The sequence below is a fragment of the Pseudoduganella flava genome, from assembly GCF_007830495.1.
Classification (GTDB): domain Bacteria; phylum Pseudomonadota; class Gammaproteobacteria; order Burkholderiales; family Burkholderiaceae_D; genus Rugamonas; species Rugamonas flava.
In genome coordinates this window covers 513,700-559,438 of the sequence record NZ_VLKW01000004.1, presented here as the reverse complement: position 1 = coordinate 559,438, position 45,739 = coordinate 513,700, and the positions used below count along the sequence as shown (strand labels likewise).

General features: G+C 65.3%; 44 protein-coding genes (1 of these 44 cut by a window edge). 13 read left to right on the top strand and 31 right to left on the bottom strand.

Going from position 1 to position 45,739, the window contains the following annotated elements; genetic code table 11:
• The 9 genes from IP92_RS14185 to IP92_RS14145 all read right to left on the bottom strand — a co-directional run.
• On the bottom strand, window positions 1–203 hold a 203-nt coding region (locus IP92_RS14185), incomplete at its 3' end, for a helix-turn-helix domain-containing protein (RefSeq protein WP_229418774.1).
• Window positions 204–378: 175 nt separating this feature from the next.
• Window positions 379–1,437, bottom strand: a complete 1,059-nt coding sequence (gene rpoS / locus IP92_RS14180) for an RNA polymerase sigma factor RpoS (RefSeq protein WP_145875870.1) — start codon at window positions 1,435–1,437, stop codon at window positions 379–381.
• Window positions 1,438–1,606: 169 nt separating this feature from the next.
• Window positions 1,607–2,542, bottom strand: coding sequence for a peptidoglycan DD-metalloendopeptidase family protein (locus IP92_RS14175; protein ID WP_145875868.1), 936 nt, complete (start codon window positions 2,540–2,542; stop codon window positions 1,607–1,609).
• Window positions 2,543–2,650: 108 nt separating this feature from the next.
• A complete protein-coding gene (locus IP92_RS14170; RefSeq protein ID WP_145875866.1) occupies window positions 2,651–3,517 on the bottom strand; it encodes a protein-L-isoaspartate(D-aspartate) O-methyltransferase in 867 nt (288 codons plus the stop codon).
• Window positions 3,514–4,251: a 5'/3'-nucleotidase SurE gene (gene surE / locus IP92_RS14165; protein WP_145875864.1), complete on the bottom strand. Its 738-nt coding sequence runs from the start codon at window positions 4,249–4,251 to the stop codon at window positions 3,514–3,516. The genes IP92_RS14170 and surE overlap by 4 nt, the downstream gene beginning before the upstream one ends.
• A gap of 72 nt (window positions 4,252–4,323) precedes the next feature.
• Window positions 4,324–6,123 (bottom strand): KGGVGR-motif variant AAA ATPase, encoded by a 1,800-nt coding sequence (locus IP92_RS14160; RefSeq protein WP_145875862.1) that lies wholly within the window; start codon window positions 6,121–6,123, stop codon window positions 4,324–4,326.
• 64 nt (window positions 6,124–6,187) lie between these two features.
• The gene (locus tag IP92_RS14155) at window positions 6,188–6,793 is read right to left on the bottom strand and encodes a toll/interleukin-1 receptor domain-containing protein (RefSeq protein ID WP_145875860.1); all 606 of its coding nucleotides are present in this window, start codon (window positions 6,791–6,793) and stop codon (window positions 6,188–6,190) included.
• Window positions 6,794–6,952: 159 nt separating this feature from the next.
• A complete protein-coding gene (gene yoaA, locus IP92_RS14150; protein WP_145875858.1) occupies window positions 6,953–8,983 on the bottom strand; it encodes a DNA repair helicase YoaA in 2,031 nt (676 codons plus the stop codon).
• A 24-nt stretch (window positions 8,984–9,007) separates the two neighbouring features.
• Window positions 9,008–9,208: a YdcH family protein gene (locus tag IP92_RS14145; RefSeq protein ID WP_145875855.1), complete on the bottom strand. Its 201-nt coding sequence runs from the start codon at window positions 9,206–9,208 to the stop codon at window positions 9,008–9,010.
• A gap of 153 nt (window positions 9,209–9,361) precedes the next feature.
• On the opposite strand from IP92_RS14145, the gene IP92_RS14140 reads away from it, so the two are divergent.
• Window positions 9,362–10,138 carry a PP2C family protein-serine/threonine phosphatase gene (locus IP92_RS14140; RefSeq protein WP_145875853.1) on the top strand — a complete coding sequence of 259 codons (777 nt, stop codon included), beginning with the start codon at window positions 9,362–9,364 and terminating at the stop codon, window positions 10,136–10,138.
• 22 nt (window positions 10,139–10,160) lie between these two features.
• On the opposite strand, the gene IP92_RS14135 is transcribed toward IP92_RS14140, so the two are convergent.
• Entirely contained in the window at window positions 10,161–11,480 is a 1,320-nt protein-coding gene (locus tag IP92_RS14135) for an ATP-binding protein (RefSeq protein ID WP_229418764.1), read from the bottom strand.
• Complete coding sequence (locus IP92_RS14130) at window positions 11,477–12,217, bottom strand: response regulator (protein WP_145875851.1); 741 nt, start codon at window positions 12,215–12,217, stop codon at window positions 11,477–11,479. Before IP92_RS14130 ends, IP92_RS14135 begins: the two co-directional genes overlap by 4 nt.
• Before the next feature lie 153 nt (window positions 12,218–12,370).
• Here IP92_RS14130 and IP92_RS14125 point away from each other — a divergent pair, with 153 nt between their 5' ends.
• From IP92_RS14125 to IP92_RS14115, 3 genes are all read left to right on the top strand, one after another.
• Window positions 12,371–13,054 (top strand): cytochrome c biogenesis CcdA family protein, encoded by a 684-nt coding sequence (locus IP92_RS14125; RefSeq protein ID WP_145875849.1) that lies wholly within the window; start codon window positions 12,371–12,373, stop codon window positions 13,052–13,054.
• A gap of 1 nt (window position 13,055) precedes the next feature.
• Entirely contained in the window at window positions 13,056–13,562 is a 507-nt protein-coding gene (locus tag IP92_RS14120) for a thioredoxin family protein (protein ID WP_145875847.1), read from the top strand.
• 91 nt (window positions 13,563–13,653) lie between these two features.
• On the top strand, window positions 13,654–14,070 hold the full coding sequence (locus tag IP92_RS14115) for an organic hydroperoxide resistance protein (protein WP_145875845.1): 417 nt from the start codon (window positions 13,654–13,656) through the stop codon (window positions 14,068–14,070).
• A gap of 40 nt (window positions 14,071–14,110) precedes the next feature.
• Here the strand turns inward: IP92_RS14115 and IP92_RS14110 are convergent, their stop codons facing one another.
• The 6 genes from IP92_RS14110 to IP92_RS14085 form a co-directional block, all read right to left on the bottom strand.
• Window positions 14,111–14,806, bottom strand: coding sequence for a hypothetical protein (locus IP92_RS14110; protein ID WP_145875843.1), 696 nt, complete (start codon window positions 14,804–14,806; stop codon window positions 14,111–14,113).
• A gap of 40 nt (window positions 14,807–14,846) precedes the next feature.
• On the bottom strand, window positions 14,847–15,944 hold the full coding sequence (gene zapE / locus IP92_RS14105) for a cell division protein ZapE (protein ID WP_145875842.1): 1,098 nt from the start codon (window positions 15,942–15,944) through the stop codon (window positions 14,847–14,849).
• A gap of 68 nt (window positions 15,945–16,012) precedes the next feature.
• Window positions 16,013–17,446 carry a dihydrolipoyl dehydrogenase gene (gene lpdA / locus IP92_RS14100; RefSeq protein ID WP_145875839.1) on the bottom strand — a complete coding sequence of 478 codons (1,434 nt, stop codon included), beginning with the start codon at window positions 17,444–17,446 and terminating at the stop codon, window positions 16,013–16,015.
• Window positions 17,443–17,787 carry a PspC domain-containing protein gene (locus IP92_RS14095; protein WP_145875837.1) on the bottom strand — a complete coding sequence of 115 codons (345 nt, stop codon included), beginning with the start codon at window positions 17,785–17,787 and terminating at the stop codon, window positions 17,443–17,445. Before IP92_RS14095 ends, lpdA begins: the two co-directional genes overlap by 4 nt.
• Window positions 17,788–17,918: 131 nt before the next feature.
• The gene (odhB, locus tag IP92_RS14090; protein ID WP_145875835.1) at window positions 17,919–19,184 is read right to left on the bottom strand and encodes a 2-oxoglutarate dehydrogenase complex dihydrolipoyllysine-residue succinyltransferase; all 1,266 of its coding nucleotides are present in this window, start codon (window positions 19,182–19,184) and stop codon (window positions 17,919–17,921) included.
• A gap of 74 nt (window positions 19,185–19,258) precedes the next feature.
• Complete coding sequence (locus IP92_RS14085) at window positions 19,259–22,114, bottom strand: 2-oxoglutarate dehydrogenase E1 component (protein WP_145875834.1); 2,856 nt, start codon at window positions 22,112–22,114, stop codon at window positions 19,259–19,261.
• A 310-nt stretch (window positions 22,115–22,424) separates the two neighbouring features.
• On the opposite strand from IP92_RS14085, the gene IP92_RS14080 reads away from it, so the two are divergent.
• The gene (locus IP92_RS14080) at window positions 22,425–22,829 is read left to right on the top strand and encodes a BlaI/MecI/CopY family transcriptional regulator (protein ID WP_145875832.1); all 405 of its coding nucleotides are present in this window, start codon (window positions 22,425–22,427) and stop codon (window positions 22,827–22,829) included.
• A 144-nt stretch (window positions 22,830–22,973) separates the two neighbouring features.
• Window positions 22,974–25,034 (top strand): putative bifunctional diguanylate cyclase/phosphodiesterase, encoded by a 2,061-nt coding sequence (locus IP92_RS14075; RefSeq protein WP_145875830.1) that lies wholly within the window; start codon window positions 22,974–22,976, stop codon window positions 25,032–25,034.
• A 21-nt stretch (window positions 25,035–25,055) separates the two neighbouring features.
• Here the strand turns inward: IP92_RS14075 and IP92_RS14070 are convergent, their stop codons facing one another.
• Window positions 25,056–25,790, bottom strand: coding sequence for a hypothetical protein (locus IP92_RS14070; protein WP_145875827.1), 735 nt, complete (start codon window positions 25,788–25,790; stop codon window positions 25,056–25,058).
• 144 nt (window positions 25,791–25,934) lie between these two features.
• Between IP92_RS14070 and IP92_RS14065 the strand changes: the two genes are divergently transcribed.
• Entirely contained in the window at window positions 25,935–28,247 is a 2,313-nt protein-coding gene (locus IP92_RS14065; RefSeq protein ID WP_145875825.1) for a GH92 family glycosyl hydrolase, read from the top strand.
• 15 nt (window positions 28,248–28,262) lie between these two features.
• On the opposite strand, the gene IP92_RS14060 is transcribed toward IP92_RS14065, so the two are convergent.
• Together IP92_RS14060 and IP92_RS14055 are read right to left on the bottom strand one after the other, a co-directional pair.
• Window positions 28,263–29,462 carry a cation:proton antiporter gene (locus tag IP92_RS14060; RefSeq protein ID WP_371860937.1) on the bottom strand — a complete coding sequence of 400 codons (1,200 nt, stop codon included), beginning with the start codon at window positions 29,460–29,462 and terminating at the stop codon, window positions 28,263–28,265.
• A gap of 148 nt (window positions 29,463–29,610) precedes the next feature.
• Window positions 29,611–30,117 (bottom strand): NMCC_0638 family (lipo)protein, encoded by a 507-nt coding sequence (locus IP92_RS14055; protein WP_145875821.1) that lies wholly within the window; start codon window positions 30,115–30,117, stop codon window positions 29,611–29,613.
• A gap of 127 nt (window positions 30,118–30,244) precedes the next feature.
• Between IP92_RS14055 and IP92_RS14050 the strand changes: the two genes are divergently transcribed.
• Complete coding sequence (locus tag IP92_RS14050) at window positions 30,245–30,616, top strand: Dabb family protein (protein WP_199271916.1); 372 nt, start codon at window positions 30,245–30,247, stop codon at window positions 30,614–30,616.
• A gap of 253 nt (window positions 30,617–30,869) precedes the next feature.
• Here the strand turns inward: IP92_RS14050 and gltA are convergent, their stop codons facing one another.
• The 7 genes from gltA to IP92_RS14015 form a co-directional block, all read right to left on the bottom strand.
• Window positions 30,870–32,174, bottom strand: coding sequence for a citrate synthase (gene gltA / locus IP92_RS14045; RefSeq protein WP_145875816.1), 1,305 nt, complete (start codon window positions 32,172–32,174; stop codon window positions 30,870–30,872).
• A 39-nt stretch (window positions 32,175–32,213) separates the two neighbouring features.
• A complete protein-coding gene (locus IP92_RS14040) occupies window positions 32,214–32,507 on the bottom strand; it encodes an FAD assembly factor SdhE (protein ID WP_145875813.1) in 294 nt (97 codons plus the stop codon).
• A gap of 3 nt (window positions 32,508–32,510) precedes the next feature.
• Entirely contained in the window at window positions 32,511–33,221 is a 711-nt protein-coding gene (locus tag IP92_RS14035; RefSeq protein ID WP_145875811.1) for a succinate dehydrogenase iron-sulfur subunit, read from the bottom strand.
• Between the two features lie 17 nt (window positions 33,222–33,238).
• Window positions 33,239–35,017: a succinate dehydrogenase flavoprotein subunit gene (gene sdhA / locus IP92_RS14030; protein WP_145875808.1), complete on the bottom strand. Its 1,779-nt coding sequence runs from the start codon at window positions 35,015–35,017 to the stop codon at window positions 33,239–33,241.
• A 3-nt stretch (window positions 35,018–35,020) separates the two neighbouring features.
• Window positions 35,021–35,383 (bottom strand): succinate dehydrogenase, hydrophobic membrane anchor protein, encoded by a 363-nt coding sequence (gene sdhD, locus IP92_RS14025; protein WP_145875806.1) that lies wholly within the window; start codon window positions 35,381–35,383, stop codon window positions 35,021–35,023.
• Window positions 35,384–35,386: 3 nt separating this feature from the next.
• Window positions 35,387–35,809, bottom strand: a complete 423-nt coding sequence (gene sdhC, locus IP92_RS14020) for a succinate dehydrogenase, cytochrome b556 subunit (RefSeq protein WP_145875804.1) — start codon at window positions 35,807–35,809, stop codon at window positions 35,387–35,389.
• Between the two features lie 164 nt (window positions 35,810–35,973).
• Window positions 35,974–36,858 carry a UTRA domain-containing protein gene (locus IP92_RS14015; protein WP_145875802.1) on the bottom strand — a complete coding sequence of 295 codons (885 nt, stop codon included), beginning with the start codon at window positions 36,856–36,858 and terminating at the stop codon, window positions 35,974–35,976.
• 366 nt (window positions 36,859–37,224) lie between these two features.
• Here IP92_RS14015 and IP92_RS14010 point away from each other — a divergent pair, with 366 nt between their 5' ends.
• The 5 genes from IP92_RS14010 (at window position 37,225) to IP92_RS13990 (ending at window position 44,156) form a co-directional block, all read left to right on the top strand.
• A complete protein-coding gene (locus IP92_RS14010) occupies window positions 37,225–38,214 on the top strand; it encodes a malate dehydrogenase (RefSeq protein ID WP_145875799.1) in 990 nt (329 codons plus the stop codon).
• 105 nt (window positions 38,215–38,319) lie between these two features.
• On the top strand, window positions 38,320–39,321 hold the full coding sequence (locus IP92_RS14005; RefSeq protein ID WP_145875797.1) for an HpcH/HpaI aldolase/citrate lyase family protein: 1,002 nt from the start codon (window positions 38,320–38,322) through the stop codon (window positions 39,319–39,321).
• The gene (locus IP92_RS14000; RefSeq protein ID WP_145875795.1) at window positions 39,321–39,842 is read left to right on the top strand and encodes a lysozyme inhibitor; all 522 of its coding nucleotides are present in this window, start codon (window positions 39,321–39,323) and stop codon (window positions 39,840–39,842) included. Before IP92_RS14005 ends, IP92_RS14000 begins: the two co-directional genes overlap by 1 nt.
• A gap of 66 nt (window positions 39,843–39,908) precedes the next feature.
• Window positions 39,909–42,617 (top strand): aconitate hydratase AcnA, encoded by a 2,709-nt coding sequence (acnA, locus tag IP92_RS13995; protein WP_145875793.1) that lies wholly within the window; start codon window positions 39,909–39,911, stop codon window positions 42,615–42,617.
• Window positions 42,618–42,890: 273 nt separating this feature from the next.
• The gene (locus tag IP92_RS13990) at window positions 42,891–44,156 is read left to right on the top strand and encodes a DUF2863 family protein (protein ID WP_145875791.1); all 1,266 of its coding nucleotides are present in this window, start codon (window positions 42,891–42,893) and stop codon (window positions 44,154–44,156) included.
• 166 nt (window positions 44,157–44,322) lie between these two features.
• Here the strand turns inward: IP92_RS13990 and IP92_RS13985 are convergent, their stop codons facing one another.
• The 4 genes from IP92_RS13985 to IP92_RS13970 all read right to left on the bottom strand — a co-directional run.
• Window positions 44,323–44,697 (bottom strand): hypothetical protein, encoded by a 375-nt coding sequence (locus IP92_RS13985; RefSeq protein WP_145875789.1) that lies wholly within the window; start codon window positions 44,695–44,697, stop codon window positions 44,323–44,325.
• 19 nt (window positions 44,698–44,716) lie between these two features.
• Window positions 44,717–45,064 (bottom strand): hypothetical protein, encoded by a 348-nt coding sequence (locus IP92_RS13980; protein WP_145875787.1) that lies wholly within the window; start codon window positions 45,062–45,064, stop codon window positions 44,717–44,719.
• Window positions 45,065–45,163: 99 nt separating this feature from the next.
• Entirely contained in the window at window positions 45,164–45,628 is a 465-nt protein-coding gene (locus tag IP92_RS13975) for a CYTH domain-containing protein (protein ID WP_145875784.1), read from the bottom strand.
• Window positions 45,628–45,739: the 3' end of a M14 family metallopeptidase gene (locus IP92_RS13970; RefSeq protein ID WP_145875782.1), read on the bottom strand. 1,013 nt of this gene lie beyond the right edge of the window; only the last 112 of its 1,125 coding nucleotides appear in the window; its start codon lies off the right edge, out of view — the gene reads right to left on this strand; it ends in the stop codon at window positions 45,628–45,630. Before IP92_RS13970 ends, IP92_RS13975 begins: the two co-directional genes overlap by 1 nt.

Genomic DNA, 45,739 nt, shown 5'->3' with positions numbered 1-45,739 from the left:
TGCATCTCAAGCTCGCCGTCAGCAGTGACGGGGGAAGAGTGCGGCTGCCGGGATCGATCAAGCAGCCCGAGCTCTCCGCCGGCACGATAACGCTCCAGCCACTTGTAGGCAGTTTTCCGGCTAACACCGAATCGACGGCAAAGCTCGGCAATGTTAGCTGAAGGCCTGAGTGCAAGCAGAACGAATTCCTGTCGAGATGACATAGCGGTGGACTCCTTCCAAGGCATTGCACGCTCCTGTAAGTGGCTGTGCAATGATCATAAAAGGTGTTACCTATGTCTCCCGACAGGTGTTACCTATGTGTCCCGACAAAACACCCGGCGGGTCTGACCCTAGGGGTCGCTTCTGGGGTGAATGCAAGCGCGGGCTCGCAACTTTCTACAGCAGCGAGTCGCGCACGACGCCGCGCGCCGCCATCGCCCGTTTCAGCTTTACCAGCGCTTCCTGCTGGATCTGCCGCACGCGTTCGCGCGTGACGCCCATTTCCTCGGCCAGCGTTTCCAAGGTGGCGGGGTCGTCGTTGTCGAGGCCGAAGCGGCGCATGATGACGATGCGCTGCTTGTCCGGCAGGCGCGACAGCCAGTCGCGCACCAGTTGGGTCATTTCCTGGTGCTCGGCACGCGCGTCGGGGCTGTCGTCGGCGTCGCCGGGCAGCATGTCCATCAGCGACGATTGCGGGTCGTTGTCCAGCGGCGCATCCAGCGACGTGGCGTGCTCGGACAGCGCGAGGATGTCCTGCACTTCCTCCACCGGGCGGCCGACGAGGTCGGCGATGTCTTCCGCCGTCGCGTCCTTGCCGTTGTGGTGCTGGGCCTCGAGGTGGTATTTGCCGCGCAGGATTTGGTTCAGCTCGCGCACCATGTGCACCGGCAGCCGCACCGTACGAGCCTGGTTCATGATGGCCCGCTCGATGCTCTGGCGGATCCACCACGTGGCGTAGGTGGAGAAGCGGAAGCCGCGCTCGGGCTCAAACTTGTCGATCGCGCGCATCAGGCCGATGTTGCCTTCCTCGATCAGGTCGAGCAGCACGACGCCGCGGTTGATGTAGTGCTTGGCGATCGAGACGACGAGCCGCAGATTGTGCTCGATCATCTTCTGGCGGGCAGCGAAATCGCCCTGCTTGGCCAGCGTTGCGAAATGCACCTCCTGCGGCGCCGTCAGCAGCGGCCGGGTGCCGATCTGGTTCAGGTAGTGCTGCGTGGTGTCCGTCGACAGCTCGGCGGCCAGCACCTTCTTCAGCTCGTCGACAGTCTCCAGTACCGTGGCGCGGCCGTCGATGGCATCGGCACCATCGGCGCGCTCGTCCGCGATCGACTCGTCGCCGCCGCGGTCGCCGGCCAGTTGCTCCTCCGCCAGATTCTCGTCCGCCAGACTCTCTTCTGAATAATCGTCAGGCAGCGGGTCTTCTTCCAGATGATCATGCGGCGAGCTCGTCATGGCGTACCTACTGTCCGGAGTTAAGAATTCGTTGAATAAATCAGACGAGAATCACCCTGATGCCGCGTTGAAAATGGACGGCAAGGCCCCGGCCTTACCGTACACTTCCGCCTTGCCTGAGGACGATTTCGTCAGATTTATTTTTGCAACGAATTTCCGACTCAGGACACTAGCGGTTCGGCAGGAATTTCGACGGATCCACCGGTTTGCCCTGCTGCCTGATCTCGAAATGCAGCTTGACGGAATCCGAGTCGGAATCCCCCATCTCAGCGATGGTCTGCCCCTTGTTCACCGTCTGGCCTTCCTTCACGAGGATCGACCGGTTGTGTGCGTATGCGGACAGCAGGCCGTTACTGTGCTTCACAATGACGAGATTACCATATCCGCGTATGCCGCTACCGGCATACATCACCTTTCCTGCACCTGCCGCAAGGACCTGTTGACCCGGCCGTCCGGCGATGTCGATACCCTTGTTCTTGCCCTCGTCGAACTGGCCGACGACCTTGCCGTCGGCGGGCCAGATCCAGCTCACTTCGCGGTCTTCCGCCGACAGCGAAGGGGCCGCCGCCCCGGCCGGCACGGATGGGCGTGCGCTCGCCACCTGCACCGGCTTCTCGGCCCGTGCCGGCGTATCCGGCTTGCCGTCGCCATCCTTGTCGTTCTTCGCCAGGTCGCTCATCGCGCCTTCCGTGTACGGCTTCTTGTCGCCCTTCGGCTCCGTCTTCTTCGGCGGCGGCGGCGTCTTCACCGTCTCCGGCGGCATCACGACGGCGGCCGTGCGTACGCCCGGCGCATCTTCCGGCGGCGCCACGCGCAGCACCTGGTCCACCTTGATGTCGTTCGGGTTGGCCAGGTTGTTCCAGGCCACCAGGTCGCGGTAGTTCTGGCCGTGGTCGAGGGCGATGCGGATCAGCGTGTCGCCCTTCTTCACCGTGTAATAGCCGTCACGGTCCTTGTTTTCCTGCACGGGCGCCGGCGCCGGGGCCGGCTGGGGCGTATGCCGCGTGATCGGGCGCTCGATGACGGGCGCCTGGTTCGGGGTGGAAGTACACGCGGTCAGCACCGCGAGCGGCAACAGCAGTGCCAGGTAACGTTTTTTCGTCATGCTCATCTGGTTTTTATCTCTTCTCTACACCTGCCAGGGGCATGCCGGCGCGCGGGCTGCAAAGCAGTCCAGGAAATCGCGGCGGCCGGCCCAGACAGGCCAAATCCATCACACAGTACCGGGCCGCAGCGGTACGAAGTGGCAGTCCTCGAGCGTCTGGCGGATCCATTCGCTCTTTGCCACGCGCGTGACCAGCTCCAGGTGCTGGGTGCGCTCGCCGACCGGCGCGACCAGACGTCCGCCGATGGTCAATTGTTCCAGCAGCGCCTGCGGTACTTCCAGACCCGCGGCCGCGAGGATGATGCCGTCGAACGGCGCTGCCTGAGGCAGCCCAAGCATACCATCTCCGTAGTGCAACCGCAGGTTCGGTACCCGCAGTGGCCGCAAGTTGGCTTTCGCCAGCTCATGTAACGGTTTAATACGCTCAATGGAATACACCTCTTGCGCAACACACGCAAGAACGGCTGCCTGGTAGCCGCAACCCGTGCCGATTTCCAGCACGCGCTTCAGTTCCGCGCCCTGCCGCATCACCTCGATCATGCGCGCCACGATGTACGGCTGCGAGATCGTCTGGTGGTGGCCGATCGGCAGCGACGCGTCGATGTACGCCTGCGCGGCCAGTCCTTCGTCCATGAACATATGGCGCGGCACGGTTTCCAGCGCGGCCAGCACGACGGCATCCTGCACGCCCTGCTTGGCGACGCGCGCCACCATCGCCCGCCGCACCGCGTCCGACACGAGCGCATACTGCCGCGGCACCGGGGCCGGGGGCCGCTCGGCGGGTGCGCCTGGCGGGCGCACGGGCGCGGCCAGCGGCTGCGGATGGCGCGTCACGTTGCCCAGCGCCGCGTTGATGGCGGCGTTGCGCGTCGCCGTCTGCGGCGTGGCGACGGGCGCGAACACGGGCTGCTTTTTCTGCACCTTGTCCGTCACCGACGACAGGGGCAGCGGGAATGTGCGGGGCTTGTCGGTCATCCGAGCGCCTTTGCCAGCAGCGCCAGCTGGGTCTTGTGGGTCAGGTCGATCTGCAGCGGCGTCATCGAGATGCGTCCCTGCTGCACGGCATGGAAATCCGTGCCCTCGCCCGCATCCTTGCAGGCGCCGGGAGGGCCGATCCAGAAGATTTCGCGGCCGCGTGGATCGTGCGACTTGATCACCGGCTCGGCCTGGTGCCGGCGGCCCAGGCGCGTCGCCAGCGGCTGCCCCAGTTCCTCGTACGGCCGGTTCGGGATGTTCACGTTCAGCAGATAGGGCTTGTCCAGCGCGTCCGCATAGCGCTGCACGATGTCGCGCGCGGCGCGCGCCGCGTCGTCGATGTGCGCCCAGCCCCACTCGCCCTGCGAGAACGCGATGGCCGGGATGCCGAACAGGTAGCCTTCAGTGGCAGCCGCAACGGTGCCGGAATACAGCGTGTCGTCGCCCATGTTCGGACCGTTGTTGATGCCGGAAACCACCAGGTCCGGCTTGTCGATCAACATGCCCGTCAACGCGATGTGCACGCAATCCGTTGGCGTGCCGTTGACAAAATAGAAACCATTCGCAGCCTGCTGCACGGACAGCGGCCGGTCCAGCGACAGCGAATTCGACGCGCCGGAGCGGTTGCTGTCGGGCGCGACCACGACAATCTCCGCGATCGCCGCCAGCGCATCGGCCAGTGCGTTGATGCCGGGTGCCAGGTAACCGTCGTCGTTACTGATAAGGATTCTCATACGAGAATTTTACCTGAAGCAACGGCTCGGCAGCGCATGCGGGTGGTGCCCGATGCTGAAAAATGTGGCGCTTCAGCGCATACCGATGCGCGGCGTGGACAGTTCGTTTTCGACCGCCAGTTCGCCGCTGGCGCCGTGCCGCGGGCTGGCTGCCGCCGGGTAACCGGTGCGCGGTTGTTCGACGCTGACGATGCGGTGCTCGCGCTGGTGCGTATCGTGCACCGCATGCGGCTCCTGCTTCATGCGGCTTTTCGCCTGCGCCAGCACCTTGCGCGTGCGCACGGTGTCCGCATGTTCGGTGCCGAGCAGGCGTGCGCGCAGCGCCAGCACCTGCTCCAGCAAGTCGGCCGCCTGGTCGATGTGCCCGCCATGGCACAGGATGTCGGCGCGCATCGCCAGGCTTTCCACGGTGACGAGGTGCTCGTTGCCCAGGTAGCGGCGGTGCGCATCGATGACGGCGTCCTGCAACGCCAGCGCCTCGGGTACCTGCCCCAGCTGGGCCAGCGTGGCCGCCAGCGCGCTCGACGCGTTCAGCGTGCCGGTCGCGGCGGCGCCGAACATCCGTTCGCGCGCTTCCAGCACCGACTCCTGCAGGAAATGCGCTTCCTCGTACTTCTCCTGCTCGAACAGCAGGTCGGCCAGCGCGGCCTTGCTGTCCAGCGTGTCCGCATGGTCGTCGCCCAGGATCAGCACGTGCAGCGACAGGCTCTCGTCGAGGCAGGCCGCGGCCTGGTCGAAGCGCCCTTCCCGCCGGTACAGCTCGCCGAGCAGCGCCAGGTCGCGTGCCAGCGGCAGCGAGACGCCCCGCCCGCCGCCCCGCTCCATCGCCGCGCGCCCCTGCGCCACCGCGTTCAGGAGCGGAATCTCCTCGCGCGATTGCCATGGCCGGTAGCCGCCGAGGAACCAGCCGAGGAATGCCTGGAAGGTGCGGGTGATCGAGAAGCGGTCGTCTTCCTCGTCCGCGTTCACGGGCAGCTGCTCGCCGCAGCCCAGGCTGCGCACCTGCTGCAGCTGCACCTCGTCGAAATAGCTCTCCAGCGAAATGCGGCCCAGGCCGTATGCCTCGGCCAGCGCCCGCTCGAACACAGGCTGGTAGCCGGGGATGCCGCGCTCCGGATCGCCGCGGCGCCACAGCGCGCGCTGCGCCGAGTCGTCCATCTCGATGCGCGAAGGCAGCGGGTAGATCAGTAGCGGGCGCTGTTCGTCCTCATGGCTGCGGCGCCACGTTGTCGCGCGCTGCACCAGCCCCTCCAGGCCATCGAGGTGCTGGCGGTTTGGCGTGAACACGAGCACGAGCTTCGTCGGCAGCAGGGTCGTGCAGATGCCGGCCGTTTCCGTGCGGCCCGCGCGCGAGTCGACGAGCACGTGGCGGAACCGGCGCGCGAGGTTGTCCGCGAACACGCGAAACAGCGCGGGACACGCGTCGAACAATCCTTCCCAATCGAGCCGCGCCAGGCGCTCCGCATAACTGGCATCCTGCCGCCCCGCGCGCATCAGGAACAACGGCCGGCTCTGGTCGGCACGCACGATGAACTGCTCCCAGCCGACCGCGTCCAGCACCGCCTGCGCCAGCTGCTCGTCGTCGCGCTCGCCGACGAGGCGCGAGCGGCGCAACAGCTGGTCGCGGCATGCCTCGAACAGCTCGAGCACGCCCGCCCCTTCCTGGTTCGCCCGGAAGTAGTGATGCAGCCCGGGCGCTTCCATGTCCCAGTCGATCATCAGGGTCGGCACGGTCGCGTTGTTGCGCCGGGCGAGCATGACGGCGAGGTTGGCAAGGGCCATCGTGCGGCCCGCGCCCCCTTTGTGGGAATAGAAGGTGACGACTTCACCGGGTTCATCCAGTGGCGGAAGAGACAGTCGATGCGGTTCCATGGCGGGCCTTCTCTAAATGAGCGTAGTCGATGAGGGTAGGTTCGGGCATCGCGGCGCCGCGGCGCTAGCGGGGAAAGTGCGGCGGCGGCGCCGGCCGCCATTCCGGCGGAATGGGCGGCAGCACGAAGCGGTTGCAATCGTGCTCCGGCGGGATGCTGTATTTCAGGAAGTGGTAGTGCGCGACGATGCGCTGCACGATCTTGTCGATGTCAGGCAGGAAGTCCGGATTTGTTTTCAGGTCGCCGGTGGCCAGCGTGTAACGCGAAAAGTCGACGTAGAACCCCGGCTCGCTGATCTGCGGCGGCAGGCTGAGCGGGTGCCGCGTCATGATGACGGGGATGATCAGGTGGCTCGGCAGCGGATACCAGTTGCGCCGTTCGGCCTCCAGTTGCTGCATGGCGGCGAATTCACGCCGGGTGTACGCGTGCGCCTCATACTTCGGCGTGTAAATCACGATCATGCATACGCTTTCACACATCGCATGCGCGATCTTCTGATCCAGGTCGTCTCCGCCACCGAGCTGTTCACTGTCGACGAACAGCTCTTTTTCCGTGTCCAGGTGCGGTTCGAGGTAGCAGCGCAGCGCGTCGACCAAGTCGTTCTTGAACTTGCTCATATAGGCGTGCTGGCCATGGGCGTAGCTGAAGAAACAGCCGTAGCGGATCGTCATTTCATCCTCTCCTGTTTCTCCCCTGATATATGCTTTTTTATAAAGAATGCGACTCCACTGTAACAAGCTGGGCAACACCGACTTTGCGCTGGCGCAAACGCGTACTGCGCAGTCAGGCGACTGCGCAGTAGCGCCGGAAAATCAACGGGGTTGGAGAGGTCAGGCCGGCGGCGGCTGGAAGAAGGCGATCACTTCCGCCTGCTCGCGTGTGCGCTTGAATGGGGGCAGGCTTTGCCAGATGCGGCGGCCGTACGGCTTCGAGATGACGCGGGGGTCGCACAGCATCAGCACGCCGCGATCGCCTTCGTCGCGGATCAGGCGGCCGGCGCCCTGCTTCAGGTTGATGATGGCTTCCGGCAGCGTGTGGTGGACGAAGCCGTTCATGCCCTTCTTTTCCATCACTTCGATGCGCGCGGCCAACACGGGATCGTCCGGCGGGGCGAACGGCAGCTTGTCGATGATGACGAGCGACAGCGCTTCGCCGCGCACGTCGACGCCTTCCCAGAAGCTCTGGCTGCCGATCAGCACGCCGTTGCCGGCCTTGCGGAACTGGTCCAGCAGCTCGGTGCGGCCGCGGTCGCCCTGGACGAACAGCGGGAAGTTCAGGCCGCGCCGTTCGAACTCGTCGCGCAGCCGTTCGGCCGCCCGCTTCACCGCGCGCAGCGTGGTACAGAGCAGGAAGGTGCGTCCGCCGGCCGCCTCGATGACGGGCAGCGCGCAATCGAGCACGGCATCCGTGTAGCCCATCGAATTCGGGTCCGGCAAGCCTTGCGGCACGTACAGGATGCCCTGCTCGGCGTAGTTGAACGGGCTGGGCCACGACTTGGCCGGCTCGTCGTACAGCCCCAGCTGGTGGGCGAAGTGCTTGAAGTCGTTCTTCACGGCCAACGTCGCGGACGTGAAGATCCAGCTGCGCGGCGTGCCTTCGCGCTGGTTGTTGAATATCTGCGCGATCGACAGCGGCGTCTTGTGCAGCTGCAGCGAGCTGGCGAACGCCTCGACCCAGTAGACGGCCTCCTGCCCCGGCGGCACCTTCGCCTTCGGGTCCACCTGCCAGTCCTTGTACTTCTGCGCCAGTTCCAGGCCCCGCTGGCGGCAGTGCTCGATCGTCTCGGCCCGTTCGGCCTGGCCTTCCAACACGTCGATCATGCCGTCCAGCTCGTCCTTGAGCTTTTGCAGCGCGGGGAAGAAGTCGGACGACGGCGCGATCTGCGGCAGCGACAGCCGCACCACGTCCTGCGGGAACGTCAGGCGCAGGTCGCGCGCCGCCTTCTCGACGACCGACACGACGCTGGCCCAGTTGGCGCCATCGCGCGCATGGGCAAGACCCTCGGCCAGCACGTCGCGGCACAGCTCCAGCACCTGGCTCGTCGACACCGTCTCGCCGAAGAACAGCGTGGCCGTGTCGGGCAGCTGGTGCGCCTCGTCGAAGATGATCGTGTTCGCGGACGGCAGCAGTTCTGCCACGCCGGTATCCTTCAGCGCCACGTCGGCAAAGAACAGGTGGTGGTTGACGACGACCACGTCCGCCTGCTGCGCCTCGCGGCGCGCCTTCATCACGAAGCAGTCCTGGTAGTACTGGCACTCCTGGCCCATGCAGTTCTCGCGCGTCGACGTGACGAGGTTCCACACGGACGCGTTTTCCGGCACGCGGGCCAGTTCGGCCTTGTCGCCCGTCTGCGTCATCTTCAGGAAACGGGCGATGTCGCGCAGGTAGCCGACGTCCTCGCGCGACGTCATGCGGCCGTTGGCCAGCGTGCGCTCGAGGTGGTAGTGGCACAGGTAGTTGGCGCGGCCCTTCAGCAGCGCGACCGAGACGGGCGCCGACAGCGCCTTGCGCACCGTCGGGATGTCGCGCGAAAACAGCTGGTCCTGCAGGTTCTTGGTACCGGTGGACACGATCGTCTTGCCGCCCCACAGCAGCGCGGGAACCAGGTACGCGAACGTCTTGCCCGTGCCCGTGCCGGCCTCGGCGATCAAGGTCTGCTGCTCGGAGATCGCGTGGGCGATCGCCTTGGCCATCTCCGTCTGCGATTTGCGGGGACGAAATCCGCCAACGGCCGGGCCCAGCGGGCCGCCGATGCCGAACAGCCGCTCCACTTCGGCATCGTATTTGCCGGGAACGGCCGCGGAAGCGGAATCGTCGCCACTGCCGTCTGGGACGGCTGGCGTCAGGGATGGATCGGTCACTTGGGTTCGCAGGAGAATGGCGGATCAGGCCGGTACGTCGGGCACCAGCTGCATCTTCAGCAGCGTGATGTAGTCTTTCAGTTGCAGTTTGCGCTTCTTCAAACGACGCAGCTGGAGCTGGTCGTGGTGGCCGTCACGCGTCAGCATTTCGATCACGGCGTCGAGGTCGCGATGCTCCACGTCCAGTTCGATGATGCGGCGCCGGATCTCTTCTTCGTTCTTCATGGGAATTCGCTACTGAGTGTGAACCGTTTGCCAACTAATGCATGACCAAAACAATCCGTGCGGCAACTTTTTTGCTTGCCACCAAACTGCCAACCGGTGCATAGTTTAACTCAGGTGCGCAATAGAAAGAAGCGGCAGGCATTTTACACAACCATGAGCGGATACAAGATCGAGGCAGGGACGGCGCAACACATCGGCGACCGCCCCCGCCAGAACGACCGCGCCGCGCTGTTCACCGCGCCGAAGGCGCCCGGCTACGTGCTGGCCGTGGCGGCGGACGGCGGCCCCGCCAATGCGCTCGGCGCCGAGCAGTTGCTGCACACGAGCAAGCAGCTGTTTGACGAGTACAAGGTCGGCGATACGCCCAGCGTCGAACGGCTGGGCCAGCTGCTGCGCGAAATCGCCCAGGAAACACACGACGTGTTGCGGATGAACCCGCTATCGGCCGACCGCGGCGCGCAATCGACAATGGCCTTGCTGGTGCTGACACCGGCGCGCCAGGCCGTCTGGGCCACCGTCGGCGACACCCGCCTGTATCGCTTTACCAACGGTGCGTGCACCGGCAAGACGGGCGACGCGGAATACATCGACCACTTGATCACGGTCGACAAACTGCCGCCGGATGCGGCCCGCAAGCACCGCTCGTCGCGCCTCTTGAACAATGTGCTGGGCAATCCACTGAAGCCGCCGTTCGTCGCCGTCGGCGCCCAGCAAGACCTGCGGGCCGGCGACGGCTTCCTGCTGTGCACGGACGGGCTGTGGCCCTGGCTGGCAGACAACGAACTGGCGGCCGTCGTCGCCCGCAGGACGCCGCGCGAAGCGGCCGACCTGTTGATCGGCAAGGCGCGCGAGCGGGCGCAGCAACGCGGCGACGCCGGCTGGGATAACTGCACGCTGGCGATGCTGCGGCTGGTGGCGCCGGCCGCCTGAACGCATCGCTGGACGAAGTCGCTTACGCCGCCGCGGCCTGCGCCCCATCGGCCGGCAACCGCAGCACGGCCGCCAGGCCGCCGCCTTCCCGGTTCGCGAGGCTGACCCGACCGCCCAGCCGCGTCGCCAGCTGCCGCACGATCGCCAGCCCCAGGCCGGTGCCACCGGTATCCCGGTTGCGCGACGTTTCAAGCCGCACGAACGGCTCGAACACGGCTTCCAGTTCGTCGTCCGGGATGCCGGGCCCGCGATCCAGCACGGCGATCCGCACACCGTCGTCCGTCACGCCAACTTCCACTTCCGCAGCGCCGCCGAACTTGACGGCATTGTCGATCAGGTTCCCCAGCACGCGCCGCAGCGCGTTCGGCCGCGTCACCAGCGCCGAGCCGATCGTCCCGCGCAGCGTGACGTCCTGGCCCGCGTCGAGGTAGTCGCACACCATGCTGTCGATCAGCGCGTCCGCGTCGATCCGGCATGCGTCTTCCTGCACGCCGTGCATCGTCTTCGCGTACGCCACACCTTCCTTCACGAGCGTTTCCAGCTCGCGCAGGTCCTGCCGCAAGCGGTCCTGGTCGCGGTGCGCATCCATCATGTCCACGCGCATGCGCATGCGGGTTATCGGCGTCTGCAGGTCGTGCGAGATCGCCGCCAGGATGCGGATGCGCTCGGCGACGTACAGCGCGATCCGGTCCTGCATCGCGTTGAACGCGCGCGCCGCACGCGCCACTTCCGACGGCCCCGATTCGGCCAGCCGCGCTGCCTTCATGTCCGGCCCCAGGCCGTCGGCGGCCTGCGCCAGCTGGTGCAATGGCCGCGTCGCCAGCCGCACGGCGATCCAGCAGCAGGCACCCAGCACGACCAGCTGCGCCACGAGCACCCACGGCAGCCAGCCGGACAGCGGGGCGCCGTACATCGGGTGCATGTCGATCGTCAGCGGCATGCCGTCGGACAGCCGCAGGTGCACCTGGAACCGTTCCGTGTCGCCCGGCACCGCGTTCACCGTCAGCGGATAGCTGGTACCGATGCCGTCCGTGATCGCCTGCGCGAAGCGCTGCGACAGCTCGGCATCGGGCGGCAAGCCCGCCAGGCCAGGCCCCAGCACGAAGCGGTAGCTGCGCCGCGCCAGGCGCGGCAGCCACCGTTCGCGCTGCGCCGCCGGCAGATGGTCCAGGAGCGCGACGGAGCTGACGACTTCGCGCTCGACATAGCCCGTCATGATGTTCACGGTAGCCTTGTCGCGCTCCATCATCGTCAGCCAGAACGACAGGCCCTGGCCGATGGCGAGGCCCACGCACAGGATCAGCGCGATGCGGGCGAACAGGCTGCGCGGCAGGAAGGTCACGATTCGTCCGCCAGCAACGTGACGGCGGACGAGAACACGTAGCCCTCGTTGCGCAGCGTCTTGATGTAGCGCGGCTCGCGCGGATCGTCACGCAGGCGCTGGCGCACGCGGCTCACCAACAGGTCGATCGAGCGGTCGAACGGGTCGGCATTGCGGCCTTGCGTCAGGTTCAGCAGCTGGTCGCGCGTCAGCACCCGCTGCGGATGGTCGAGGAACACGCGCAGCAGCCGGTACTCGGCGCCGGACAGCGCCACCATCGTGCCGCCGGCATCGAGCAGGTGGCGGTGCGTCGTGTCGAGCTTCCAGTCGCCAAAGCCCAGCAGCTGGGCGCTCTCCGTCACCTGGATGTTCGGCGGCAGCATGCGGGTGCGCCGCAGCACCGAGCGGATGCGTGCCAGCAGTTCGCGTACGCCGAACGGTTTCGGCATGTAGTCGTCCGCGCCCATTTCCAGGCCGATGATGCGGTCCACCTCGTCGCCGCGTGCCGTCAGCATCAGCACGGGAATCGTGCGGTGCCGGCCGGAGCGCAGCTCGCGGCACAGCGCCAGGCCGTCCTCGCCGGGCAGCATCAGGTCCAGCACGATCAGGTCGGGGGTGATCTGTTCCAGGGCGGCGCGCATCTGGCGCCCGTTGGCGGCGGCCGTCGTGCGCATGCCTTCCTTTTCCAGGTAGGTGGCGAGCAGCTCGCGGATGCCGTGGTCGTCGTCGACGATGAGGATGTGGTCAGTGGTGTCCATGACCGCATGTTACCGCAGGGAGCAGGGGCGTTTGTATCCCAGTGTATCCGCTTGAGACCCGGACAAGCGGCATTACACATTGCCCCTCCCGCGGACACAAGCCCGATACGCGGCAGCGGTCCAATAGCGTCATTCCATTCACGAAAGCCGATCATGAACCACCTGCTCGAATCACCCCTGGCCTTCGGCGCGGGCCTCTTCACCGTCGCGTCGCCCTGCATCCTGCCGGTGCTGCCGATCCTCCTCGGTGCCGGCTCCGCCAGCCGCGAGGACGTGCGGCCGCTGCGCACGATCGCCGGTTTCGTCATCACGTTCACGTTCGTCGGCATGCTGCTGGGCGCCGCATCGAGCGCTGTCCACGTGGCCCAGGAAACGCTGCGTAACGCGTCGCTGCTGCTACTCGGTGTCTTCGGCCTGCTGCGCATCTGGAGCCGGCCGTACGACTGGCTCGTGGCGAAGCTGCCGTCCGTGCCCGTCCCGGCCCAGGGCGGCTTCCTGCTGGGCGCCTCGCTGGGCGCCGTGTGGACGCCGTGCGCCGGCCCCGTGCTCGCGTCGATCCTCGTGCTGGTGGCCGGCGCGCAGGACGTGGCCCGCTCCGCCTGGCTGCTGTTCCTGTATGCGCTGGGCGCCGCGCTGCCGATGCTGGCGATCCTCGCTGGCGGCCAGGCCGTCACCGGACGCGTGCGGCTGCTGGCGCGCCACAGCCAGCGGCTGCAGCAGGTGTTCGGCGTACTGATCGTCGCCACCGCCATCGCGATGTACCTGCAATACGACGTCCTCGTGTATGCGAAGGCCGCCTCCCTGTTCCCCAACCTGCCCCAACTGAAAGGACTCTGATATGCATACCCTGATCTCCCTCGTCGCCGCCGCCTTCGTCGCAAGCATTAGCACCAGCAGCGCGCAAGCGGCCGCCGCCCCCGAATTCACCGGCATCGAGCAATGGCACAACAGTGCGCCGCTGACGATGCAGCAGCTGCGCGGCAAGGTCGTGCTGGTGGACTTCTGGACCTACACCTGCATCAACTGCATCAACACGCTGCCGTACGTGCGTTCCTGGCACCAGAAGTACAAGGACCAGGGCCTGGTCGTCGTGGGCGTGCACACGCCGGAGTTCCCGTTCGAGCGCAGCGCCGATAACGTGAAGAAGGCGATCAAGCGCTTCGACATCGGCTATCCCGTCGCACAGGACAACCGCTACGCCACGTGGAACGCCTACAGCAACCGCTTCTGGCCCGCGTTCTACCTGATCGACAAGAAGGGCCAGGTGGTCTACAGCCACTTCGGCGAAGGCGATTATGCCGAGACGGAAAACACGATCCGCGCGCTGCTGGCGCAGAAGGACTGAGCCGCTTGCCGCGGCCAACGTATCCATGTCGCGGGCCTGGGCGCAAGCCGGCCGCCCACCCGCGTGCTCACAGCCGGCAAGGAAAACCATCATGAACCAGATCGACAACGTCCTCTACACGGGCCGCACCACCACGACCGGCGGCCGCCTCGGCACCGCACGCAGCGACGACGGCCGCCTCGACATCGCGCTGACGCCGCCGGGCGCCGCCGGCGCAGGCACCAATCCGGAACAGCTGTTCGCCGCCGGCTGGTCGGCGTGCTTCATCGGCGCCATCGGCCTGGCCGCCAAGGAGCTGCAGGTGGCCGTGCCGCGCGACGTGGCGGTGGATGCCGAAGTGGACCTCGGCACCGGCTCCGGCGGCTACTTCCTGCGCGCTCGCCTGAACGTGCGCCTGCCCGGCGTGCCGCACGACACCGCGCAGGCGTTGGTGGAAGCGGCGCACCGCAATTGCCCGTACTCGAAGGCGACGCGGGGCAATATCGACGTCACGCTCAGCGTGGTGTAAAAAAAGCCGGCAAACGCCGGCCTTTTCGTCAAGCGCGCGGTCAGTCGACCGTACGCGGCTTGCCTTCCGCCTTTTCCTTCGCGCGTGCCGCGGCGGCAGCCTTCTTCGCCGCCTCGTCCGCTTCACGCTTGAGGCGCCGGGCTTCGCGCTCGGCCTTCTTGTCGGCCACGCGCTGCTGGCGTTCCGCGGATTCGGCCTGCTTGCGCTGGTAGTCCGCGACGTTCTGTGCGCGCTCGCTGGCCTTCTTCGCGTCGGCCGCCTGGCGCTGCTTCTGGCGCTCGGCATACTCGGCCTGGCGTTCGGCGGGCGTCTTCACCAGCGGTACGGGCCGCGGCTTGTCGTCCGGGTTCACGCGCTGTGCCGGCGGTTTCGCGGCGCGCGACGCTTGCTCGGCCGCGTCGCGCTGGGCGCGCTCTTCCAGCTCGCGGTCGCGCACCTCGACGGAGTTCTTGCGCTTGAAGTAGTTCGCGTCGATCTCGAGCTTGCGCAGCTCGGCCAGCCGGGCGCGCCGGGTTTCCTTCGCCTTGTCGAGGCAGTTATTGACGAAGAACTTCGCGTAACACACCTGCTCCGCGGCGGCGTAGTCGGCTTCGGCCGCGTCGCGCTCGCGCTTCACGTCGGCCAGCTTGGCGTCGGCCTGTTCGACCGTGGTGATCGCCGGGTTCGGTACCCGGGCAGGGAGTTCCTGCGCCGCGGCCGCGCCGGCCAGGCCGCAGATCAGGGCGCCAACCGCCATCGTTGCTTTCAAATGCAATGCCATCTTTCTCAATCCCTCATCAGGTCAGGCCGGCGGCCGCGCCGCGCTGGGCCTTTTCCATGTATTCGCGCGACTGCATCTCGACGATGCGCGACACGGTGCGGTGGAATTCGTTGGCCAGCATGCCGGTCGTGTACAGCTCTTCCGGTTCGACCTCGGCGGACATGATCAGCTTCACGCCCTGGTCGTAGAACACGTCGATCAGCCACGTGAAGCGGCGCGCTTCGGACGACTGGCCGGCCGACATCATCGGCACACCGGACAATATCACGGTATGAAAACGGCTGGCGATTTCCAGGTAGTCGTTCTGCGAGCGGGGGCCGCCGCACAGCGTCTGGAAGTCGAACCAGATCACCGTGCCGGCGCGGCGCAGCGCGCGCAGCTCGCGGCCTTCGATGGTGATGTGCGGGTCTTCCTCCCGCGTGTCGGCCAGCTTCGTGAACGCTTCGCGCAGCTTCGCATCGGTGGCCGCGTTCAGCGGCATGTAGTAGGCCTGCACCTGCTCGAGCGCGCGGCCGCGGTAGTCGACGCCGGCATCCACGTTCAGCACGTCCATCTTCTCCTTCAGGAGGGCGATGGTGGGCAGGATGCGGTCGCGGTGCAGCCCGTCCGGGTACAAGGTCGACGGCTCGTAGTTCGACGTCATGATGAACGACACGCCGTTGTCGTACAGTGCCTTCATCAGGTTATACAGGATCATCGCATCGGCCACGTCGGACACGTGGAATTCGTCGAAGCAGATCAGCCGGTATTTTTTCGCGATCCGTTTCGCCACCTCGTCGAGCGGGTCGGCGATGCCCATCAGCTCGTCGAGCTGGATGTGCACGGCGCGCATGAATTCGTGGAAGTGCAGCCGGGTCTTGCGGACCACGGGCACGACCGAATAGAACGAGTCCATCAGGAACGATTTGCCCCGGCCGACGCCACCCCACATGTACACGCCGCGCGGCGGCTCGGGGCGGTTGATCAGGCGCTTGAAGCTGTTCGAGCGCTGGGCCTTGTAGCCCACCCACTCGTCGTAGCACTGCTGCAGCCGTTCGACGGCGCGGCGCTGCGCTTCATCCGGCTTGAAGTTGCGCTGTTCCAGCGCGTGCTGGTAAAACTCGAGGACGTTCATGAAATGAGTCGTTCATACAAAAACACCGGGCCGGCAAGGCCGGCCCGGCGGGACGTCAACGCATCAACTTAGAAGTTGAGGGTGCGCTTGTCGATGGCCAGTGCCGCTTCCTTGGTCGCTTCGGACAGCGACGGGTGGGCGTGGCAGATGCGGGCGATGTCTTCGGCCGATGCCTTGAACTCCATCGCCACGACGGCTTCGGAGATCAGTTCGGACGCCATCGGGCCGATGATGTGCACGCCCAGGATCTCGTCGGTCGTCGCGTCGGCCAGGAACTTCACCATGCCGGACGTATCGCCCAGCGCGCGGGCGCGGCCGTTTGCCAGGAACGGGAACGTGCCGGCCTTGTACGCCACGCCGGCAGCTTTCAGTTGCTGCTCGGTCTTGCCGACCCAGGCGATTTCCGGCGACGTGTAGATGACCCAGGGGATCGTGTCGAAGTTGGTGTGACCGTGCTGGCCGGCGATACGCTCGGCCACGGCAACGCCCTCTTCTTCCGCCTTGTGCGCCAGCATCGGGCCGCGCACGACGTCGCCGATCGCCCACACGTTCGGCAGGTTCGTCTTGCAGTCGTCGTCGACGGCGATGAAGCCGCGTTCGTCCAGCGCCAGGCCGGCCTTGTCGGCACCCAGGCCGTTCGTGTTCGGCACGCGGCCGATCGACACGATCAGCTTGTCGAACACCGCTTCCTGTGCGGCGCCCTGCGCATCGGCGTACTTGACGGTGACGTTGTTCGCGCCCGGCGTCACGCTCTCGACCTTCACGCCCAGGCTGATCTTCAGGCCCTGCTTCGTGAACATCTTGTGCGCTTCCTTGGCGATCTGCTCGTCGACGGCGCCGAGGAACGTCGGCAGGCCTTCCAGCACGGTCACGTCGGCACCCAGGCGGCGCCACACGGAACCCATCTCCAGGCCGATCACGCCGGCACCGATCACGCCCAGTTTCGCGGGCACGGCGTCGATCGCCAGCGCGCCCGTGTTGGACAGCACCAGCTTCTCGTCGAACGGTGCGTTCGGCAGCGCGCGCGGGTTCGAACCCGTCGCCACGATCACCTGCTTCGCGTTGATCGTTTCCGTGGTCGGGCCCGTGATCGCGATCGGGTAGCCTTCCGCTCCTTGCGCGCCGGCGAAGGCGCCGCGGCCGTGGAAGAACGTGACCTTGTTCTTCTTGAACAGGAACAGGATGCCGTCGTTGTTCTGCTTGACGACGGTGTTCTTACGCTTGAGCATCTGGCCCAGGTTCAGGGCCAGGCCCGACACTTCAATGCCGTGATCCTTGAATGCGTGGCCGGCGTGCTCGAAGTGTTCCGACGATTGCAGCAGCGCTTTCGACGGGATGCAGCCGACGTTGGTGCAGGTGCCGCCCGGTGCCGGGCCGCCCTTGTCGTTGGCCCACTCGTCGATGCAGGCCACGGAAAAGCCCAGCTGGGCCGCGCGGATTGCCGCGATATAGCCGCCGGGGCCGGCGCCGATCACCACTACGTCGAATTGTTTGTTGCTCATGTGTTTTTCCCAGTCAGATCGTCCTCTTCAGGGACGAATATCCACAACAGAATGTAAATCACCAGCCCGAACCCGAACGAGATCGTGAACAGCACGAACACGAGACGCCAGATCCACGAATCGACACCGGACGCCCTGGCGATGCCGCCGCAGACGCCGCCGAGCCAGCGGTCGATGCGCGAACGGCGCAGGCTCGAGAACTCGCTGGCCAGGTCGCCGTTGCCCCGCGGGGCGCCGGCGCCCGCGATCAGGCGTTCCTTGGCGCGAGTGAATTCCTCGTCCGTCAAGGCGCCTGCCTGGTGCAGCTCGTGCAGGCGTTTGATTTCGTCGGAGATGCTCATGGGGTACCTCTCGCAAAAGGGCCACGGCCGGTTTTCAACCCCAAGGCAGAAGCCGGGGTCAGACCCGGCGGGTCTGACCCCAGGGTTTGCCTTCGGGGTGAAAGCGTGATTTACCTACTCTTCAAGACCGATTACAGATCCAGCAGCAGGCGTGCCGGATCTTCCAGCGCTTCCTTCATCGCCACCAGGCCCAGCACGGCTTCGCGGCCGTCGATGATGCGGTGGTCGTAGGACATCGCCAGGTAGTTCATCGGGCGGATCACGATCTGGCCGTCTTCGACGACAGCGCGGTCCTTGGTCGCGTGCACGCCCAGGATCGCCGACTGCGGCGGGTTGATGATCGGGGTCGACAGCATCGAGCCGAACGTACCGCCGTTCGAGATCGAGAACGTACCGCCGGTCAGGTCTTCCAGGGTCAGCTTGCCTTCCTTGGCTTTCGCGCCGAATTCGCCGATCTTCTTCTCGATCTCGGCGATCGTCATCTGGTCGGCGTTGCGCAGGATCGGCACCACCAGGCCGCGCGGCGAACCAACGGCGATACCGATGTCGAAGTAGCCGTGGTAGACGATGTCGTTACCGTCGACCGAAGCGTTCAGGATCGGGTACTTCTTCAGCGCGGCAACGGCGGCCTTGACGAAGAACGACATGAAGCCCAGCTTGACGCCGTGCTCTTTCTCGAACTTGTCCTTGTACTTGTTGCGCAGGTCCATCACCGGCTTCATGTTCACCTCGTTGAAGGTGGTCAGGATGGCGTTGGTGGACTGGGATTCGACGAGGCGCTCGGCGATACGGGCGCGCAGGCGGCTCATCGGCACACGCTCTTCCGGACGGTCGCCCAGGTTCGCGCTCGATGCCGGCGCGGCGACTTTCTGCAGTGCGGGCTTGGCGGCCGGCTGGGCCAGCGGTGCAGGTGCGGCAGGCTTCGGTGCTGCGGCCAGGGCGTCGCCCTTGGTCACGCGGCCATCCTTGCCGGAGCCGGCGACGTCGGTCGCGGACAGGCCCTTCTCGGACAGGATCTTGGCGGCGGCCGGCATGGCCACGTCGCCTTTCGAACCGCCCGTGCTTGCAGCCGAACCTGCGGCAGGTGCCGCCGCCGGTGCCGGTGCCGCCTCGACAGGCGCTGCCGTCACGGCGATCGGCGAAACCTGTGCGGAGGCTTCGGTATCGATGATGGCGATCACTTCGTCGGCAACGACGGTGGCGCCGTCGGCCTTGATGATCTGCACGATCACACCGGCGGACGGCGCGGGAAGTTCCAGGACCACTTTGTCGGTTTCGATGTCGATCAGGTTCTCGTCGCGCGCGACGCTGTCGCCGACCTTCTTGTGCCAGGACAGCAGGGTCGCCTCGGCGACGGATTCCGACAGTTGTGGAACTTTGACTTCGATTTGTGCCATGTATTACTCCGTGTATTCAATAGATGCGTAAGCGCCGTCCGCCCTCTCGCGGGTGCGGACGGCGCTGCCGTGATTTACTTGGTCAGGATGAAGCCCTTCAGCTTCGAGAACGCCGTTTCCAGCAGTTCCTTCTGCTGGGCGTAGTGCTTGTCGTAGTAACCCACGGCAGGCGACGCGGAAGCCGGGCGGCCGGCATAGGCCAGGCGCTGGCCTGCTTCCATCGACTCGAAGATGTTGTGCTGGATCTGGAACCATGGACCCTGGTTCTGCGGCTCGTCCTGCGCCCACACCACTTCGGTGGCGGCCGGGAACTTCTTCAGTTCGGCGGCGAACGCCTTGTGCGGGAACGGGTACAGCTGTTCGACACGGATGATGGCCGTGTCGAGCTGGCCGCGGGTCTTGCGGGCGTTGGCCAGGTCGTAGTACACCTTGCCGGAGCACGCGATCACGCGCTTGACCTTCTTCGCATCGATCTTGTCGTCCACTTCGCCGATCACGGTCTGGAACGCACCTTTCGCCAGGTCGGCCAGCGGCGAGCCGGCATCCTTGTTACGCAGCAGCGACTTCGGCGTCATCACGACGAGCGGCTTGCGGAACTGGCGCACCATCTGACGGCGCAGCAGGTGGAAGATCTGCGCGGCCGTCGTCGGCTGCACCACCTGCATGTTGTTGTCGGCGCACAGCTGCAGGAAACGCTCAGGACGGGCGGACGAGTGTTCCGGGCCTTGGCCTTCGTAACCGTGCGGCAGAAGCATCACGAGACCGGAAGCGCGGCCCCACTTCACTTCGCCGGAGGAGATGAACTGGTCGATGACGACCTGCGCACCGTTGACGAAGTCGCCGAACTGGGCTTCCCAGATCGTCAGCGTGTTCGGCTCGGCGGTCGAGTAACCGTATTCGAAGCCCAGCACCGCTTCTTCCGACAGCACGGAGTCGATGACGGTGAACGGTGCCTGGCCTTCGGAAATGTTCTGCAGCGGCACGTAGGTGCCCGCATCCCAGCGCTCGCGGTTCTGGTCGTGCAGCACGGCGTGGCGGTGCGTGAACGTGCCGCGGCCGGCGTCCTGGCCGGTCAGGCGGACCGGATAGCCGGACGATACCAGCGATGCATACGCCAGGTGTTCGCCCATGCCCCAGTCCAGGTTGATCTCGCCGCGGCCCATCGCTGCGCGGTCGGCCAGCACTTTTTCAACCAGCGAGTGCACCTTGAAGCCTTCCGGCACGGTGGTGACGCGGGTGGCCAGGCGCTTCAGTTCCGTCAGCGGCACGGCGGTATCGGCCGCGTCGGTCCACTTGCGGTTCAGGAACGGCAGCCAGTCGACGGCGAACTTGTTCTTGAAGTTCGAGATGACCGGATCGACGGTGTGCTTGCCGGCGTCCATCGCGGCGCGGTACTCGGCCACCATCTTGTCGCCGCCGTCGGCCGGGATCACGCCCTGTGCCGCCAGCTTGTCGGCGTACAGGCGGCGGGTGCCCGGGTGTTGTGCGATCTTCTTGTACATCAGCGGCTGCGTCAGCGCCGGGGTGTCCTGCTCGTTGTGACCCAGCTTGCGGTAGCAGATGATGTCGACGACGATGTCCTTCTGGAACTGCGCGCGGTAGTCCAGCGCGATCTGCGAGGCCAGCACGACGGCTTCCGGATCGTCCGCGTTCACGTGCAGCACCGGTGCCTCGATCATCTTGACGACGTCGGAGCAGTAGATCGTCGAGCGCGCGTCGCGCGGGTCGGACGTGGTGAAGCCGATCTGGTTGTTGATCACGATGTGCACCGTGCCGCCCGTGCCGTAGCCGCGGGTCTGCGCCAGGTTCAGCGTTTCCATCACGACGCCCTGGCCGGCGAATGCGGCGTCGCCGTGCACGAGGATCGGCAGCACTTGCTTGCCTTCCTTGTCGCCGCGGCGGTCCATGCGGGCCTTGACGGAACCTTCGACGACCGGGTTGACGATCTCGAGGTGCGACGGGTTGAATGCCAGCGACAGGTGGACCGGGCCGCCCGCGGTGGAGATGTCGGACGAGAAGCCCTGGTGGTATTTCACGTCGCCGGCCGGCAGGTCGTCGCCATGCTTGCCTTCGAATTCTTCAAACAGGTCCTTCGGTGCCTTGCCCAGCGTGTTGACCAGGACGTTCAGGCGGCCGCGGTGGGCCATGCCGATGACGATTTCCTGGACACCCTTCTCACCGGCGCGCTGGATGATCTCGTCCATCGATGCGATGAACGTCTCGCCGCCTTCCAGCGAGAAGCGTTTCTGGCCCACGTACTTGGTGTGCAGGTAGCGCTCCAGGCCTTCGGCCGCGGTCAGGCGCTCGAGGATGTGCTTTTTCTTCTCGGCGGTGAAGTTCGGCGTGGAGCGGATCGACTCCAGGCGTTCCTGCAGCCAGCGCTTTTCCGCCGGGTCGGAGATGTACATGAACTCCGCGCCGATCGACCGGGTGTAGGTCTCGCGCAGGAAGTTCAGCAGGTCGCGCAGCGAGGCGGTCTCCGGGCCGAAGTAGGTGTTGCTGATGTTGAACACGGTGTCCATGTCCGCATCGGAGAAGCCGTACGATGCAGGCTCCAGTTCCGGGATCGACGGACGCTCCTGGCGCTGCAGCGGGTCCAGGTTGGCCCAGCGCGAACCCAGGTAGCGGTAAGCGGCGATCAGCTGCGTGGCGGCCACGCGCTTGCGGCCCATCTCGGCGTCGCCGGAAGCGGTCACGGTGCGGATCGGGCCGGCTTTGGCACGCTCGGCGAACGAGGCGATGACGGAGGAGTGGACGACGTCCGGTTTGTTCGAGCCGTCGACGGCAGGCACGTGCTGCATGGCGTCGAAGTAGGCGCGCCAGTTATCGGGTACGGAACCCGGGTTTTCCAGGTACGCTTCGTAGAGTTCCTCTACGTACGGCGCATTCCCACCGAACAGGTAGGAGTTGGACGTGAGTTGTTGCATCATTCTTGCTCACCTTTCTTCGCGCTTCGCGAGTATGGGGCGGGTTAATCTAACCTTCCGCGACACGGCCTGACCGGTTAGCGGATCGCACATCAAGTTGTGGGGGAAGGACCTTAGGGTTGCCCGAAAGACAAGTTCATTCCGGACGCCCCAGAAACAGCCGCCAAGCATAGCATGGCGTCTTGAGGCACAACAACCTCCAATCCGATAAATAGGGATGTTCCAGCCATTTGGTAGGGATGCGCCCCGCCTTGGCCTTGCTAGACAAGTCGTTCTAGATCATCTATTCTACTTCCATCCCTCAGGAAAGCGCATGAACACGTCATCTCGCCCATCGCCTCCGGCCGTCAAGCCGACCCCGTCCGAACTCGAAATGCTGCGCCTGCTCTACAAGCTGGGGCCCGCCACGGCCCGCCAGGTGCACGAGGCGGCCCGCGAAGCGCGGCCCGACTTGACCTATGCAAACGTGCTACGGCTACTGCAGGTGATGCACGGCAAAGGCTTGCTGACGCGCGACGAAAGCGCCCGCGCCCACGTCTACGCGCCGGCCCAGGCGCAGGATTCGATCCAGACCAGCCTGTTGAAAGACCTGATCCAGAAGGCGTTTTCCGGTTCCGGCAAGGCCCTCGTGCTGGCGGCGCTGCGCGGCGGCCACGTGACGGCGCACGAGCGTGCCGAGATCGCCGCCCTGCTGGACGAGGACCGGCTTTCCGACTGATATCCACGCTCAGCAGTGGCGCTCAAGCGCGCGTCATGTTTTTGTGATTTCATCCACACTCGTTCTACACGACGGCATTGCCAGCCGGCGGCAAGCCGTCTCGACCCGCGCCGGCACCCGAACAAAAACAATTTGGGGAGTGACATGGTGGATAGCGGGCTGGAGGCGGCCGGCATCGTCGGCGGCTTGCCGTTGCGGGATGTGATCGACTTGTTGGCGGGGGCATTCTATGTCCTGGACGAGTCGGGTTACTTCGTACTGTGGAACCGCCAGCTGGAGGAGGCCACCGGCCTGCCCTTCGAGCGGCTGGCCAAGGTCCACATGCTGGAACTGTTCGAGCCCGAGGACCGGGCCCGCGTGGCGCGCGCTTTCTGCGCCGTGTTCCAGCAGGACGAACAGGTGCAGCTGGAAATCCCGATCCGCAATGGCGCCGGCGCCACCACCCCCTACCTGTTCTGCAGCTCGCGGCTGATGATCGCCGGCGACGGCCGCTACCTGTTCGGCATGGGTGTCGACCTGACGCCGCATTACCGCCAGCGCGACAAGCTGGAACTGTTCGAGCGCGCCCTCCTCGCCGCCAGCAACGGCATCGTCATCGCCCGCCACGAAGGCCGCGACAACCCGATCGAATACGTCAATCCCGCGTTCGAGCGGATCAGCGGCTATACGGCGGCCGAGGCACTGGGCCACGATTCCCGCTTCATGGCCGCGCCGAACCTGGATGGCGACCAGCGCGAACAGCTGTCGCTGGCGATCGCGGCGCACCGCCCCGCCACCGTGGTCTTTCGCAACCAGCGCAAGAACGGCGAATTGTTCTGGAACCACCTGACGGTGACGCCGGTGCGCGACCGCTCCAGCCGCGTCACCCACTTCATCGGCATCATCGAGGACATCACGGCGATGAAGCAGCGCACCACGCAGCTGGAACACCTCGTCACGCACGACCCGCTGACGGGGCTGGCCAACCGCCTGCTGCTGCGCGACCGGCTCGAACACGCGCTGCAGGCGGCCCAGCGGGCCGACGAGAAAGTGGCGGTCGTGCTGATGGACCTGAACAAGTTCAAGGAGATCAACGACACGATGGGTCACTCGGCCGGCGACCAGGTGCTCAAGCAGGTGGCCCTGCGCCTGCAGTCGGCGCTGCGCGAGACGGACACGGTGGCGCGCCTGGGCGGCGACGAATTCGTGCTCGTGCTGGCGGGCCAGCCGAGCCTGCGCTACACGCTGAAGATGATCGACCGGGTGCGCCGCGCGATGGCGCCGGAGATGGAGGTGGACGGCCGCCTGCTGTCGGTGGGCGCCAGCATGGGCGTGGCCGTCTGGCCGGACGACGGCCGCACGGCCGGCGAGCTGCTGCACGCGGCCGACACCGCCATGTACGAGGGCAAGCACGGCGGCCCGGACGCGGTGCACTTCTATTCGCAAGGCATGGCGCAGAGCACGGCCGTCAAGCAGCGCATGGAACAGGCGCTGCGCGAAGCGCTGGAACGCGACGACCTGTACCTGCTGTTCCAGCCGCTCGTCTCCGTCGAGACGGGCAAGATCCTCGGCCTGGAAGCACTGCTGCGCTGGCGCCACCCGGAACGAGGGGAACTGCTGCCCGCCGACTTCCTGCCCGAAGCGGAGGAAAACGGCCTGATCGTGCCGCTGGGCCGGCGCGTGCTGGAAGACGTGTGCGCCACCTTGCGCCGGCTGTCCGACCTGGGCTACCCGGACCTGCCGATCTCGATCAACGCGTCCAGCCGCGAATTCAGCCAGCGCGACTACCTGCCCCACCTGGCCAGGCGGGTTGCCCACCATGGCGTGAAGCCGTCCAGCCTGACCCTGGAGATGCGCGAGGAACAGCTGATGACGGACCCGGAGCAAGCCACCCGGCTCGCCAACGGCTTGCAGGAACTGGGCATCCGCCTGTCCGTCGACGAATTCGGCGCGGGGCTGAACAACCTGTCCTGCCTGCGCAAGCTGCCGGTGAGCCAGCTGAAGATGACGCGGGCGCGCGTGCGGGAAATCGAAGGCGACGGCGCGCTGACGAAGACGATGCTCGACATCGGCCACAACCTGAACATCCGCGTCGTGGCGACCGGCGTCGAAACGCGCCACCAGCACGACTTCCTCGCCGCGCACGGCTGCAGCAGCGTGCAAGGCAATTACATCAGCCAGCCGTTGACGGGATTGGCACTGGAGCAGTGGCTGGTGGCGCACTGAGGCGCCACCGCACCGTTGCGCTTACCGGACCAGCCGTTCGTCCATGAACGCGCGGAAATCAAGGTAGAGATTGGTATGGCGGCGACGGCAGTAATCGCCGTCCCTATCGTATTCGCTGACCTTGCAGCTGGGCGTCAGGACGAGCATTTCAGACGCCCCTTTCCCCGGTACTTTCATGACCGACATGCCAACCTTGCCGACGTCGGTCGGGTTATAGGTTTCGATCACGGTATCCGTTGCAACCTGAATTTTCTGATCCGCATTCTGCGCGACAAATACCTGGGCCAGCGCAAAAGCCTTCGCACACATGGCCTTGTCCTGGCAATAAATGATCGCACGCTGGCGCGCGGCGACCTCGGCAGCAATCGCCGCGGCCCGGGCCTCGGCATTCTTCGCGTCCCGCTCCGCTTTCGCTTTCGCATCCGCTTCCGCCTTCGCCTTGCGCTGCTCATCGACGCGCTGGCGCGCCGCCTCGCTGAAGATGCCTTCCGGCGGCACATTGACGATGACGCCATCCTTGAGCTCATAGCGGATCGACCCGTGAATCGTGCCATCGTACTTCTGCGCATTGCCGCGGCGCCATTCCACGAAGTCCGGGCCGGTGATGCTCGGCGGGATGCCAAGAATTTCAACGGCCTGCGCGACCGTCATCCCGTTCTGGACCCGATTCGCACTGAGCCGGGCATTCTTGTAGCTGGTGGCCGCGCAGCCGACGAGCAGGCACGCCGCGATCAGTGCCAAGAGCAGTCGTTTCATATGAATTCATTAGAAAATAGAGATTCCCAAAGTATATATTTATTACCAATTTAAAACTATCGATCTGATTCCTCAGCAGCGCTCGCTTGCTCTCCCGTATCATCTGCTGATCGGATTGCCCAGAGACTCTTTTTTGGAGGTGTGATGAAGGTTTGCATTCCACTGCGCGCGGCAGCGCTCGCGCTGGCCGCCACGACCGTCCACGCGGCGCCGGCCGCGCCCCCCGTCGACGTCTTCATCGGCACGGCCGGCGACGGCCACACCTTCCCCGGCGCGGCGCGGCCGTTCGGCATGGTGCAGCTCTCGCCCGACACGCAGGTGCGCCACTTCCGCCAAAGCTATCCGTGGGCTTCCGGCTACCGCCACGACGACCAGTCGATCCTCGGCTTCTCGCACACCCACTTTTCCGGCAGTGGCCACTCGGACCTGGGCGACGTGCTGCTGATGCCATACAGCGGCGAGACGAAGCTGGAACCGGGCTACCCGGAGCGGCCGTTCTCCGGCTACCGCTCGCGCTTTACGCATGCGGACGAGAAGGCCGAGCCGGGGTACTACGCCGTGCGCTTGCAGGATCACCGCATCGACGTGGAGCTGACTGCCAGCGAGCGCGTCGGCCTGCACCGCTACCGCTACGCGGCCGGTGAACCGGCGAAGGTGTTGCTCGACCTGCGGCAAAGCATCTACGACTACGCCAGCAAGAATCTGTGGGCACGCCTGCGCATGCGCGACGCGCAAACGGTGACGGGCATGCGCGAGACGCGCGGCTGGGCGCCCGGCCGGCAGCTGTACTTCGCGGTGCGCTTCTCGCAGCCGATCGCAGCGCGCCAGCTGCTCAACCGCGAGGAAGGCGTCGAGTACAAGGGCTTCGCCCCGCCGGGCAAGACGCCGGCCGACAAGGTGCTTGTCGAAGGCAAGGCCCTTGTCGGCACGTTCGAGTTCGCGCCGCCGCCCGGCAACGCGCTGCTCGTGAAGGTGGCGCTGTCGCCCGTCAGCGAGGACAACGCGATCGCCAACCTGGACGAGATGCCCGGCTGGGACTTCGACGCCGAACGTGGCCGCGCGCGCGATGCGTGGAACACGGCGCTGTCGGTCGTCGACATCGACGCGCCGGAACCGATGCGCAAGATGGTCTACACGGGGCTGTACCACGCGCTGCTGGCACCCACGCTGTTCATGGACCGCGACGGCAGCTACCGCAGGCCCGACAACGCCGTCCACAAGGCGGATGGCTTCCGCTTCCATTCGACGTTCTCGCTGTGGGATACCTACCGCGCGCTGCACCCGCTGCTGACGCTTCTCGCGCCCGAGCAGCGCAACGCCGACTTCGTGCGCTCGCTGATCGCGTCGCGCCGGCACAGCCCCTACGGCATCCTGCCCGTGTGGCAGTTCCATGGGCTGGAGACATGGTGCATGATCGGCTACCACGCCGTGCCGGTGATCGCCGACGCCTACATGAAGGGCATCCCGTTCGACGCGGACGAGGCGCTGGCCGCGATGACGGCAAGCGCCGAATACGGCCCGTACGGCGGCCTGGAACACTACATGAAGCTCGGTTACGTGCCGATCGACCTGGAGCCGGAAGCGGCATCGAAGACCGTCGAATACGCGTTCGACGACTGGACCATCGCCCGCGTGGCCGAGAAGATGGGCAAGCGCGACGTGGCCGCACGCTACTTCAAGCGCGCGCAGAACTGGCGCAATGTGTTCGACCCGAAGACGGGCTTCGTGCGCGCCCGCAAATCGACGGGCGAATTCCGCACCCCGTTCAATCCCGTGCAATCGAACTTCGGCAGCGACTACACGGAAGGCAGCGCGTGGCAGTACAGCTGGTATATGCCGCACGATAACGCGGGGCTGATTCACATGCTGGGCGGCGACGCGGGACTGGTCGCGAAGATCGACCAGGTGTTCGACGCCAAGGTCGACGAAGCCGTGTACGCGCACATGGAAGACATCTCGGGCCTGATCGGCCACTACGCGCACGGCAACGAGCCGTCGCACCACGTGGCCTACCTGTACAACTACGCCGGCGCGCCGTGGAAGACGCAGGCGCGGCTCGCGCAGATCGTCGCATCGCAATACTCGGACAAGCCGGATGGCCTGTCCGGCAACGACGACCTGGGCCAGATGTCCGCCTGGCTCGTGTTCACGGCACTGGGCTTTTATCCGGTGGCGCCGGGCAGCAACGAATACGTGATCGGCCGGCCGTTCGTCGAACGGGCGACGTTGAACCTGCCGAACGGGAAACGCTTCACTATCCGGGCGGAGAACTTGTCGCCAGCGAACGGCTACATCGGCAAGGTCACGTTGAACGGCCAACCGCTGGCGCGCAGCTTCCTGCGCCACGACGAGATCGTCGCCGGCGGCGAACTGGTGTTCATGATGCAGGCGGCGCCAAACAAGGACTGGGGCAAGGACCGTTCGGCACGGCCCTACACGCAGACGCCCTACCGCTGAGCCCTGCCCGCCCCGTCAGGCGGGCTTGAACACGAGCTGCGCGGCGGCGCGCAGCTTCGGATACACGAGCGGCACGGTGAGCATCGTGCTGCCGACCGCCATCAGCAACAGCGCGGTAAACGTCTCGTTGGAGATGATCTGTTTGTCCAGCAGGATATTGGCGAAGATGATCATCACGAGGCCCTTGGTCTGCAGCAGCCAGCCCATCACGGACGACTCGGTGCGGCTCCATCCCAGCAGGCGCCCGGCCGCGTGCGTGCCGATCAATTTGCCGGCCGTCGAGGCCAGCAGCAGCACGGCGGCCGCGACGAACACGGCATAGCCGCCCACGGCCCAGTTGGTACGCAGGCCCGTGCTGAGAAAGTACACGGGCATCAACGTCAGCAGCAGCACCTGGCGCATCTTGTCGAGCTTTTCCTCGCCGAACCACTCGGCATCCATCACGGCGCCCGCAAGGTACGCGCCGACCATGAAGTGCAGGCCGGCCCAGTCGGCCGCGAACGAGCATACGCACAGCCAGATCAGCGCGACAAACCAGCGATCGCGTTCCTCCAGGCGTTCCATCAGGCGGCGGAACAGCATCGTCACGGGCACGAACAGCACGATGAACCCGATCTGCCGCCCTACCCGCTCCCATTCGAGCAGGATCAGCGCCAGCACGCCCCAGATCAGCAGGTCGTCGAGGCTCGCATACCGCAGCACGCGCTGGCCGAGCGGCTGGCGCAGGATCTGCAGTTTTTCCATCAGCATGATCAGCACGGGCAACGCGGTGACGGCACAAGCCATCCCGACGCCGGTCACGAATTGCCAGCTGGCCGCCTGCGCACCAGCCCAGCCGTCGAACGCCAGCATGCCGGCCGCCGCCAAAGAGCCCAGCAGCAGCGGCGTGCCCAGCGCAAGGCCGGCCGTGATCGTGCTTTCGCGGCGGTGCTGCCAGGCCTTCTTCAAATCCAGCTCGATCCCGGCCAGCATCACGAACAGCATCACGGCCCACCACGCAAGGCCGTTGAGGCAGTTGATGACGGCCGGCGTGAAGACGAACGTGTAGTACTCGGGGAACGCCTTGCCCATGATGCCGGGGCCGAGGATGATGCCGGTGACGGTCTGCACGACCACCAGCGGCGCCCAGTAGTCCGTATCGCCGAGCCGCCACACCAGATAGGGAATGCCGACGATGGCCGTCATCGCGATCAGGAACAGTTCGGTGGTACCCATGTGCATCGTGCTCTCCTATTACCCGTCGCCGCCTCCCGACTTCCGGTGGCCTGGCTGGCGTGACGAAAAATTGCGGTCGAACGATACCAGATGGGCAAGCGCGTGAATACTGCCGGGACAAAATGAGACAGTTTCGCGAGGCGCGTGGCTAGCGGCTCATCTGCAGCGTGATCGCCACGTTGAACGGGCCGTCTTCCGGGTAAGCGCTGAACACCCACTTGGCGTACGGCTTGCCGTCCAGCTTGAGGCGGTACGCAACCCGCAGCAGTTCGGGATTGCCGGGCACGTCCTCCTGTTCGAACGTGAAGCGCGTGGTTGGCGGCGGCAGCATCTTCGCCAGCGCCGCGCGCGTGGCTTGCGGGTCGTCGCTGCGGGCGAACAACGTGCACATCGGCCTGCCACGCTCGACGACGAGTGCCGCTTCGCGCGCGGCATACGCGTCGCCATCGGCACCGTTACGCAGCAGCTTGGCCTTGTGCTCGGGCAGCGCAACGACGAAGCCGCGGCCCTCGGCGGCGATACGCACGGCCTCCAGGTTCGCCTGGGCACTCATGCACGTACTCAGGAACGTCGTCACCGGCAGCTCCGGCGCCATCGCGGCGGCATCGGCCGCCAGCCCCAGGGCCGCCACGCAGCCGGTCCACAGATATCGCATCGTTCCTCCTGTTGTTGAAATTCGTCGCGACACTATACGCGACGGCAGGGTGAGGCCCGCCTGAACGGTGCTCGCCATCGCGAGCCGGCGGTGTACGATGCCACATCGACTACTTCACCTTATCGCCATGCTCGCCGAAACCATCGCCGTCCTGCGCCACGTCGTGCTGTTCGCTTTCAAGGAAGACGCCTCCGCCGAGACCGTGGAAGCCGTCGTCGCGGGCTTCGCCGCGCTGCCCGACGCCATTTCCGAAATCAACGGCTACGAATGGGGCACCAACGTCAGTCCGGAAGGCCTGAACGACGGCTTCACGCACTGCTTTACCTTGACGTTCGCCAGCGCCGAAAGCCGCGACGCCTACCTGAACCATCCCGCCCACGTGGCATTCGTGAAGTCGCTGGGCCAATGCCTCGAGCGCTCGCTGGTGCTCGATTACTGGGCCAGGCTGCCGGCCGGGCCGGTGGAGGAGCAGGCTGTGATCAACGCGACGGTATCGTAAAGGATTGGGGAGCTTCCCTTGGGCCAGTGAGGAACGCGGTCAGCGAGCCGATTGGCATGCTCTTCACCCAACGGCGTAGATCGGGGGTCAGACCCGCCGGGTCTGACCCCATCATTTGACTGTGGTTTTGCCCTTCGCTCAACGGCATCAATGGCAGCAGCCGATCAGGCGGAAGATATCAACACGACAATCGGCATCCGCCAAAAAAAAGCGGGCCGAAGCCCGCTTTTCGCCATGCCGTAACAGCCGAGAATTACTTGCGATCCTTCAGCGGCGGCACGTCGCGTACCGGCGAGCCGACGAACAGCTGGCGCGGGCGGCCGATCTTCTGTTCCGGGTCGGCGATCATCTCGTTCCACTGGGCGATCCAGCCGATCGTGCGGGCCATCGCGAAGATACCGGTGAACAGCGAGACCGGGATGCCCAGCGCGGATTGCACGATGCCCGAGTAGAAGTCGACGTTCGGGTACAGCTTGCGCGACACGAAGTACTCGTCGTTCAGCGCGATCTTTTCCAGTTCCATCGCCAGCTTGAACAGCGGGTCGTCCTGCAGGCCCAGTTCGTTCAGCACTTCGTGGCAGGTTTCGCGCATCAGCTTTGCACGCGGGTCGAAGTTCTTGTACACGCGGTGACCGAAGCCCATCAGCTTCACGCCGGAGTTCTTGTCCTTGACCTTCTCGATGAAGGCCGGGATGTTGTCGACCGAGCCGATTTCCTTCAGCATCGTCAGTGCCGCTTCGTTCGCGCCACCGTGCGCCGGGCCCCACAGGCAGGCGATACCGGCAGCGATACAGGCGAACGGGTTGGCGCCCGACGAACCGGCCAGGCGGACGGTCGACGTCGACGCGTTTTGCTCGTGGTCGGCGTGCAGGATCAGGATGCGGTCCAGCGCGCGCACCAGCACGTCGTTGACCTTGTACTCTTCGCACGGGTTACCGAACATCATGCGCATGAAGTTCGCGCTGTACGACAGGTCGTTGCGCGGGTACATGAACGGCTGGCCGATCGAGTACTTGTATGCCATCGCGACCAGCGTCGGCATCTTCGCGATCAGGCGGATCGCGGAGATCTCGCGCTGCTTGGCGTCGTTGATGTCCAGCGAGTCGTGGTAGAACGACGCCAGCGCGCCGACGGTACCGACCAGCACCGACATCGGGTGCGCGTCGCGGCGGAAGCCACGGAAGAAGAACTGCATCTGCTCGTGCACCATCGTGTGCTTCGTCACAGTGTCGACGAATTCGGCCTTCTGCTTCTCGTTCGGCAGTTCGCCGTTCAGCAGCAGGTAGCAGGTTTCCATGAAGTCGGCCTTCACGGCCAGCTGTTCGATCGGATAGCCGCGGTATTGCAGTTCACCCTTGTCGCCATCGATGTAGGTGATCGACGAGTTGCACGCCGCGGTGGACATGAAGCCCGGGTCGTACGTGAACTTGCCGGTGGCGCCGTACAGCTTGCGGATGTCGATGACGTCCGGGCCGACCGTACCCTTGTAGATCGGGAATTCGATCGGAGCGCTGCCGTCCGAGAACGACAGGGTGGCTTTGTTTTCAGAAGTGTTCATGGCTCTTCCTTTTGGATGAGGTGCGGCTATTAAAAAAAATCAGGCGCGGCGCAGACGACCAAGCAGTGCATGCACGTGTGGCAGGTCGAGCTCACCTTGCGGCTCGCTGCGCGCCAGCACCAGATCCATCAGCGCATTGTCCGACAAGTCGAGGAGCCGCGTGAGTGCGTCCACTTCCTCGTCGGTCAATTCCGTTTCGTGCGCATCGAGAAAACGGGTCAGTATCAGATCGTTTTCCAACAGACCCCGGCGGGCGCGCCAGCGCAGGCGGGCGCGGTTCGCGGGGTCGGCTTGATGCGTACGCGAAGTCTCGTTCGGCGTATTCTCGCTCATCGCTTAAATCGCGCGGCGGACCATCAGTTCCTTGATCTTGCCGATAGCCTTGTTCGGGTTCAGGCCCTTCGGACAGACGTCCACGCAGTTCATGATCGAGTGGCAGCGGAACAGGCGGTACGGGTCTTCCAGGTTGTCCAGGCGCGCACCGGTGGCTTCGTCGCGCGAGTCGGCGATGAAGCGGTAGGCTTGCAGCAGGCCGGCCGGGCCGACGAACTTGTCCGGGTTCCACCAGAACGACGGGCACGACGTCGAGCAGCACGCGCACAGGATGCACTCGTACAGGCCGTCGAGCTCTTCGCGCTCGGCCGGCGACTGCAGGCGTTCCTTCTCCGGCGGGATCGAATCGTTGATCAGGAACGGCTTGATCGATTCGTACTGCTTGAAGAACTGCGTCATGTCGACGATCAGGTCGCGGATCACCGGCAGGCCAGGAAGCGGGCGCAGCACGATCGGTTCCGTCAGTTCGTTCAGGTTGGTCGTGCAAGCCAGGCGGTTCTTGCCGTTGACGTTCATCGCGTCGGAACCGCACACGCCTTCGCGGCAGGAGCGGCGCAACGCCAGCGAATCGTCCACGTCGGACTTGATGCGCTGGATCGCGTCCAGCAGCATCTTGTCGGTGTCCTTCAGCTCGACCGTCAGGTCCTGCATGTACGGCTTGGCGTCCTTGTCCGGGTCGTAGCGGTAAATCTTGAATTTGAGAGTGCGTGCCATGTTCTTGAGGCCCTTGCTTAGAAAGTACGTGCTTTTGGCTTGAAGGTTTCCACCGTCAGCGGCTTGGTGATGACAGGCTTGTACTCCAGGCGATTGCCTTGGGAGAACCACAGCGTGTGCTTCATCCAGTTTTCATCGTCGCGGTTCGGGAAGTCGCTGTGCGCGTGCGCGCCGCGCGATTCCTTGCGTGCGACGGCGGACGTGATCGTGGCCTTCGCCGTCTCGATCAGGTTGTCCAGTTCGAGGGCTTCAACGCGGGCCGTGTTGAACACCTTCGACTTGTCCTTGAACGACACGTGCTTGCGGCGCTCGTCCAGCTTCATGATTTCGTCGAAGCCCGACTGCAGCAGCTCGTCGGTACGGAACACGCCGCAGTACTTCTGCATCGTGGCGCGGATGTCGTTCGCCACGCCCTGCACGCGCTCGCCGCCGGTGGAGGTTTCCAGGCGGTTCAGGCGGTCCAGTGCGAAGTCGGCTGCGTCTTTCGGCAGGTCCTTGAATTCCTTCGTGTCCAGCTTCTGCGCGACGACGTGGTTGCCGGCCGCGCGGCCGAACACCACCAGGTCCAGCAGCGAGTTCGTGCCCAGGCGGTTCGCACCGTGCACGGACACGCAGGCGCATTCGCCGATCGCGTACAGGCCGTTGACGACCTTCTGCGAGCCGTCGCCGGCCGGCGTGACGACCTGGCCGTGGATGTTGGTCGGGATACCGCCCATCTGGTAGTGGATGGTCGGCACGACGGGGATCGGTTCCTTCGTCGCATCGACGTTGGCGAACTTGTGGCCGATCTCCAGGATCGACGGCAGGCGCTTCTCGATGGTTTCCTTGCCGATGTGGCGCAGGTCCAGCAGCACGTGATCCTTGTTCGGGCCCACGCCGCGGCCTTCCTTGATCTCCTGGTCCATCGAGCGGGACACGAAGTCGCGCGGTGCCAGGTCTTTCAGGGTCGGTGCGTAGCGTTCCATGAAGCGCTCGCCCTGCGAGTTGATCAGGATGCCGCCTTCGCCGCGCACGCCTTCGGTGATCAGCACGCCCGCGCCGGCCACGCCGGTCGGGTGGAACTGCCAGAACTCCATGTCCTGCAGCGGCAGGCCGGCGCGTGCCGCCATGCCCATGCCGTCGCCGGTGTTGATGAACGCGTTCGTCGACGCGGCGAAGATACGGCCGGCACCGCCGGTGGCGAAGATCGTCGTCTTCGCGTGCAGCATCATCACTTCGCCCGTTTCCATTTCCAGCGCGACCACGCCCAGCACGTCGCCGTCGGCGTCGCGGATCAGGTCCAGCGCCATCCATTCGACGAAGAAGTGGGTGCGTGCGCGGACATTACGCTGGTACAGCGTGTGCAGCAGCGCGTGGCCGGTACGGTCGGCCGCGGCGCAGGCGCGCTGCACGGCCTTCTCGCCGAAGTTCGCGGTATGGCCGCCGAACGGGCGCTGGTAGATCGTGCCGTCCGGGTTGCGGTCGAACGGCATGCCGAAGTGTTCGAGCTCGTACACGACCTTCGGTGCTTCGCGGCACATGAATTCGATGGCGTCCTGGTCGCCGAGGTAGTCGCCACCCTTGACGGTGTCGAACATGTGCCAGAACCAGTTGTCTTCGGCCATATTGCCCAGCGAAGCGCCGATGCCGCCCTGCGCCGCCACGGTGTGCGAACGGGTCGGGAAGACTTTCGACAGCACGGCCACGTTCAGGCCCGCTTCAGCCAGTTGCAGGGAGGCGCGCATGCCGGAACCGCCGGCGCCGACGATCACCGCGTCGAAGCGGCGGGTAGGGATTGCAGATTTGATAGCTGCCACGATTTAAACACTCCAGAGGATCTGCACCGACCACACGGCGCAAGCCACCAGCCAGATGGCGGAGGCGGTATGCAGGATGAAACGAACGGCGATATTCTTGATGTAGTCCTGGTAGATGCTGACCACGCCGATCCAGGCGTGGTAGAACAGGCCGATCAGCGTGGCAAGCGTGAACAGCTTGAACCACGTCTGGGCGAACAGGCCGGCCCAGCCTTCGTACGAGAAGTTATTGCCGGTCAGGAAAGCGACCAGCAGCACGACGGTGTACACGGCCATCACGACGGCGGTCGCGCGCTGCGCCAGGAACTCACCCAGGCCATAGCCGGCGCCCACGACGAGGCGCTTCGATCCGATATTGTTTTTCATTTCTTAAAATACTCCGAACAGTTTCAGTGCGACGAGCAGCGTCACTGCCAGGCTGATGACCAGTACGGTGACGGAAGTCTTGCGGGCGGAATCCTTGTCCAGGCCGATGTGGGTATCCATGACGAGGTGGCGGATGCCGGCGCAGAAGTGGTGCATGTAGCCCCAGACCAGCGCCAGGATCACCAGCTTGGAAAATGGGTGCGATGCGATGCCCTGGAAGTGGGCGAAGGAGATTTCGGAGCGGATGCTCTCCTGCAGCAGGTACAGGATGAACGGCAGCAGGATGAACATCAGGAAGCCGCTGATGCGGTGCAAGATCGACACGATGGCCGAAAACGGCATGCGGTAATTGGATAACTCCGTGACGTGAATGTTACGGAATTCCCGTCGCTGCTTGCGCGGAGCTTCCCTGACGGCTTCAGACATGACAAACCTCCCTTTTTCTATTGCTATTTAATGAACCGCGTTGCCGAATTCGCAGTCGTGAGACTCCGATTTTCGCTTATTTCCGGGCTATGACCAATATCTATTCTTACATATAACCAAATTTATGTTGCGCCGCTCCATAGCAGCGTGACAGTGTCGGGTCGTCAGTTCAGATCGTTCTGGTAGTGGTGGCGCGTGGTCAGGTACAGGCCGCGGCGCAGCTCGACCGGCTTGTCGCCGTACGTAAACGACACGCGCTCGGCCGACAGCAGCGGCGTGCCGGGCGCGACATGGAGCAGTGCAGCATCCTCCTCGCCGGCGAGGACGGCGCGCACCTTTTCGTCGGCGCGGATCATCCGCGTGCCGAACTCGGATTCGAACAGGCCGTACATCGGCCCCTTGTATTCGGACAGCCGCTCGGCCGTCAGCCCCTTGAACAGCAGGCCCGGCAGCCACAGCTCCTCGACGATCGTCGGCACGCCGTCGAACGACTGCACCCGCTTGATGTAGACGGTGGCGTCGCCGGACTTCAGGTCCAGCAGGCGCGCCACGTCGGCCGGCGCGCGCAGGCGCTTCACTTCGAGGAAGCGGCTTTCCGGGTAATGGGGCTGGCCTTCGTCGGGCCGCAGGCGCAGGAAGCGGATGTGGGCGCGCGCCTCGTGGTGGGTCGACACGAACGTGCCCTTCCCTTGCCGGCGCATCACCAGGTTCTCGGCCGCCAGCTCGTCGATGGCCTTGCGTACGGTGCCCTGGCTGACCTTGTAGCGGTTCGCCAGTTCCACTTCGCTGGGGATCATCTCGCCCGGCTTCCATTCGCCGGACTGCAGGCTTTGCGTGATCAGTGCCTTGATCTGCTGGTACAGCGGGGAGAACGTCGGCGCCACATTCGGTTGCACCGCGCTCTGGGGCGGCTGGGCGGCCGGGGCATTGCCCGCCGCCGGATTACCCGCCGCCGAATTACCTGCCGGGGATGTCACGCCCGATGCGGGTGCAGCCGGCGCGCTGGATGTGCTGCCTGGACTGGTCTGGTTGGGCGTGACGGGATTCATAGACCGCGATTTCACCACAAAAGCCCCTGTCCGTCCAGTAATAACCGACTGAGTTATATGTCTTATATAAGACATAAGATATGATTGACAGAAGGCTATATGCAGCCTACACTCGCCGTCGATGTTAGTCCCGGCGGGGCCCGCGCGGCGCACCGGAGGGGACGGCAGACAGACGGCGATACCGAAGAGTTACCGTGACAATCCAGTAAAAATCCCTCGATAGGCTGGGCCTTCACAGGGGACGAATTTGGTATCATTGCAGTTTTATCAGGGAGCCGTGGGGCATCCACGCGGCGCTCTGGAACGAGCCCGGCAGCAATCGGGGTTCGTGACGCAAGCTTCTTTATTCCACTTTGGAGATTCATCATGGCTAAAACCCCAATGCGTGTTGCCGTCACCGGCGCCGCCGGCCAGATCGGCTATTCCCTGCTGTTCCGCATCGCCAACGGCGACATGCTGGGCAAAGATCAGCCGATCATCCTGCAACTGCTTGAGATCCCGGACGAGAAGGCACAGAAGGCGCTGAAGGGCGTCATGATGGAAATCGACGATTGCGCGTTCCCGCTGCTGGCCGGCATGACCGCCCACTCCGACCCGATGACCGCGTTCAAGGATGCCGACGTGGCCCTGCTGGTCGGCGCGCGTCCGCGTGGCCCGGGCATGGAACGCAAGGACCTGCTGGAAGCGAACGCGCAGATCTTCACGGTGCAGGGCAAGGCGCTGGACGCCGTCGCTTCGCGCAATGTGAAGGTGCTGGTGGTCGGCAACCCGGCCAACACGAACGCCTACATCGCGATGAAATCGGCACCGTCGCTGCCGGCCAAGAACTTCACGGCGATGCTGCGCCTGGACCACAACCGCGCGCTGTCGCAAGTGGCCGCCAAGACCGGCACGCAAGTGAAGGACATCGAGAAGCTGACCGTGTGGGGCAACCACTCGCCGACGATGTACGCCGACTACCGCTTCGCCACCGTGAACGGCAAGTCCGTCAAGGAACTGATCAACGACCAGGAATGGAACGCCAACACGTTCCTGCCGACCGTCGGCAAGCGCGGCGCCGCGATCATCGAAGCGCGCGGCCTGTCCTCGGCTGCCTCGGCTGCGAACGCGGCGATCGACCACGTGCGTGACTGGGTGCTGGGCACCAACGGCAAGTGGACGACGATGGGCGTGCCGTCCGACGGCTCCTACGGCATCCCCGAAGGCATCATGTTCGGCTTCCCGGTCACGACCGAGAACGGCGAATACAAGATCGTGCAAGGCCTGGAGATCGATGCATTCTCCCAGGAGCGCATCAACCTGACGCTGAAAGAGCTGACGGAAGAGCGTGAAGGCGTGAAGCACCTGCTGCCGTAATTCGCATCCCCCGTGGAACCGGTAGATCAACAAAAACCGATCCGCACAGTCCGCCGCGCCGCTGCCAGCCGCGCGGCGGCATCTTCATCCACGACTTCCAAACCGATGCACCCATCCGAGGTCTTATTCCAGGGCGAACGCCAGCCGCTGCTCTTGCCAGCCTGCGATCATTACGCGGGTTCGGAAAAGCTGATGCGCAAATCGATGGCCCTGCAACAAGAGCTTGGGCCCGTCTTCGACATCACGTTCGATTGCGAGGACGGCGCCGCCGCCGGCGACGAGGAAGCGCATGCGCGCCTCGTCGCCAGCCTGATCAACTCCGAAGACAACAAGCACAACCGCATTGGCGCACGCGTGCACGACGTCGGCAGCCCGCACTTCGCGAAGGATGTCGAGATCATCGTCGGCACCGCCAGTGCGAAGCTGGCCTACATCGTCCTGCCGAAGCCCGACAGCGTGCAGGACGTGATGAAGGCCATCGACGTCATCAACCAGTATGCGCACAAGGCCGGCCGCGCCAACCTGCCCGTGCACGTGCTGATCGAAACGCACGGCGCGCTGCGCGGCGTGTTCGCCATTGCCGCCCTGCCCCAGGTCGAGTGCCTGTCGTTCGGCATCATGGACTTCGTCTCCAGCCATTACGGCGCGATTCCGGCCAACGCGATGCGCACGCCGGGCCAGTTCGTGCACCCGCTCGTCGTGCGCGCGAAGCTGGAGATCGCGGCCGCCTGCCATGCGTACGGCAAGGTGCCGTCGCATAACGTGACGACCGAGATCAAGGACTCGGCCGTCGTCGCCACGGATGCCCAGCGTGCCGCGGCCGAATTCGGCTACACGCGCATGTGGAGCATCCATCCCAGCCAGATCAAGCCGATCGTCAAGGCGTTCACGCCGCGGCTGTCGGAAGTGAACGAGGCGGCAGCGATCCTGCACGAGGCCGAGAAGGCCGCGTGGGGTCCGATCAACCAGCACGGCCGTTTGCACGACCGTGCGAGCTATCGATATTATTGGACGGTGCTGCAGCGCGCGCGGCTGGCCGGCCTGCCGCTGCCTGAATCGGCCGCGGCGCTGCTGGCGCCGTCCACCACCGCAACGGAAAACACGTAATGTCCATCTTCAAATTCATCGCCGCCTGCAGCGCTGCGTTCGCGCTCGCCTGCGCACCGGCTGCCCAGGCAGCCCAGGAACAGGCCAAGCCGAAAGCCGCCGCCAAGAAACCGGCCAAGGCCGCGAAATCGAAGGCCAAGCCGGCCGCCGCGCCCGCCGCCCCCGATCCCGAAGCGGACGAGCCGGACGTCACGGCTTCCGCCGTCACCGACTATGACTGCGAACTGGGCAACAAGATCACGATCTACCAGAACGCGGGCGACGACGGTCATATCGCACTGCGCTGGAAGAAGCGCCTGCACCGCCTGACGCGGGTGGCGACGACGACGGGCGCGCAGCGCTTCGAGAACAAGTTCCATGGCCTGATCTGGATCGGCATCCCCGCCAAGGGCATGCTGCTGGATGCGAAGCAGAACCGGCAGCTGGCGAACGAATGCCGCAACGCCGAACAGATGAAGCCCATGGAAATGCCCCCGGTGCAGACGTCGGCCGCACCGGCGGCACCGCAGCCGCAGCTGTGAACGCGGATTCAGTCAACAAGCAACACCCTCGATCAATAACACAGACGCCCACCTGAAGGAGAGGTCATGTCAAGTAACACGTTCAACACGCTCAAGGAATTCCCGATTTCCGGCAAAACCAAGGGTAAGCTGTACTCGCTGCCCGCGCTGGAACAAGCCCTGGGCGCCAACATCTCCCGCCTGCCGGTGTCGATCCGCGTGGTGCTCGAGTCCGTGCTGCGTAACTGCGACGGCAAGAAGGTCACCGAGGAGCACGTGAAGCAGGTGGCGAACTGGGCACCGACGGCCGACCGCGTCGACGAGATCCCGTTCGTCGTGGCCCGCGTCGTGCTGCAGGACTTCACCGGCGTGCCGCTCTTGGCCGACCTGGCCGCGATGCGCAACGTCGCCTACAAGCAGGGCGCGAACCCGAAGAAGATCGAGCCGCTGGTGCCGGTGGACCTCGTCGTCGACCACTCCGTGACGATCGACCACTTCCGCGAGCCGAAGGCGCTGGACCTGAACATGAAGCTGGAATTCTCGCGCAATAACGAGCGCTACCAGTTCATGAAGTGGGGCATGCAGGCGTTCGACACGTTCGGCGTCGTGCCGCCGGGCTTCGGCATCGTCCACCAGGTCAACCTGGAATACCTGGCTCGCGGCGTGCACAACGCCAACGGCGTGTACTACCCTGACTCGCTGGTCGGTACCGACTCGCACACGACGATGATCAACGGTATCGGCGTGGTCGGCTGGGGCGTGGGCGGCATCGAGGCGGAAGCCGGCATGCTGGGCCAGCCCGTGTACTTCCTGACCCCGGACGTGATCGGCGTGAACCTGACGGGCCAGCTGCGCGAAGGCTGCACGGCGACCGACCTGGTGCTGACCATCACCGAGATGCTGCGCAAGGAGAAGGTCGTCGGCAAGTTCGTCGAGTTCTTCGGCGAAGGCACCGAGTCGCTGTCCGTGACGGACCGCGCCACGATCGCCAACATGGCACCGGAATACGGCGCGACGATGGGCTTCTTCCCCGTCGACGACAAGACGATCGACTACTTCGAAGGCACGGGCCGCACGAAGGAAGAGATCGCCGCATTCCAGTCCTACTTCAAGGCGCAGAAGATGTACGGCGTGCCGAAGGCCGGCGAGATCGACTACACCCGCGAACTGCACCTGGACCTGGCAACGGTGACGCCGTCGCTGGCCGGCCCGAAGCGCCCGCAGGACCGTATCGAAATCGGCAACGTGAAGTCCACCTTCACCGACCTGTTCGCCAAGCCCACGTCGCAGAACGGCTTCAACAAGGATCCGGCCGACCTGACCAACACCTACGAGACCACCAACGGCGTGCAGGTGAAGAACGGCGACATCCTGATCGCCGCGATCACGTCGTGCACGAACACGTCCAACCCGAGCGTGCTGCTGGCCGCCGGCCTGCTGGCCAAGAAGGCCGTCGAAGCGGGCCTGACGGTTGCGCCGCACATCAAGACGTCGCTGGCCCCGGGCTCGCGCGTCGTCACCGAGTACCTGACGGCCGCCGGCCTGCTGCCGTACCTGGAAAAGCTGGGCTTCGGCGTGACGGCTTACGGCTGCACCACTTGCATCGGTAACGCGGGCGACCTGACGCCGGAACTGAACGCGGCGATCCAGACCAACGACATCGTGGCTGCCGCCGTGCTGTCCGGTAACCGTAACTTCGAAGCGCGTATCCACCCGAACATCCGCGCCAATTTCCTGGCCTCGCCGCCGCTGGTCGTCGCCTACGCGATCGCCGGCAACGTGACGCGCGACCTGATGACCGAACCCGTGGGTAAAGGCACGAACGGCCGCGACGTCTACCTGGGCGACATCTGGCCGACCTCCGACGAGATCGCCAAGCTGATGAAGTTCGCGATGAACTCGAAGGTCTTCAAGGAAAACTACGCTCAAGTGAAGGGCAACCCGGGCGCGCTGTGGGAAGCCGTGTCGTCGACCGAAGGCCAGGTCTACAACTGGCCGGAATCGACGTACATCGCCGAGCCGCCGTTCTTCGAAGGCTTCGAGATGACGCCGAAGGCCGCCGGCGGCAACATCACCGGTGCCCGCGCACTGGGCGTGTTTGGCGACTCGATCACCACCGACCACATCTCCCCGGCCGGCTCGATCAAGGAAGACGGCCCGGCCGGTAAATGGCTGAAGGAAAACGGCGTGATGAAGGCCGACTTCAACTCGTACGGCTCGCGTCGCGGCAACCACGAGATCATGATGCGCGGCACGTTCGCCAACGTGCGGATCAAGAACAAGATGATCCCGCCGAAGGCCGACGGTTCCGCAGTCGAAGGCGGCATCACGATCCACCAGCCGTCCGGCGAACAGCTGTCGATCTACGACGCGGCGATGAAATATGTCGCGGCAGGCACGCCGACGATGATCTTCGGCGGCGAAGAGTACGGCACCGGCTCGTCGCGCGACTGGGCAGCCAAGGGCACCCAGCTCTTGGGCGTGAAGGCAGTGATCACCCGTTCGTTCGAACGTATCCACCGTTCCAACCTGGTGGGCATGGGCGTGCTGCCGCTGCAGTTCATCGGCAACGACAGCGTGGAATCGCTGGGCATCACCGGCAAGGAAACGTACGACCTGCTGGGCCTGGACGGCGAGATCAAGCCGCAACAGCTGGCCACGCTGGTGATCACCCGCGAAGACGGCTCGAAGCAGGAAGTCAAGGTCCTGCTGCGCATCGACACGCCGATCGAAGTGGACTACTACAAGCATGGCGGCATCCTGCCGTTCGTGCTGCGCCAGTTGCTGGCCGCGTAAGCTGTTCGCGGGCCGATAGCGCCCGCTTTCACCCAAGACCCAACCCCTGGGGTCAGACCCGTCGGGGCGCAGCAGGGATTTCGGAGTGCACAGCACTCCGCCTGCGCAGCAGCGCTGGCCTGCAGGCCAGCGCTCCTCCCTGACCCCGGCCTCTGCCGTTGGGTCTGCTCTCAGACGCCGGCATCCCCGGCGTTTTCCATTTCCGCCGATCCTTGCCGAATCAACTACAATACGCTTGATAAGCTTTTTACTACTACCGAGATTGTTAGCGCTATGCGTCGCCCATCCAAAGATTCATCCCACAAATTGTCTGCCGACAGCCAGCGCCTCTCCATTCTTGCCCAGGCCGTCGGCCAGGCTGCAAGCCGCCTCGAAGAGCGCAGCTGGGAGCGCACGCTGGATGCGCAGCTCGTCAAGCTGTTGAAGACGGGCCACCAGGACACCGTCGATGCCGCGTTGAACAGCCTGTTCGCGGTCGACCTGAACGCTTACGACGTGCTGATGGACAGCGTGGAAGCCGTCAGCGAATCGGCCACCATCGCTGTCGAGACGGACGGCGCGCCGGCCCAGTACGACGTGCTGCTCGTGGCCGCGCCGATCCTCGCGTGGACCCGCTTCTCGATCGCTTCCGGCACCATTCCCGCGGATATCCTGAACACGCTGTCGGCCCACTTCTCCGCCCACCTGCTGGCGGACGGCACGAAGATGGCGATGGCATCGAACCTGTTCTCGATCGACCAGCTGCCGCGCACGCACGCGGAAACCTTCGCGAAGATGCACAAGCTGGCCCAGGCCGCCGTGAAAGGCGTGGCCGTGAAGACGGACGTGAAGCCGCCGGAGACGGCGCCATTCCTGGCCGATACCCGCTACCTGATCGCGGCCATCGTTGCGCCGGCCGGCGGCCCGATGTTCCGCTGGCAGATGCCGGCCGCGCACCAGCACCAGGCGGACGAGCGCCGCAACGCGCTGGAAGCATGGCGCACCCAGGCGACGCCGACGGTGGCGCGCCTGCTGCCCGGCTGCGGCATCGAGCTGCTGCTGCCGGAAGCGTATTACATGGCATGCCGCGAAGCGGACAAGCTGATCCGCCCCGTGTCGATCCGCGCCGCCGTGCACTACCTGACGCACTCGCTGGCCTGCGAACCATCGGACCTGCGCGCTGTCATCGCCGCGTTCGGCGACGAAGCGACGGACGGCCAGGTCGACGAATACCGCGTGGCGTTCACGCGCCGCGCCGACAGCGACGTGATGTACGGCGTCGTCTGGCCGCTGTACGGCCAGGAGGACGAGGAAGGCACTCCGCCGGAAGGTCCGATCGCCGGCGGCCTGGCGAACCTGCTGCAGCCGCGCACGCCCGTCGAGGAGATCGTCGAGCAACTGAACGCGGCCGGCGTTTCCGTCATCAAGAAGTTGGCCGAGCGCTACGTGGCCGAGTACTGCGACGATTGCGGCGCCCCGCTGTTTGCGGACCCGGCCGGCGAGCTTGTGCATGCCGAGATGCCGGAGGATGCACCGGCCGGCACCGAGCACTTCCACTGACCGGTCGTCCGTCCCAACAAAAAACCTCGCCGCGGCGAGGTTTTTTATGGCTGCTGGCGAGCCAGTTAGATAGGAGAACCCCAAAAGCAACCCCCGGGGTCAGACCCGGCGGGTCTGACCCCAGCCTCTGCCGTTGGGGGTTAACCCGGCGAGCGGCGCGCTAACATTACCGCGTCATATTGCTGTCGCCGGACGTTTCCTTGCCATTGCTGGACTTGCGGCTGTCTGTGCCGGCCGTGCCGTGGCCGGACGTGTCGGCCGCATTGCTCTTGTCGCGCCCTGCCCGGTTCGCCGTGCTGCCCAGCGGCGCGGGATCGACGCCGGGCGTCGGCCGCACCTTCCTGCTGGTCTTCGGCGCAGTGCCGGTCGACTCGCGCCGGCCGTCCTTGCTGTCGGCGGAGCTGCTGTTGGCCTGCGTGTCCTGCAGCCCCACGCTGCCGGGCTTGTTCTTCAGCGCGTCGCCGGAGGTCGACTGCGCGTGGGCGCCGCCGGCCAGCGCCGTCAGTGCCGTCAGTGCCGCTGCGATCAATGATGTACGCATGCTGCCTCCTTGTCTGTGGTCAGCGTCTTGCGCTGGTGCCGGTGGTGTTGCCGCGCGTGTCGCCCGTGCCGCTGTTGGCGCCGTTGCTGGTGCCGCTTTGCATGCGCGAGTCGTCGTCGCCCTCGCCGGACGTCTTGCCCGCTTCGGAACGGCCGGACGTCATCGTGCCGGTGGGCGAACCGCGCTTGTGGAATGGCGCGCCGACGCGCTTCCTGCCGCGCTCCTTGCTGTCGACGTTATTGCCGGTGGAGCGGTTCTCGACGGCTTCCGGCTGGCGTTGCGGGTCGGTGGAAACGGGCGGGCTGGTCTGCGCCGAGGCGGCGCCGGCCGCCACGGCAAGCAGCGCCGCGATGATGGTTGTACGCATGGGATCCTCCCGAATGAGCTGATCCCAGCTTACCGGCCGCGCCGCGCGCACGGCATCGGCGGGCAGAGCCCGTGCGGGTCGGACAGCTCCTACCGATCGCTACCAGGCCGAGTACGGATGCGCGATCAGGTTCGAGTTCAGGTAGCGTGCATCGTGCGTGACTTCGTCGCCCACCCAGCCCGGCTTGTCGAACGACGCGTCCTCGGACGGTAGCTCGATCTCGGCCACGATGAGGCCCGCGTTCGCGCCGAGGAACTCGTCCACTTCCCACACGAAGCCGGCATACGGGATGCGGCGGCGGTATTTCTCGATGATCGGCTGCTCGCACAGCCGGTCGAGGAACTCGGCCGCATCGACCATCGGCAGCGGGTATTCCCACTCGCCGCGCGACACGCCGACAGCCTTGCTCTTGATCGTCATGACGGCATGGTCGCCCTCGATGCGCACGCGCACCACGCGCTCGGGATGCGACGACAGGTATCCCTGCCGCAGGAGGACGGGCTGGCCTTCGTTGCGCCAGCCGTCCCCGTTGACGAGGAACTTGCGTTCGATCTCGACGCCCATCAGTCGTCCAGCGACAGCAGGATCGGCTGCAGGATCGCGGCGCCCAGCGCGGCGCTGCGCGCGCCGTTCCAGCCGACGGACGGCACGGGCAGGTCGGCGTTGTCCTTGAAC

Coding starts and splice junctions, on each gene's coding strand:
- rpoS (WP_145875870.1), bottom strand. CDS start 1,437: ATGACGAGCTCGCCGCATGATCATCTGGAAGAAGACCCGCTGCCTGAC.
- IP92_RS14175 (WP_145875868.1), bottom strand. CDS start 2,542: ATGACGAAAAAACGTTACCTGGCACTGCTGTTGCCGCTCGCGGTGCTG.
- IP92_RS14170 (WP_145875866.1), bottom strand. CDS start 3,517: ATGACCGACAAGCCCCGCACATTCCCGCTGCCCCTGTCGTCGGTGACG.
- surE (WP_145875864.1), bottom strand. CDS start 4,251: ATGAGAATCCTTATCAGTAACGACGACGGTTACCTGGCACCCGGCATC.
- IP92_RS14160 (WP_145875862.1), bottom strand. CDS start 6,123: ATGGAACCGCATCGACTGTCTCTTCCGCCACTGGATGAACCCGGTGAA.
- IP92_RS14155 (WP_145875860.1), bottom strand. CDS start 6,793: ATGACGATCCGCTACGGCTGTTTCTTCAGCTACGCCCATGGCCAGCAC.
- IP92_RS14145 (WP_145875855.1), bottom strand. CDS start 9,208: ATGAAGAACGAAGAAGAGATCCGGCGCCGCATCATCGAACTGGACGTG.
- IP92_RS14140 (WP_145875853.1), top strand. CDS start 9,362: ATGAGCGGATACAAGATCGAGGCAGGGACGGCGCAACACATCGGCGAC.
- IP92_RS14130 (WP_145875851.1), bottom strand. CDS start 12,217: ATGGACACCACTGACCACATCCTCATCGTCGACGACGACCACGGCATC.
- IP92_RS14125 (WP_145875849.1), top strand. CDS start 12,371: ATGAACCACCTGCTCGAATCACCCCTGGCCTTCGGCGCGGGCCTCTTC.
- IP92_RS14120 (WP_145875847.1), top strand. CDS start 13,056: ATGCATACCCTGATCTCCCTCGTCGCCGCCGCCTTCGTCGCAAGCATT.
- IP92_RS14115 (WP_145875845.1), top strand. CDS start 13,654: ATGAACCAGATCGACAACGTCCTCTACACGGGCCGCACCACCACGACC.
- IP92_RS14110 (WP_145875843.1), bottom strand. CDS start 14,806: ATGGCGGTTGGCGCCCTGATCTGCGGCCTGGCCGGCGCGGCCGCGGCG.
- zapE (WP_145875842.1), bottom strand. CDS start 15,944: ATGAACGTCCTCGAGTTTTACCAGCACGCGCTGGAACAGCGCAACTTC.
- lpdA (WP_145875839.1), bottom strand. CDS start 17,446: ATGAGCAACAAACAATTCGACGTAGTGGTGATCGGCGCCGGCCCCGGC.
- IP92_RS14095 (WP_145875837.1), bottom strand. CDS start 17,787: ATGAGCATCTCCGACGAAATCAAACGCCTGCACGAGCTGCACCAGGCA.
- odhB (WP_145875835.1), bottom strand. CDS start 19,184: ATGGCACAAATCGAAGTCAAAGTTCCACAACTGTCGGAATCCGTCGCC.
- IP92_RS14085 (WP_145875834.1), bottom strand. CDS start 22,114: ATGATGCAACAACTCACGTCCAACTCCTACCTGTTCGGTGGGAATGCG.
- IP92_RS14080 (WP_145875832.1), top strand. CDS start 22,425: ATGAACACGTCATCTCGCCCATCGCCTCCGGCCGTCAAGCCGACCCCG.
- IP92_RS14075 (WP_145875830.1), top strand. CDS start 22,974: ATGGTGGATAGCGGGCTGGAGGCGGCCGGCATCGTCGGCGGCTTGCCG.
- IP92_RS14070 (WP_145875827.1), bottom strand. CDS start 25,790: ATGAAACGACTGCTCTTGGCACTGATCGCGGCGTGCCTGCTCGTCGGC.
- IP92_RS14065 (WP_145875825.1), top strand. CDS start 25,935: ATGAAGGTTTGCATTCCACTGCGCGCGGCAGCGCTCGCGCTGGCCGCC.
- IP92_RS14060 (WP_371860937.1), bottom strand. CDS start 29,462: ATGGGTACCACCGAACTGTTCCTGATCGCGATGACGGCCATCGTCGGC.
- IP92_RS14055 (WP_145875821.1), bottom strand. CDS start 30,117: ATGCGATATCTGTGGACCGGCTGCGTGGCGGCCCTGGGGCTGGCGGCC.
- IP92_RS14050 (WP_199271916.1), top strand. CDS start 30,245: ATGCTCGCCGAAACCATCGCCGTCCTGCGCCACGTCGTGCTGTTCGCT.
- gltA (WP_145875816.1), bottom strand. CDS start 32,174: ATGAACACTTCTGAAAACAAAGCCACCCTGTCGTTCTCGGACGGCAGC.
- IP92_RS14040 (WP_145875813.1), bottom strand. CDS start 32,507: ATGAGCGAGAATACGCCGAACGAGACTTCGCGTACGCATCAAGCCGAC.
- IP92_RS14035 (WP_145875811.1), bottom strand. CDS start 33,221: ATGGCACGCACTCTCAAATTCAAGATTTACCGCTACGACCCGGACAAG.
- sdhD (WP_145875806.1), bottom strand. CDS start 35,383: ATGAAAAACAATATCGGATCGAAGCGCCTCGTCGTGGGCGCCGGCTAT.
- sdhC (WP_145875804.1), bottom strand. CDS start 35,809: ATGTCTGAAGCCGTCAGGGAAGCTCCGCGCAAGCAGCGACGGGAATTC.
- IP92_RS14015 (WP_145875802.1), bottom strand. CDS start 36,858: ATGAATCCCGTCACGCCCAACCAGACCAGTCCAGGCAGCACATCCAGC.
- IP92_RS14010 (WP_145875799.1), top strand. CDS start 37,225: ATGGCTAAAACCCCAATGCGTGTTGCCGTCACCGGCGCCGCCGGCCAG.
- IP92_RS14005 (WP_145875797.1), top strand. CDS start 38,320: ATGCACCCATCCGAGGTCTTATTCCAGGGCGAACGCCAGCCGCTGCTC.
- IP92_RS14000 (WP_145875795.1), top strand. CDS start 39,321: ATGTCCATCTTCAAATTCATCGCCGCCTGCAGCGCTGCGTTCGCGCTC.
- acnA (WP_145875793.1), top strand. CDS start 39,909: ATGTCAAGTAACACGTTCAACACGCTCAAGGAATTCCCGATTTCCGGC.
- IP92_RS13990 (WP_145875791.1), top strand. CDS start 42,891: ATGCGTCGCCCATCCAAAGATTCATCCCACAAATTGTCTGCCGACAGC.
- IP92_RS13985 (WP_145875789.1), bottom strand. CDS start 44,697: ATGCGTACATCATTGATCGCAGCGGCACTGACGGCACTGACGGCGCTG.
- IP92_RS13980 (WP_145875787.1), bottom strand. CDS start 45,064: ATGCGTACAACCATCATCGCGGCGCTGCTTGCCGTGGCGGCCGGCGCC.
- IP92_RS13975 (WP_145875784.1), bottom strand. CDS start 45,628: ATGGGCGTCGAGATCGAACGCAAGTTCCTCGTCAACGGGGACGGCTGG.